General features: G+C 40.3%; 30 protein-coding genes and 1 pseudogene (1 of these 31 running past the window's edge). 21 read left to right on the top strand and 10 right to left on the bottom strand.

The genetic code is table 11. The features are described 5' to 3' along the window. Positions 1-240: 240 nt before the first annotated feature. Positions 241-1,035 carry a DUF2993 domain-containing protein gene (locus HEQ36_RS16555; protein WP_168636975.1) on the top strand — a complete coding sequence of 265 codons (795 nt, stop codon included), beginning with the start codon at positions 241-243 and terminating at the stop codon, positions 1,033-1,035. Positions 1,036-1,219: 184 nt separating this feature from the next. On the opposite strand, the gene HEQ36_RS16550 is transcribed toward HEQ36_RS16555, so the two are convergent. Together HEQ36_RS16550 and HEQ36_RS16545 are read right to left on the bottom strand one after the other, a co-directional pair. Continuing rightward, the gene (locus HEQ36_RS16550; RefSeq protein WP_168636976.1) at positions 1,220-2,611 is read right to left on the bottom strand and encodes a UDP-glucose/GDP-mannose dehydrogenase family protein; all 1,392 of its coding nucleotides are present in this window, start codon (positions 2,609-2,611) and stop codon (positions 1,220-1,222) included. Positions 2,612-2,691: 80 nt separating this feature from the next. Continuing rightward, positions 2,692-3,624, bottom strand: a complete 933-nt coding sequence (locus tag HEQ36_RS16545; protein ID WP_168636977.1) for a UDP-glucuronic acid decarboxylase family protein — start codon at positions 3,622-3,624, stop codon at positions 2,692-2,694. A gap of 833 nt (positions 3,625-4,457) precedes the next feature. On the opposite strand from HEQ36_RS16545, the gene HEQ36_RS16540 reads away from it, so the two are divergent. Beyond that, complete coding sequence (locus tag HEQ36_RS16540; protein ID WP_168636978.1) at positions 4,458-5,948, top strand: acyl-CoA synthetase; 1,491 nt, start codon at positions 4,458-4,460, stop codon at positions 5,946-5,948. 196 nt (positions 5,949-6,144) lie between these two features. On the opposite strand, the gene HEQ36_RS16535 is transcribed toward HEQ36_RS16540, so the two are convergent. Then, positions 6,145-7,029 (bottom strand): DNA cytosine methyltransferase, encoded by an 885-nt coding sequence (locus HEQ36_RS16535; RefSeq protein ID WP_168636979.1) that lies wholly within the window; start codon positions 7,027-7,029, stop codon positions 6,145-6,147. 182 nt (positions 7,030-7,211) lie between these two features. Here HEQ36_RS16535 and HEQ36_RS16530 point away from each other — a divergent pair, with 182 nt between their 5' ends. Together HEQ36_RS16530 and HEQ36_RS16525 are read left to right on the top strand one after the other, a co-directional pair. Further along, positions 7,212-7,457 (top strand): helix-turn-helix domain-containing protein, encoded by a 246-nt coding sequence (locus tag HEQ36_RS16530; RefSeq protein WP_168636980.1) that lies wholly within the window; start codon positions 7,212-7,214, stop codon positions 7,455-7,457. A gap of 31 nt (positions 7,458-7,488) precedes the next feature. After that, positions 7,489-8,193, top strand: a complete 705-nt coding sequence (locus HEQ36_RS16525; protein WP_168636981.1) for an HNH endonuclease — start codon at positions 7,489-7,491, stop codon at positions 8,191-8,193. Between the two features lie 125 nt (positions 8,194-8,318). Here the strand turns inward: HEQ36_RS16525 and HEQ36_RS16520 are convergent, their stop codons facing one another. After that, entirely contained in the window at positions 8,319-10,565 is a 2,247-nt protein-coding gene (locus HEQ36_RS16520; RefSeq protein WP_168636982.1) for a DUF1796 family putative cysteine peptidase, read from the bottom strand. A gap of 323 nt (positions 10,566-10,888) precedes the next feature. On the opposite strand from HEQ36_RS16520, the gene HEQ36_RS16515 reads away from it, so the two are divergent. From HEQ36_RS16515 to HEQ36_RS16500, 4 genes are all read left to right on the top strand, one after another. Next, entirely contained in the window at positions 10,889-13,915 is a 3,027-nt protein-coding gene (locus HEQ36_RS16515) for a valine--tRNA ligase (RefSeq protein WP_168636983.1), read from the top strand. 95 nt (positions 13,916-14,010) lie between these two features. Next, a complete protein-coding gene (locus HEQ36_RS16510; protein ID WP_039201042.1) occupies positions 14,011-14,415 on the top strand; it encodes a hypothetical protein in 405 nt (134 codons plus the stop codon). A gap of 549 nt (positions 14,416-14,964) precedes the next feature. Then, positions 14,965-15,498 (top strand): transposase, encoded by a 534-nt coding sequence (locus tag HEQ36_RS16505; RefSeq protein WP_039201037.1) that lies wholly within the window; start codon positions 14,965-14,967, stop codon positions 15,496-15,498. A gap of 763 nt (positions 15,499-16,261) precedes the next feature. Beyond that, complete coding sequence (locus HEQ36_RS16500) at positions 16,262-17,071, top strand: DUF874 family protein (protein ID WP_168636984.1); 810 nt, start codon at positions 16,262-16,264, stop codon at positions 17,069-17,071. Between the two features lie 631 nt (positions 17,072-17,702). Here the strand turns inward: HEQ36_RS16500 and HEQ36_RS16495 are convergent. Further along, positions 17,703-17,957, bottom strand: coding sequence for a hypothetical protein (locus HEQ36_RS16495; RefSeq protein WP_039203522.1), 255 nt, complete (start codon positions 17,955-17,957; stop codon positions 17,703-17,705). Between the two features lie 74 nt (positions 17,958-18,031). Between HEQ36_RS16495 and HEQ36_RS16490 the strand changes: the two genes are divergently transcribed. From HEQ36_RS16490 to HEQ36_RS16435, 12 genes are all read left to right on the top strand, one after another. Continuing rightward, positions 18,032-18,634, top strand: a complete 603-nt coding sequence (locus tag HEQ36_RS16490) for a DUF3318 domain-containing protein (RefSeq protein ID WP_053541292.1) — start codon at positions 18,032-18,034, stop codon at positions 18,632-18,634. A gap of 330 nt (positions 18,635-18,964) precedes the next feature. Beyond that, entirely contained in the window at positions 18,965-28,345 is a 9,381-nt protein-coding gene (locus HEQ36_RS16485; protein WP_290708076.1) for a non-ribosomal peptide synthetase, read from the top strand. A 79-nt stretch (positions 28,346-28,424) separates the two neighbouring features. Beyond that, positions 28,425-30,614: an aminodeoxychorismate synthase gene (gene pabB, locus HEQ36_RS16480; protein ID WP_168636710.1), complete on the top strand. Its 2,190-nt coding sequence runs from the start codon at positions 28,425-28,427 to the stop codon at positions 30,612-30,614. A gap of 3 nt (positions 30,615-30,617) precedes the next feature. Further along, a complete protein-coding gene (locus HEQ36_RS16475; RefSeq protein ID WP_148760644.1) occupies positions 30,618-31,196 on the top strand; it encodes a hypothetical protein in 579 nt (192 codons plus the stop codon). Between the two features lie 55 nt (positions 31,197-31,251). Beyond that, the gene (locus HEQ36_RS16470; RefSeq protein ID WP_168636711.1) at positions 31,252-31,896 is read left to right on the top strand and encodes a cupin domain-containing protein; all 645 of its coding nucleotides are present in this window, start codon (positions 31,252-31,254) and stop codon (positions 31,894-31,896) included. Between the two features lie 356 nt (positions 31,897-32,252). After that, positions 32,253-32,534, top strand: a complete 282-nt coding sequence (locus HEQ36_RS16465) for a chorismate mutase (RefSeq protein ID WP_039203516.1) — start codon at positions 32,253-32,255, stop codon at positions 32,532-32,534. 178 nt (positions 32,535-32,712) lie between these two features. After that, the gene (locus HEQ36_RS16460; RefSeq protein WP_168465317.1) at positions 32,713-34,143 is read left to right on the top strand and encodes a GNAT family N-acetyltransferase; all 1,431 of its coding nucleotides are present in this window, start codon (positions 32,713-32,715) and stop codon (positions 34,141-34,143) included. A gap of 34 nt (positions 34,144-34,177) precedes the next feature. Continuing rightward, positions 34,178-35,194 carry a methyltransferase gene (locus HEQ36_RS16455; protein WP_168636712.1) on the top strand — a complete coding sequence of 339 codons (1,017 nt, stop codon included), beginning with the start codon at positions 34,178-34,180 and terminating at the stop codon, positions 35,192-35,194. A 28-nt stretch (positions 35,195-35,222) separates the two neighbouring features. Further along, positions 35,223-36,194, top strand: coding sequence for a hypothetical protein (locus HEQ36_RS16450; RefSeq protein WP_168636713.1), 972 nt, complete (start codon positions 35,223-35,225; stop codon positions 36,192-36,194). Between the two features lie 783 nt (positions 36,195-36,977). Continuing rightward, positions 36,978-37,253, top strand: coding sequence for a reverse transcriptase N-terminal domain-containing protein (locus HEQ36_RS16445; RefSeq protein WP_205748595.1), 276 nt, complete (start codon positions 36,978-36,980; stop codon positions 37,251-37,253). Continuing rightward, positions 37,138-37,818, top strand: coding sequence for a reverse transcriptase domain-containing protein (locus HEQ36_RS16440; protein WP_267902195.1), 681 nt, complete (start codon positions 37,138-37,140; stop codon positions 37,816-37,818). The genes HEQ36_RS16445 and HEQ36_RS16440 overlap by 116 nt, the downstream gene beginning before the upstream one ends. Further along, the gene (locus HEQ36_RS16435; protein ID WP_233455551.1) at positions 37,793-38,140 is read left to right on the top strand and encodes a peptidoglycan-binding domain-containing protein; all 348 of its coding nucleotides are present in this window, start codon (positions 37,793-37,795) and stop codon (positions 38,138-38,140) included. Before HEQ36_RS16440 ends, HEQ36_RS16435 begins: the two co-directional genes overlap by 26 nt. A gap of 70 nt (positions 38,141-38,210) precedes the next feature. On the opposite strand, the gene wecB is transcribed toward HEQ36_RS16435, so the two are convergent. The 3 genes from wecB to HEQ36_RS16420 form a co-directional block, all read right to left on the bottom strand. Next, on the bottom strand, positions 38,211-39,329 hold the full coding sequence (gene wecB, locus HEQ36_RS16430; RefSeq protein ID WP_168636804.1) for a non-hydrolyzing UDP-N-acetylglucosamine 2-epimerase: 1,119 nt from the start codon (positions 39,327-39,329) through the stop codon (positions 38,211-38,213). A gap of 3 nt (positions 39,330-39,332) precedes the next feature. Continuing rightward, positions 39,333-39,509 (bottom strand): hypothetical protein, encoded by a 177-nt coding sequence (locus HEQ36_RS16425; RefSeq protein ID WP_168636714.1) that lies wholly within the window; start codon positions 39,507-39,509, stop codon positions 39,333-39,335. Between the two features lie 610 nt (positions 39,510-40,119). Beyond that, on the bottom strand, positions 40,120-40,275 hold the full coding sequence (locus tag HEQ36_RS16420; protein ID WP_205748596.1) for a hypothetical protein: 156 nt from the start codon (positions 40,273-40,275) through the stop codon (positions 40,120-40,122). Between the two features lie 52 nt (positions 40,276-40,327). Here HEQ36_RS16420 and HEQ36_RS16415 point away from each other — a divergent pair. Beyond that, positions 40,328-40,732: pseudogene (locus tag HEQ36_RS16415) on the top strand (transposase); the annotation flags it as partial. An 87-nt stretch (positions 40,733-40,819) separates the two neighbouring features. On the opposite strand, the gene HEQ36_RS16410 reads toward HEQ36_RS16415, so the two are convergent. Both HEQ36_RS16410 and HEQ36_RS16405 read right to left on the bottom strand, forming a co-directional pair. Continuing rightward, positions 40,820-41,248, bottom strand: coding sequence for a cupin domain-containing protein (locus tag HEQ36_RS16410; RefSeq protein ID WP_168636716.1), 429 nt, complete (start codon positions 41,246-41,248; stop codon positions 40,820-40,822). 55 nt (positions 41,249-41,303) lie between these two features. Continuing rightward, a protein-coding gene (locus tag HEQ36_RS16405) for a class II aldolase/adducin family protein (RefSeq protein ID WP_168636717.1) crosses the window boundary here: on the bottom strand, positions 41,304-42,025 show its 3' portion. 34 nt of this gene lie beyond the right edge of the window; 722 of the gene's 756 nt are visible here — the last part of the coding sequence; its start codon lies beyond the right edge, outside the window; it ends in the stop codon at positions 41,304-41,306.

Here is a 42,025-nt window from a genome sequence, read left to right as displayed (position 1 = left end):
GGGGGGGGGGGGGGGGGGGGGGGGGGGGGGGGGGGGGGGGGGGGGGGGGGGGGGGGGGGGGGGGGGGGGGGGGGGAGAAAGAATTTTCCCAATGACCAATGACCAATGACCAATCACCAATCACCATCAACCATCAGTTATCCTGTTCTAAGTCATTAGGAGATTAAATCAGGGGATCGCTTGCATAATTGTTCACAATTTGTTACAAAAATATAAAGAACTTCTAGAGACTAAAACCTAATGTTCGGCGGACTTACTGGTTTAACAGATACGAAAAGCACCGATTGGGGAGAGCGAATGCTCAACACAGTCGCCAGTCAAACGATTCGCCACCTGTTTACCCAGAGCGAGTCGGTAGAAGTCTTTGTGCGCTGCTATCCCTCCAGCAAACTGTTGCAAGGCAGCATTGATAGCTTTAAAATGAACGGTCGCGGCTTAGTAATTCGTAAAGACTTCGCAGTAGAGGAAATGTCTTTTGAAACCGATGCAGTCGCCATTGACTTCGGCTCGGTTTTAAGTGGTAAACTTACCCTCAAACAACCTACCCAGGCTGTAGCTCAGGTGATTCTATCAGAAGAAGGTATTAATCGGGCTTTTGAGTCAGAATTGGTGAAAAAGCGCCTGCTTAACCTTTCTGAACCCACTTTGATTGCCATATCTGGTGGCGAACCAATTTCTTTTACCGAAGTTGAGGTCAAGCTATTACCCGAAAATCGCTTGCATTTAGTAGCTAAAGCTGATTTAAACAACGGCGAACTCATACCACTAGCTATGACTGTCGGTATTGGGATTGAAAGAAGAAGGCGGGTTTCTTTCAAAGAACCAAAGATTGAGCTTGAGGGAGTTCCAGAAGCACAAAGAGAAATTTCCCAGACTTTAAGTGTGGCATTGGTAGAAATTTTGGATAATATGGTTGATTTAGATCGCTTTGATTTAGATGGGGTAAAAATGCGACTAAATCGTTTAGAAACAGAAGGTCAAAGATTGATTTTTAGTGGTTATGCAGAAATAGAAAGAATTCCTCACAGTTCCTGAAATTGAGAAAAAATTGCCAAAAAACTAACGCCGCCTAGTTGACCCTGGGCGGCAATTTAATTTCTATAGCAGAAGTCAGGATGTAGGGGCGCAGGGCCTGCGCCCAGTCAGGAGTTCAGAAGAATGAAGAATGAAGAATGAAGAATGAAATTTCTCCCCCACTCCCCCACTCCCCCCACCTCCCCTACCTCCCCACACCCACATACTGGAATCCAGCCCTGACCATTGCTTGACGGTCAAGAAAATTACGACCATCAATCATGACCGCGTGGTTCATCAATTTTGCCATTTTCCCATAGTCCAAAGTGCTGAACTGTTGCCATTCAGTGACAAGTACCAAAGCATCACAGCCATCTGCTAATCTTTCCGCGTCGGTTTCTACTAACACACCAGAAAGACCATGACGCATCCCTGTTTGGGAAATAATGGGGTCGTAAGCCTTGACTTTCGCTCCCAATCGGTTAAGTTGTTCAATCAACATGAGTGCGGGTGCGTCCCGTAAATCGTCTGTATCTGGTTTGAAGGTTAAACCGAGTAGTCCCACAGTTTTACCTTTGAGGATTTTTAAAGCTTGTTGGAGTTTTTCTAGGGCGATTAGGCGTTGACGTTCGTTAACACTGACAGCAGCTTTCATGAGTTGGGCTTCATAGCCATAATCATCAGCGGTGTGAATGAGGGCGGAAACATCTTTGGGGAAACATGAACCACCCCAACCAATACCAGCTTGTAAGAACTTGCTACCAATACGGGAATCTAAACCGATGCCTTTTGCTACTTGGGTAACATCCGCACCGACGCGATCGCATATATTAGCAACTTCATTGATAAAACTGATCTTGGTGGCTAAAAAGGCATTAGCGGCATATTTAATCATTTCTGCCGAACTTAAATCTGTTACCAAAACTGGAACAGGAGGCAAAGATTTATCAGCCGCAAATTTGCGTTCGACAATTGGCGCATATAGTTCTTTCATCATGCCAGTGGCTTGTTGACTATTGCCACCTAAGACAATCCGATCAGGGTTAAATGTATCATGAACTGCTGAACCTTCCCGGAGAAACTCTGGATTACTGACGACATCAAAATCATTAGCAATCTTCGATAATTTATCATCACTAGCTGTATCACCAGATACCAGCAATGTTTTTTGACGTTCAGCAATCCCGTCTAAAACAATCATTCTTACCCAGTCACCAGAACCAATGGGGACAGTAGATTTGTTGACAATTACCTTATAGCCACCATTGAGATTTTCACCAATACCACGAGCTACCGCTTCTACGTAGCGAGTATCACTTTCACCATTGGGCAAAGGAGGAGTTCCCACAGCAATAAACAGGATTTCTCCATGATTAACACCAGCCGCGAGATCACTAGAAAATTGAATATTGCCACTATTAATAGCAGACTGCATAATTTCCGAAAGTCCTGGCTCAAAAATCGGTGACTGCCCAGACTTCATTAATTTTACTTTTTCTTCGTTATTATCTATGCAAATTACATCATGGCCAATATGAGCCAAACAAGCACCAGTTACTAAACCAACATAACCAGTACCAATTACGCAAACACGCATTTTTAAAACCCCTGTTTTTTATAGTTGTCAGTTGTCAGTTGTGAATCAATGATTGGTGATCCTTTAGGTAAGGCGTAATGCTAAACCTGTTGGAAACGTTGACGGAAATCTTCAATCATCAGTTTTAAACCATCTTGCAGAGGAATAGTGGGTTCCCAATCTAACAAAGTCTGTGCCTTGGTGATATCGGGACGACGACGACGGGGATCATCAGCAGGTAGGGGTTCAAATTTAATTTCTGCATCTGGGTTAATCAGGTTTTGTACAGCCTGAGCTAGTTCTAAAATCGTATATTCATCAGGATTCCCCAGATTTATAGGTCCTGTATGTTCACCATTCATTAATCGCATTAGCCCATTTACTAGGTCGGAAACATAACAAAAGCTCCGGGTTTGTTGACCTTCACCATAAACAGTTAAAGGCGTACCTCGTAATGCTTGAGCCACGAAATTGCTGACTACGCGCCCATCATTTTCCAACATTCTCGGTCCATAAGTGTTGAATATCCTGGCGACGCGAATCTCGACTTTATTCTCTCTGTAGTAGTCAAATGCCAGGGTTTCAGCCATTCTTTTGCCTTCGTCATAACATGAGCGAATGCCAATGGGATTGACGCTGCCTCGATAATCTTCAGTTTGGGGATGAACTTCTGGATCTCCGTAGACTTCACTGGTGGAAGCTAATAAAAATCTAGCTTTAACTCGTTTAGCTAACCCCAACATATTGAGTGTGCCAATGACGTTAGTTTTAACAGTTTTAATGGGGTTATACTGGTAATGCACAGGGGACGCTGGACAAGCCAGATGATAAACCTGATCCACTTCTAAGCGAATTGGTTCGGTAATGTCGTGACGAATCACTTCAAAATTAGGATTGTCTAACCAATGGAGGATATTATGTTTCTTTCCTGTGTAGAAATTGTCCAAACAAATGACTTCATGACCATCATTCATTAATCTGTCAATCAGATGAGAGCCAATAAAACCAGCACCGCCTGTCACTAAAATTCTCATATTTTTCCTTCTGCTAATATTTACTTTTAGTATGCACTTCATGTTGTTGTATATTACCCACGTTGGCAACAAAAACAAGCATATTTATCTCAGAATTGTTGTATAGCGGTTTTTAATTCAGCGAAGTTCAAGCACCCCACCTCCAACTTCCTCTCCGCAAGCAAGGAGGGGGCTATAATGTACTCGATATGATTAGGAAATGCTATGTATGGCTTTTGAGTTCAGCAATTCTCATTTTAAGGTTTCATGACATTTAAACCCTTACATTCTTAAACATTTACAGTCATTGCCAGCGAAGGGAAGCAATCACAACCCTTGGAATTGCTTCATTTCACTTCATTCCATATGGCTAAAGCCATGCTTCGCTAATGCAATAACATTGTGTAATTAATTCTGTCTCACTACTTAGAAGCAACCATAAGTAGGGTTTGCTGAAAAAGTTGTCTATGAGCGCTAGAAGTTCAGGAGTCAGGAGTCAGAATTATCAGGAGTCTCGAATCTGAAACGTGATAGGTTTTTAATAGTTTCCATGCTTATTCCTTGCACCAATACCTTGTCCATTTTCTGCTTTGTTGGGTTAAGCGACAGCGCAACCCAACGCATTTGTTGGGTTTCATGCTTCAATCCAATCCTACAAATCAAGGCTTTTTCTAATTTGGACAAGGTATTGCTAAGGGAACACCAAAAAATAAATTACCCAATTTTGTGGGATGGGCATCCTGCCCGTCCTTGATGATTAGTGGGCTTTTCGTCCCGCACCACAAGAAATTTTTGGGTATTTTTTTAATTGGAAGTCCCTAAGTAAACAATCATAGATAAATTGGTAAAGAAAAGTGAATCTCCCTTTGATTACTCATGCTAAAAAGCATAACAAAAAAATAGCAATTGTTACAGGTGAAGACGTATTTAGCTATAGTGATTTACTCCACATCTCTGGGCTAATTGCCACAGGTCTGCTGAAGGATACAGAAGACTTACAAGAACAGAGAGTTGCTTTTCTTATCCCCCCTGGGTTTGAGTATGTAGCCACTCAGTGGGGAATTTGGCGGGCTGGGGGAATAGCGGTACCGTTATGTGTTTCTCACCCCCGTCCAGAATTGGAGTATGTGATTACTAATTCGGGAGCATCAATTATTGTTGTCCATCCCCAATTTGAGGATATACTGCTATCGCTTGCTACTGAAAAAAATTTGCGCTTTATTCTCACCTCAGCAACACTCCCAGATCATGTTACTACCCTACCAAATATAGATATTCAAAGACGGGCATTAATTCTCTATACCAGTGGAACAACAGGTAAACCCAAGGGTGTGGTGATAACTCATGACAATATTCAAGCGCAAGTAACTAGCTTAATTACTGCTTGGGAATGGACATCAGATGACCGCATCCTAAATATATTACCATTACATCATATTCATGGGATTATCAACGTCCTGACCTGTGCTTTATGGGCTGGTGCGGAATGTCATATATTAAGCAAATTTGATGCTGAAACTGTATGGAATCGGATTTGTGAGGGTAACTTAACCCTATTTATGGCAGTACCAACAATTTATGTAAAATTAATTGCTGCTTGGGAAAATGATACTCAGGAACGCCAAAAAACCATGACCGCAGGATGTGAAAAAATGCGTCTGATGGTTTCTGGTTCAGCAGCTTTACCAGTGCAAGTATTAGCAAAGTGGCAGAATATTAGCGGTCATTTTCTCCTAGAACGCTATGGAATGACGGAAATTGGTATGGCGCTATCCAACTCTTTACATGGTCAACGATACGCAGGATATGTGGGTCAACCTTTACCACAAGTTGAAGTTAGATTAGTAGATGAAAATGGAGAATTAGTGCCACCAGGAATACCAGGAGAAATTCAAGTTAAAAGCCCTGGAGTGTTTTTAGAATATTGGCAAAACCCCCAATCAACAGAAAAGGCATTTAGAGACGGCTGGTTTTGTACTGGAGATACCGCCATAGTCGAGAATGACAACTATCGTATTTTAGGACGGATGAGCGTTGATATCATTAAAACAGGAGGGTATAAGGTTTCAGCTTTGGAAATTGAGGAAGTGTTAAGAACTCATCCAGATATTCAAGAATGTGCAGTAGTTGGGGTGACAGATTTAGAATGGGGTGAGCGAGTTTGTGCAGCGTTAGTATTACTACCACAACGTCAATTGACATTAGAATCTTTGAGGAGTTGGGCAAAGGAACAATTGGCAGTTTATAAGATTCCCACTCGAATTTTGATAGTTGATGAATTACCCCGTAATGCTATGGGGAAAGTAACTAAGCCGCAGGTGGTTGAACTATTTCAGGCAGGATAAAGAGCCGATAATTAACGCACTCTACAAAATCAGCGATCGCTTGCAGCATTGCTACGCGGTAGAAACCTTTATTCGTTGGGTTTTCTTTTGTCAATCTAAGCTACAAGAAGAGCGATAGCTTGACAATCAAGACATTTGTTATCATGAGGAGCGATCGCACTAATAACTTCTTAGATTAGTTTTTTGCGTTAACAGATTAACTTAATTTCTCAATTTCTAGGATTTTTTGACCAATCCATTCTGAGATGATGGGGACAATGGCGTTACCAAGGAGTCTCCCTCTGCGACCGTCCATCCTGGAGGAAAGCCCATCAGTTTTTCCCACTCTGTCCACGTCAAGTTTCTGGCCACATAGTATTGGTCGGTCTGAATGACCTCCTTGATGTTTTCCAGTTTGGGCACGTAACGTGGGGCAGACATTTTTTGCCATGGTATATCCGAAACCACCGCGACGTTGAACCACAAGCGGAGTGTTTCCGATAAAGCCTTCACAAAATTCTTGTCCAACTTCCGACTTGCCCGGTTTTCGCGTCTTAGAATCCCTAAACAATTCGCTGCTGTTAGTAAAGATGTTATGGGCAAGGTCTGACTTAAAACTTGCGATAATGAATAATCTATCCCTGTTGTGGGGCAAGCCCGTATGTCGAGCGTTACACGATAACCACCCGCCCAAATACCCGTTCTCTTCAAGCGTGTCGATAACTGCCTCAAAGTCTTTTCCGTTCCCGGACGAGAGTAAGCCCGGGACATTTTCCAAGACCAACCATTTTGGTTGAACTTCTTTAACAAGTTGCATAAAGACGTAGAATAAGCCGCTGCGTGATCCGGCAATTCCTTCTCGATCTTTGTTCGCGCTGCTGATGTCTTGGCATGGCCACCCGGCACACCATAAATCAGAGGTAGGGATAATTGTTGATTGGAGTGTTCTGATATCTTCATAAATTGGTACGTGAGGCCAATGACGCTTTAGAATTTTTTGACAGAAATCATCTATTTCACATTGAAATACTGCTTTCATGCCTGCTCTCTCAAAACCGAGATCAAATCCTCCGATACCAGCAAAGAATGAAGCAAATTTCATTATCAATTTACCATATAGGTTCTACCGCACTTTACAAGAAAAAGTTTTCACAAGCCTCTTCACAGAAAAAGATAACACATTTTAAGTCTATCTGTATTGCATTTTCCAATGTTAGACGAAAATCGTCTACAAATTAAACTGGGCTTGACATACGATGACTGGTTGTATTCAAAATCTCAAAAATGGAGAAGGCAAATATTAGTGGACCCAGAATAAAGCAAGCTCGTGAACAAGCTGGATGGGATCAGAACGACTTAGCCGCTGCTTTGCAAGTCGATTTTCACATCAAGCTTGACCAATCAGACATTTCTGAAATTGAGCGGCAGAAACGCGGCGTAAAAGATTTTGAGTTAGAGGCTTTTGCTCGTCTGTTAAAAGTTACACCAGAATGGCTTTTGCGGGGTGAGTGTAGCATTGCAGAGGGTTAAGGCTACAGAGTTTTAATTTTGAGTGTAAGTAATGGCAAACGAACGTGAGCATTGGTTGCAGTATGTTTATGAGAACTTCAAGTGTATTCCTGTTCACAAGGAATACTTTAAAATTACTTTGGAAATTTTGTGGCCTCCAGGAACTGAGCTACCAGGTCCAGAAATCAAGTTAGACATTATTCGCAGCGCAATAGATGACTATAGAAGGTTAAATGGGCAATATCAAGGAACCCCTTATTCAGATGTTGCAAAGAGAATGAGAGAGTTAATGGGTGATGAAGCTCTTCTGGGATTACAAAAAAGAGGTAATGCTAAATCAATTCGATATCAACTTCTCAACACTGAAATTGGCACAAGGCGTTTACCACGAAAAGCATTAAATAAAACCTTATGGCAAGGTATTCTTAACTCATCTGAAAATAAGTGTGCTGTATGCCAAATAGATTTAGACAAAGCTGCGGGAATAAACAAAGATCACAAAATACCCAGGACTAGAGGAGGTAGTGATAATTTAGATAATCTACAGGCTTTATGCTCAGAATGTAATCTTTTTAAGAGATTATCTTGCAGAAATTGTATTCTGGATTGTCAAATATGTGGATGGGCATTTCCAGATAAATTTGCTCCACTCAGGCTTTCTAATCATGATCTTTTAGAGTTGAGAGAACTTGCTGTTCAGCGCGGTATTAGTATAAATGAGCTTATTCGAGAAATGATAGACAACTATTTAACCTAAGATATAAATGGTTATTTAGAGGAATTGCCCACGAGTTTAACATAGATATTTGACGTTGCCAAATTGAAACATGAAATTGGAAAACTCACAATTTCAAACTTCAAAATGCAACGCCAAATATTTATTTACTTCTTCTGTGGGTTTGGTGGACACCAAAACAGGTTTTTACTGGACACTTCCAGAGATTCTAAAATCCCTTTCATCACATCTGTACAATACATCCAATGTTCTAAATCGTCATACATTCGATCAGGATTAAACTCGAAATTGTAATGCAATACATTAGACAAATTTGAAAACTCATCAGCAGATTGGGGAGAAATAATCAACAGTTGAAAAGGTTTACCCTGAGATTGTTTTTCCAACTTATTCAACAGATCAATTACTCCACCTCGGTCAGCGATTCCTGTGCGAATAAACAGCACCTCGTCACAATGATCGAGGGCATACCAAAACCTTTCCGAACGTGCCGTATACCGCACTCGCATCCGTTCATGGATGGGAGACATATCGTTAACAGGGTCTTCCGTATCCTCAACTTCATGGGCAAAGGATAGACCGCCCCATTTGCTATGATAAATTCTGTGTTCCTCGGAATTGTAATGCAGCAAATGAGGATTCCACATATCATAAAAACGGTTTTCGATGATATCTGCAATATCTGCTATCTTGGTCGTGCGGGTCAAATCAAAGGGAAAAGCTGGACCATCGTACTCCATCTTATACAACATCATGCGGACGGCACAGCGATCGCCCAACGGCAAAATAGCCACACGGCTAATATCCGATAATTTGCATTTGTATTCCAAAAATACTGCTGATTTCGGTGGCGCTTTCACCCGACTTTCTAACCCATGCTTACCAATCATCATGGTGCGAAAAGGTGCATCGGGTTGAAGGGGATCTTCATATACACCCGATGGTATAGCTTTTAATGCTTTGCGGATCTCCGTCCACATCGGCTGGATATTGTACTCATTATCTGATTCGTTGATAATCCAGATGTGATGTTCGTCTTTTTGTAAAATCCCCAGATGCCCATCATAGAATAAAACCTGGGAGTTATTCGGTGCAAAAAGATTGAAAGCCGCACTATATTCCAAGTCAGCGCCAGGGGGAATATTTAGGGTTGTGGAGATAGTTCCATTCTCTTGCACAGCAAAGAAGGGGAGTATTCCTGGTTCGGTATTTTTGGCAATGTAAATACCGGGGATTAATCCTGCCTTATTTTGTAGAACAGTTTGTAATTCTTGCCAATAAGCAGCAATGGTATAACTATATTTTGATGGATTTTTAATCCGCAAACTCTTGTCTTCGATAGATGCACAGATATAGAAACCTGCGTTATCAAGATAGATGGGAACTTCGTTCGGTTGCCAGAAGCGTTGTTTTTCTTTTGCTAATTCGTCTTTTTCAATTTGGAAGAGGCGCAGGTCTATGGCCTCATACATCAGGTTGTGACCGATGGTGTTAGGGTGAGATGGGTCAAAGGATATTCCCTCTTGCCAGCGTCCCTGACCATTATCTAATGGTGCTAACCAATCCAAAACCGGCACACCCCAATTCAACATTCGGTTGTGTGTATCTTTCAACAACCAATGATGTTCAGGGGAAAAATCGCCATTGGGATAGACTCCTCCTAAAATTGGACGTGCGCCCAGTTTCCGGGTCATTTTTACCAACTGCTGCAAGCCACTTTCAAAACGTCGCTGTACTGCGCGGCGTTCGTGAGGAGGGCAATAAGCTAACCCTTCGTTACCCAAAGATAAGGCAATAATTACTATATCCGGTTGTTCTGGGGTGACAACTGAGGCGAATCGAGCGATCGTTCTGCTGACATTTGCGCCCGATTCTGATAAATTAATTACTTGATGTCCATATTTTTGCTGCAAATCCTCTGCCAACAACCAAGCCCAACCTCTCAATAACCAAGCTTTATAGCCCAAGGACACAGAACTGCCAATCACGACAATTTTCAGACCGTCTGACTCTTTTGCAATGGGTTTATTGTCAGTAACATCCCGAAAATATCCAAAGGGATAGGGCTGTAAATAACCATAAGCACCATCATCCACAACAATAGTCCGGGATTGTTCTTCACTGTTAATTGGTAGCCAACGGTTTGCACCTATAGCTTCCCATTGTCCCCGTCCTTTGGCATCAATGCGTACATACTTGTATTCAACTCTTTGGCAATTATCAGACGATTGGATGTCAATTTCTTGATCTGTCCACCATAAAGGATAGCAATCGCCACTTGTCCGAAGATGAACACATTTGGTAATATCCCACAATCCCAATTCGGGAGTAGAACCGACGATACCAATGGATTCACCAGTTTGTGTGGAAGCACTAACCTGGAATTGATACATATGTTTCTGCTGGTTTAGGTGTACAATGCTATGCGTAAAGGCGGAATCCTGGCAAATACCTTGACAGACTATCACATAGAATACCTAGTGAGGATAAAAAATATGTGCATTTGTACCAAATTTTTTTACAGCGATTTTCGGGTAAATGAACCACATTTTTTTGTCTCACGCAGAGGCGCAAAGACGCAAAGAGGAATCAAGAGTGTGGTCTAAATACATGAAAACTACGATAATCTAAAATCTAAAATTGCCAACAGATGACCAAGGTTTTCCAAGCCTGTGGCAAAATTTAGTAAAGTTGTAATAAAATTAATATTCCCAGCATGACCGTAACTATTCCTAATCTCCCCAGTCTTTACGAAGCCTTCTCCACAGAAGCCAAATGGCAAAAATTCTGGGAAGACAACCAAGTTTACAAAGCTGACCCCAACCACAAGGGCGAACCCTACTGCGTCGTTATCCCTCCACCTAACGTGACTGGTAGTTTGCACATGGGTCACGCCTTTGAAGGGGCTATCATTGACACCCTGGTGCGTTATCACCGCATGAAGGGACGGAACACCCTGTGGCTACCGGGAACTGACCACGCCAGCATTGCCGTGCAAACGATTTTAGAAAAGCAACTCAAAGCCGAGGGCAAAACTCGCCATGATTTAGGGCGAGAAAAGTTCCTAGAACGGGCTTGGCAATGGAAGGCGGAATCTGGTGGGACAATTATTAATCAGTTAAAACGGTTAGGCGTGTCCGTAGACTGGACGCGGGAACGCTTTACTTTAGATGAAGGTTTATCAAAATCTGTTTTAGAAGCATTTATTCGCCTTCATGAAGAGGGATTAATTCATCGTAGTAACTATTTAGTCAATTGGTGTCCCGCTTCTGGTTCGGCGGTGTCTGATTTGGAAGTAGAACCCAAGGAGGTAAATGGGAATCTGTGGTATTTCCGTTATCCTCTCAGCGACGGTTCTGGCTTTCTGGAAGTGGCGACAACTCGCCCCGAAACTATGTTAGGTGATACAGGTGTGGCGGTTAATCCCCATGACGACAGATATAAACACCTGATTGGGAAAACCGTAACTTTACCAATTATGAACCGGGAAATCCCGATTATTGGTGATGAATTGGTGGACGCGACCTTTGGAACAGGTTGCGTGAAGGTGACTCCAGCCCATGACCCCAATGATTTTGAAATGGGTAAACGCCATGATTTGCCCTTCATTAATATTATGAATAAGGACGGCACACTCAATGAAAATGCCGGTGATTTTCAAGGTCAAGACCGCTTTGTGGCGCGGAAAAATTTGGTAGCCCGTTTAGATGCTGAGGGCGTTTTAGTCAAAGTTGAGGAATATAAACATACAGTACCTTATAGCGATCGCGGAAAAGTCCCTGTTGAACCTCTGCTTTCTACCCAATGGTTTGTCAAAATCCGCCCCCTGGCTGATAAAACTTTAGATTTCCTTGATAACCAAGATTCCCCCGAAATTGTCCCCCAACGCTGGTCTAAAGTTTATCGTGATTGGTTAGTAAATCTGCGTGATTGGTGTATTTCTCGCCAGTTGTGGTGGGGGCATCAAATCCCCGCCTGGTATGCTGTCAGCGAAACTGAAGGAGAAATTACCGACTCCACACCTTATTTTGTCGCCCGCAATGAAGCAGAAGCGCTACAAAAAGCCAAATTGCAATTTGGGGAAGATGTGAAATTAGTTCAAGACCCCGATGTTTTAGATACTTGGTTTTCTTCGGGACTGTGGCCATTTTCTACTTTAGGTTGGCCGGAAGAAACCGAAGATTTAGCGGCATATTACCCCACAGCAACCCTAGTTACTGGTTTTGATATTATCTTTTTCTGGGTAGCTAGAATGACGATGATGGGAACACATTTTACCGGAAAAATGCCGTTTAAAACTGTGTACATTCATGGTTTGGTCAGGGATGAAAATAATAAGAAAATGTCCAAATCAGCAAATAATGGTATTGATCCTTTGTTGTTGATTGCCAAATATGGAACTGATGCTTTACGCTATACCTTAATTAAGGAAGTTGCGGGCGCAGGTCAAGATATTCGTTTAGAATATGACCGCAAAAAAGATGAATCTATCTCTGTCGAAGCTTCTCGCAATTTTGCCAATAAGTTGTGGAATGCTGCCCGATTTGTGATGATGAATTTGGATGGACAAACTCCAGCCCAATTAGGTCAACCAGTTCCCACAGAATTAAGTGATAGATGGATTGTTTCCCGTTTTAACCAAGTTGTTAAACAAACAAATCATGACATTGACAATTATGGTTTAGGGGAAGCAGCAAAAGGACTTTATGAATTTATTTGGGGTGATTTCTGTGATTGGTATATTGAATTAGTTAAATCTAGATTACAGAAAGATGCAGAACCCGCATCTCGCAAAGTAGCCCAACAAATCATTGCTTACATTCTCGAAGGGATTTTAAAATTACTCCATCCCTTTATGCCTCATATTACTGAAGAAATTTGGCAAACTCTCACCCAACAACCTGCCGAAAATCCCCAACTTTTACCCTTGCAATCCTATCCTGAAGCCGATGAAAATTTCATTGATTCAGCTTTAGAGACACAGTTTGATTTATTAATTGGCACAATTCGCACAATTCGTAATTTACGGGCAGAAGCAGATATTAAACCAGGGGTAAAAATTACTGCCAATTTACAAACTGAAAGCGCAAGTGAAAGATTTATTCTCACTGCTGGACAGGCTTATATTCAAGATTTAGCCAAAGTAGAAAATTTAACAATTGTTGATACTAATCCTGTTGTTGTTCCCCAAGAGATTGTCACAGTCGAAAATAATAAATATTGGGGTGGAATCAATATCATCGGTTTAACAATTGTCGCCATTATTAGCTTAAAAGTAGCTATATTTGTGGGAAATACTGCCTTAGATATTCCCATATTTGGAACTGGCTTTGAAATAGTTGGTTTGGGTTATGTAGTTTGGTTTGCTTTCCGCTATTTACTCAATGCCCAAGCAAGAGAAGAGTTATTTGCAAAATACTTTCCACCCAGTGAAACACCAACTGCACCAGAATTACCACCAACTGCACCCCCGGAAAAAGAAAATTCCATTGCTGGTGTTGTCGGGACTGTACAGGTAGTTATTCCTTTAAAAGGAGTTGTAGATGTTGAAGTTGTGCGTGCAAAACTGGAGAAAAGCTTACAAAAAGCCGAAGCAGAAGCCCAATCTTTAAGTGCAAGATTAAGCAATTCTAAGTTTGTGGATAAAGCCCCCGCAGATGTAGTACAGACTGCAAGAGAGACTTTAGCAGAAGCACAAAAACAAGCAGAAATTTTACGTATACGGTTGGAAACATTATCGTAGATATCGCTTCCTGAGTTTAGTATAAGTATAATGGGTAATTGGTGATTGGAAAGATTCGCTATTACCCATTACCCATTACCTATTCCTTAGCAATTATGTTATATCTTGCCCAAATACATAAAAATGATTTTTTAGATCAGTATCAATTACGTTTATTAGCACGTCAAGAATCAAAAAACTTTTGGCTGACAATTTCGGAAGAAATGTTAATTCTCTTAGGAAAGGGAAACACTAAAATTAATAAATTATTAGTATTAGTTGAACTATCTCCTCAAGGTGAAATTGAAACAATTAAAGATGCCACTGACTGGGTAATTAATTTAGTGCAAACCTATCTTTCTACAGGAGTTACTCCTGAATTTCTCAAACAAGAAGCGGTAAAAATGGAGAATTGGCAACAAAGTTTAACTTTACAAAATCAAGATTTAGCCCGTCGTAGTTTAGAATTAGAAGCCCGTCGTGAACAAATTGAAGCTTTAAAAGAAAGTCTCAACCGTTAAGGAAATAATCGTAAACAAACTGAAGCATAAATAGGGCTTGCTGATAGCGTGGCGTTAGCCATATCTTCTCGTTTCTCTTCTCGTTCCCAGTCTCCGACTTCTCGTTTCTCGTTCCCAGTCTCCGACTTCTCGTTCCCAGTCTCCGACTGGGAATGCCATCATAGAGGCTCTGCCTCAACCTCCATACCAATATCAATCAAAGAAATACAATGGGACGCAGTCGCTATCATGTATTAGGAACTCAACCGCACTTCCTCACCTGCACATTAATCAATTTCTCGTTCCCAGTCTCCGATTTCTCGTTCCCAGTCTCCGACTGGGAATGCCATCATAGAGGCTCTGCCTCAACCTCCATACCAATATCAATCAAAGAAATACAATGGGACGCAGTCGCTATCATGTATTAGGAACTCAACCGCACTTCCTCACCTGCACATTAATCAATTTCTCGTTCCCAGTCTCCGATTTCTCGTTCCCAGTCTCCGACTGGGAATGCCATCATAGAGGCTCTGCCTCAACCTCCATACCAATATCAATCAAAGAAATACAATGGGACGCAGTCGCTATCATGTATTAGGAACTCAACCGCACTTCCTCACCTGCACATTAATCAATTGGATGCCATTATTTGGCAACATGGAAATTGTCCAAATTATCTTAAATTCCCTTAACTTTCTCCAACGTCAGCAGCGGTTGACATTGTATGGTTACGTCATCATGGAAAATCATCTGCATCTTATCGCTGCTGCTGCTAACTTATCTAAAGAAATAGGCAATTTTAAATCATTCACTGCTCGTTCTATTATTGATTTACTTGAGAAAAATAATGCTGAATATACACTGAAGCAACTAGAAATTTATAAATTAAAACATAAAACCAAACAAGAATATCAACTTTGGCAAGAAGGTTTTCATCCCCAGGCAATTGCTAATGAAGAAATGTTTATCCAAAAATTAGAATATATTCATAATAATCCGGTGCGTCGTGGTTATGTTGATGAACCATCTCATTGGCGTTATTCTAGTTATCACAATTATATGGAATTACCAGGTTTATTAGAGGTTGAGTTGATTGATTTGTGAGGGGTGAGGCAGAGCCTCTTGATAGCATTCCTAGTCGGAGACTAGGAACGAGGAACGAGCGAAAATTGGCGAGCGAACTGCTTGCAGCAGCGTTTCGCTATCGCCCTGAAAGAATATACTTGAGAAATGCCAGCAAAAAGATATATAGAACTATACCAACAAGTCAGGCGATATTCATTTAGTCTATCAAATACCTGACGGGGGGACAAACATAGCTGAAAAGCTTGTATTGCAAGGATTTAAAAGGTAGGTCTATTAAAAAGATCAAACCAATTTTAAGATTAACACCAACGTAAAATAGGATTTTCCGACCGAGATTATTGACAATAGAATCAATAAGGGTGGAAATTGATCTGTATCTTTTTATGTCTAACAAGATTGAAATGGTTACAGGGTCTTGGTTTCAAGGTACGTTGTCCCCCCGTCAGATCAAATACCCTTTTGTCGTCTAGAGTGGCGGCAATTGAGATATGCTTTGTTGATCTTGAAAGCGATCGCTTGGTGAAATGAACCTCTTTAGCAGGTATCAATTATTCATCCATTAGAGAACGGCGATCGCAAACCTGTATAAAATCAGAGTTACAAAAAGGAGATACGCGCTGGAATCAACAACGACTGCAAAACTCCATTAAAGGGTTTGTTCATCATGAAGTAGACATCCCATATTCTGCACTTTATTTATAATATGCGAATATTGCGTTTCTAACCCGAATCATCTTGCAACATAATAGAAATAGAAATTCTATCTTTAGGATTGTTAAGAATGTATCAAACAGATCCGCCACTTTCCCCTAAAGAAACATTACCGACAATGTATGATCTTCCTAGCGAAGACCCAGAGGAACCTGGTTTGCCAGATCAATTTCATTTATTCCAACCACAATTATTAGCCGAAACATTCCGTCCGTCTGACTATCCTAGCGACCAAATATTTACAGGAAGTGATCTGAATCTTTATTATGATTTGCGTCATCCTTCATGGTATAAACGCCCTGATTGGTTTGCAGTGTTAGGTGTTCCCTCTCTTTATGATAAAAGAGATTTACGTTTAAGTTATGTAGTTTGGCAAGAAGCAGTTAATCCTTATATTGTCGTTGAATTACTCTCACCGGGAACAGAAAAAGAAGACTTAGGGCAAACATTAAGAGATGTAGAAAAACCTCCTGGTAAATGGGAAGTTTACGAACAAATTTTAAGAGTACCCTATTACGCCATCTTTGATCGTTATAAATCTGAATTTAGAATGTTTCAGTTAACAGGCGCTCGTTATGCTGAAGTAAAATTATCAGATTTTCGGTTTTGGATTCCCGAAATAGAATTAGGTTTAGGAGTGTGGCAAGGAAGTTATAAAAACGTCGAAATGCCTTGGTTACGTTGGTACGACAAAGACGGTAATTGGATATTAACCAGCACAGAGGAGGAAAGACAGAAAGCTGAACAAGAAAGACAGAAAGCTGAACAGGAAAGACAAAAAGCTGAACAAGAAAGACAAAAGTTAGAACAAGAAAGGCAAAAAACCGAAAGATTAATTGCCCAACTTCGTGCGCTTGGTGTTGAACCAGATTTAGATTGACACTCTCCGGTCTAAAGACGCGGAGATTCTATAGAGAGTTTCAGTCTATATCCCTCAGTTATCCCAGTTTCAGGCAGGGTTCCTTAAATATTTGGGTTCTTGCCCTGATTTCGTTTGCCCTGGCGGGCGAAATCATATCTGACAAGCGTAACTTTCCGAGAGTCCCTCGGTAGCTTTTTATGTCTTTAGTGACAATATAGTTGTATCACGAATATGGATTAAAATCAATGCAGGATTTATCCTGCCTCTAGTACAAAACGGCGTAAATAAACCAACCATTCTAAATCCTCCAAAAGCCTATACTGTCTTCATTTTGACTTTTGACTTTTGACTTTTGACTTCCGCCTTGCGGTACTAGCCTTCATCCCTTGTCTAAAGCCCAAATGTGGCTGACTCAGGAAGCCACATTTTCAAGGGTTTTCGGCGTTCTTCCTTATAAACAAAATCTCTCGTTCCCAGTCTCCGACTGGGAATGCCACCATAGAGGCTCTGCCTCAAAGCAGTTAAGTAGGTGAACAGAAAAATTTAAAGGTATGTGAAGAAAAGTAAAATCACTCAAAACTCTCGTCCTGTTCCCTGTTCCCTGTTCCCTGTTCCCTTGCCCCAACGACAATTTTTAACGCCCACCTACTTAATTATTTTGATTTTGCTTAGATAAATCCGTCGGTGGTCTGTCATTACTCCAAGCCCACCAGACATAACTGCATTGACAATGATAGAATTCTTGCCACTTCCGACGACGATCTGGGGTACTTACAGGAGACCTTCTATTTAACCACACATTAACAGCATCTCGACTACCAGCATGGCATTTGGGACAATGAAACTGGTAGGCGTGTACGGCTTGATTAGTCCATTCTGGCGGATTGGGATCAAAAGCGTCCATATAAATATAAAGTGGAATAGAGTGTAATCTTAGTAGTCATTGAATATACATAATTATGACTAATAATGGGTGTTATGGAACCAAATATTGAAATTCGTCGGTTGTTGGATGTAATGCCTGCTTCTGGGCGAATGATGACCAAAATCGTCAGTAAACCAGAACAAAAACAGGTAATAGATGCGGCTTTTCCCCTGCCCTTAAGTCAAGCAAGACCAATATATATTAATTTCGACTTATGGAGACGGTTGACAAAACCTCAACGAGATTTACTCCTATTACAGAAGGTAAGCTGGTTAATAGGGGTGAAATGGCTGCAACCTAATGTTTATCAAGGTGTGGTGTTAGCAGGGCTTGTAGGGGGAATACTCGAAGCAGTCCAGGCGGATGTGGTAGGTGTGGTAATAGCCGGGGGATTAAGTGCTGTAGCGGCTATCCGGATTTGGCGCACGAATAAATCCCAGGAGTCAGAATTAACTGCTGATACAGTCGCTATTAGAATCGCCCAAAGACGGGGTTATTCAGAAACTGAAGCCGCCCAACATTTGTTAACAGCTATTGAAGCCGTAGGAACAATAGAAGGGCGTTCTGGTTTAAATTTTAGTGAATTAATTCGTTGTCAAAACTTGAAAGTAATTGCTGGTTTATCACAAGTTGGTATCCCTAAAAATTATCAATAGATGTACATTCAAAGGGAACAGGGAACGTAGATACCAGGATACCCATTTACCCGTTAGAGGGTGTTTGAAAAGTCCCTCATGGTGTATCAAATATTTTTAGATCCCCCTAAATCCCCCTTAAAAAGGGGGACTTTGACTCTAGTTCCCCCCTTAACAAGGGGGGTTAGGGGGGATCTGTAAGTGCCTAAAATCACAACCTAAAACTTTTCAAACATCCTCTTAGAAATCGAAGAATCATAGTACGAATTTCTGTTATTATGGTTGTGCTATTTTCTGTACGCCCCTAACGACTACAATTAAACTCACAGATAACAAAGTTATAAATTAGCAATGCAAAGCAATTCTTCTTTGGAAAGGCAGCCACAACTTACAGAGGAAACGAAATCATTTCCCCTCTCCTACGGTCAACAAGCGATGTGGTTTCTTGACCAGATAGCACCCCAAAGCATCGCATACAATATCTATACAACAGTGCAGATAAGCTCAGAGTTAGATTTGGAAGCATGGCACAGAGCTTGGCTGCAAATTGTAGAACGTCATCCCATCCTGCGAACTACCTATACACAGCATGAAGATCAACCTATTCAAGTAATTCACCCATACCAAGAGATAGATATTAAAATAACAGATGCTTCTGCTTGGAATTTAGACTACTTGAAAAAACAAATTCTGGTAGAAACCGAGCGTCCTTACAACTTGGAAACAGGTCCAGTATTGCGGGTACATCTATTTACAAGATCATCAGCAGAACATATCCAATTACTGGCCATGCACCACATTGCTGGAGATATGTGGTCTTTTGACATATTATTAAATGAACTGCAAATTCTGTATGCTACAGAAGTAAAAACATCGTCTCAAGCTGACTTACAAATTATTGAAAATTCAGATATTTATAATTCTCAAACAGATAATAGTCTCTCTCTTTCAAAGCTATCATACACAGATTATGTAAGTTGGCAGACCGAGATGTTGTCAAGTTCTCAAGGTGAACAAATTTCAGCATACTGGCATAAACAATTAATAGGTGAGTTGCCAGTCTTAGACTTGCCCGTAGATAAACTTAGACCAAATGTGCAAACCTACTCTGGCAATACACACATCATCAAGTTAGATGAAGAATTGCTTTCCAGGCTGAGAAAGTTGTCAGAATCGGAAAAAACCAGCCTGTATAGAATTTTTCTGGCTGCATTTTTTATTCTATTTTACCGCTTATCAGGACAAGAAGACATCCTAGTAGGTTGTCCGGTTGCGGGTCGGTCAGGTAACAAGGAGTTTGAAAGTATTGTTGGCTATTTTACAGACCCCATAGTATTACGTGCAAATCTAGGGGAAAATCCCACCTTCAGAGATTTTCTTGCTCAAATCCGTCGCACAGTTTCTGAGGCTAAGAAGCATGAAGATTATCCCTTTCCCCTATTAGTAAAACAGCTTATTCATGAAAGAGATTCTAGTCGTCCCCCTCTGTTTCAAGTTTCTTTAACTTGGCAAGAGCATCGCTGGTATGATAATAGCCAAAAATCATCTTTAGTGATGTCGCCATTCTTAATAGAAGGACATCAACGAGGATCAGCATTTGATATAGATTTGGCGATTATTAAAACTGGTAGTGAGTTTAATTTTTGCTGGCAATACAACACTGATCTGTTTAATATTTCCACTGTAGAACGAATAGCAGGAAATTATCAAACCTTACTAGAAAGTATTTTAATTAATCCACAGCAACCTATTTCCCAATTACCATTGTTAACAGAAATTGAGCAATATCAATTATTAGTTGATTGGAATAATACTAAAAAAGAATATCCATTAGATAAATGTATCCATCAATTGTTTGAAGAACAGGTAATCAAAACACCCGACGCTATAGCGGTAGAGTTGGAAGGGGAAAAATTAACTTATCAGGAATTAAATCAACAGGCAAATCAACTAGCAAATTATCTGCAAAAACTGGGTGTAAATCCAGAGGTTTTAGTAGGAATTTGTGTAGAGCGATCGCCCTTAATGCTCATCGGATTATTGGGAATTCTTAAAGCTGGTGGTGCTTATGTTCCTTTAGATCCAGCTTATCCAGCAGAACGTTTAGCCTATATGTTGGATGATTCTCAGGCAAAAGTGCTATTAACTCAACAGCAGTTAGTGAACTCCATACCGAATACTGACTTACAAGTAATTTGTTTAGATACCAATTGGGAATTAATCAGCACTCAAAGCGATAAAAACCCACAAACTCAAGTTAAAGCCAATAATTTAGCCTATGTAATTTATACCTCTGGCTCCACAGGGAAGCCAAAAGGAGTAATGATTGAACATCGGTCTTTAGCGAACTTTGCCCAAACGGTAAAAGACAAATATGAGATGAGCAATAGAGACAGAGTTCTGCAAGCTGCATCGATCAGTTTTGACGCAGCCGCAGAAGAAATCTATCCCTGTCTAGTCTCTGGTGCAACCTTAGTGCTACGGACTGCTGAAATGTTGGGTACTGTCTCCACATTTATCCAGAAGTGCTGGGAATGGGAATTAACAGTATTAATGATGGGAACAGCATACTGGCACCAGCTAACGGCAGAATTAGCAACAACCAATGAAACCCTACCACCATCAGTAAGGTTGTTAGCTAATGGTGGAGAACAATGGCTGCCAGAAAAATTGAACCTGTGGCAAAAGAGCATGGAATATAGATCGCGCGTTCAGAATTTAAAAGCGCCACCGATGTTAATGAACGGCTATGGACCAACAGAAGCAACCGTATTATCAACGGTATACAATTTATCGGAGTTGCGCCTAGAGAATACACAGGGACAGCAAATCATTGGCACTCCTTTTGATAATGTCCAGACTTATATTCTTGATAGCTTCCTCCAGCCCGTTCCTATTGGTGTACCAGGGGAATTGCATATTGGTGGTATGGGTTTAGCTAGAGGCTATCTCCACCATCCAGATCTAACAGATGCAAAATTTATTGCTCATCCCTTTAAGCAATCAGAACGTATTTACAAAACAGGAGACTTAGCTCGCTATTTACCTAACGGTAACATTGAGTTTCTGGGTCGCATTGACAATCAGGTGAAAATACGCGGTTTTCGCATTGAACTGGGGGAAATTGAAACTTTACTAATTACACATCCTCAAATATCAGAAGCGGTAGTGATTGATTCTGATGATATTCCTGGTTCTAAACGATTGGTTGCATATATCGTAGAAACTTCCTCTGGAACCTCTTTGCCCCAGTCGCAATTGCGCTCTTTCCTGAAACAGAAGTTACCAGATTACATGATACCTTCTGCTTTTGTGGTTTTAGATGCTTTACCTCTAACTCCGAATGGTAAGTTAGATCGGCGCAATTTACCGAAACCTGACCAAAATAGACCTGACTCAGCAGCAAATTACGTTGCACCCCAAACGGATGTCGAGCGAACAATTGCTACTGTTTGGGAAGAGGTGCTTCATTTAGAAAATATAGGTATACACGATAACTTCTTTGAAATCGGTGGTCATTCCCTGCTCGCTACCCAAATCATATCTCGGCTACGTCAAATCTTGCAGATGGATTTGTCCGTCCGCACTTTATTTACAGCACCAACTATAGCTAGTTTTGCCGAGTATTGTGAGACAATTCAGGGGAAATTGCCAGAACTGCAAACAAAAAGTTTGACACCACAACTCCAGGCTGAACATAAAGCAGAGATTTCGGTATTTCTACACAAGGACGATCTTTCTGCAATTAAACCAGTTGGTAGGACAGAAAACCTCCCGCTCTCCTTTGCACAAGCGAGATTGTGGTTTTTAGACAAATTAGATCCCAATAGTGCGTTTTATAACATCCCTATTCTTTGGCGGTTTAGCGGGAAACTTAATGTAACTGCGCTACAATCGAGCCTGAACGAAATTACCCGCCGACATGAAGCGTTACGGACAAACTTTGTCACACAAGAAAATCAACCCATTCAGGTTATTACTGAAACTCTTTTTTTGCCACTAGAAATTGTAGATTTGCTGTATCTGCCAACAGAGGAACGAGAAGTGGAAATGCAGCGATTAGTTCAAAATGAGGCAGTGCGATCTTTTGATCTAGAAAGAGAACCTTTAATACGTGCCACTCTCTTACAGCTTACCTCAACAGAGTACGTTTTTATCCTCACAGCACACCACATTATTTTTGATGGTTGGTCAACGGGGGTATTTGTCCAAGAATTAGCAACACTCTACACTGCATTCTGTAATGACAAAACCCCTCAAAAAGTTGTTGAACTGCCTGAATTACCCATACAGTATGCAGACTTTGCCGTTTGGCAGCGACAGTGGTGGGAACAAGGGAGAATTACAGAGCAGCTATCCTATTGGCAGCAACAACTTCAAGGCGCTCCCACCTTATTAGAACTTCCTACCGATAGACCCAGACCTGCTATTCAAACAAACCGGGGAAAACATCAACAATTTACACTTCCTCCGTCCCTAGGTGAGGCTATGAACCTACTTAGCAAGAGTGCAGGAGTTACCCCGTTCATGACGTTTTTTGCGGCTTTTGTTACCTTGCTTTATCGTTACACAGGGGAAAAGGACATTGTAATTGGTACACCGATTGCTGGACGTAATCGCCCGGAAATAGAAGGGATAATTGGTCTTTTTGTGAATACTTTAGTGCTGCGAACTGATTTGTCAGACAACCCCAGTTTTGAGCAGTTACTAATGAGGGTGCGGGAGGTATCTCTGCAAGCATACAGTCATCAAGACCTGCCCTTTGAGAAATTGGTTGATGCTTTGCAACCTCAGCGTTCTTTGAGTCACTTGCCTCTGTTTCAGGTCATGTTTGATCTCCAGAATGTTCCTATATCAAGTTTAGATTTGCCAGGGTTAAGTATAAGTTCATTTCCTGTGGAAACGGGAATAGCGAAGTTCGATTTAGCTCTCTCAATTGAGAATACATCTTCTGGATTGATAGCCGAATGGGAATATAATAGCGACTTGTTTGATGATTCAACAATTGCTCGCATGGCAGGAAATTTCCACACTTTAGTAACGGGAATTGTCGCCAATCCACAGCAACCTATTTCCCAATTACCATTGTTAACAGAAATTGAGCAATATCAATTATTAGTTGATTGGAATAATACTAAAAAAGAATATCCATTAGATAAATGTATCCATCAATTGTTTGAAGAACAGGTAATCAAAACACCCGACGCTATAGCGGTAGAGTTGGAAGGGGAAAAATTAACTTATCAGGAATTAAATCAACAGGCAAATCAACTAGCAAATTATCTGCAAAAACTGGGTGTAAATCCAGAGGTTTTAGTAGGAATTTGTGTAGAGCGATCGCTGTTAATGGTAGTAGGATTATTAGGGATTCTCAAAGCTGGTGGTGCTTATGTTCCTTTAGATCCAGCTTATCCAGCAGAACGTTTAGCTTATATGTTAGATGATTCTCAGGCAAAAGTGCTACTAACTCAACAGCAGTTAGTGAACTCAATACCAAATACTGGCTTAGAGGTGATCTGTTTAGATACCGATTGGGAATTAATCAGCACTCAAAGCGACAAAAACCCACAAACTCAAGTTAAAGCCAATAATTTAGCCTATGTAATTTATACCTCTGGCTCCACAGGAAAGCCGAAAGGAGTAATGATTGAACATCGGTCTTTAGTGAATTTAACCCAAACCGTAAGAGATAAGTATGGGATGAACAATAAAGACAGAGTTCTTCAAGCAGCATCTATTAGTTTTGACGCAGCCGCAGAAGAAATCTATCCCTGTTTAATATGTGGTGGAACTTTAGTGCTACGGACTGCCGAAATGTTGGGTGCTGTCTCCACATTTGTACAGAAGTGCTGGGAATGGAAATTAACAGTATTAACGGTGGGAACAGCCTACTGGCAGCAGTTAACTGCGGAATTAGCAACAACAAATGAAACCCTACCACCATCAGTAAGATTGTTATCAACTGGGGGAGAACAATGGCTACCAGAAAAATTAAAGTTGTGGCAAAAGTGCATGGAGGAGAGGTCAAGTATTCAGAATTTAAAAGCACCACCGCTATTAATGAACGGCTACGGACCAACAGAAGCAACGGTATTGTCAACAGTATACGACTTATCAAAGTTAGCAACAGAGGATACACAGCCAAAACAAGTAATTGGCAATGCTTTTGATAATGTGCAGATTTATATTCTTGATAGCTATTTACAACCAGTTCCTATGGGTGTACCAGGGGAGTTGCATATTGGTGGTATGGGTTTAGCTAGAGGTTATCTCCACCGTCCAGATTTAACAGATGCAAAATTTATTCCTCATCCTTTTAATCCATTAGAACGTATTTACAAAACAGGGGATTTAGCTCGTTATTTACCCGACGGGAATATTGAGTTTTTGGGTCGCATTGATAATCAGGTGAAAATACGCGGTTTTCGCATTGAACTGGGGGAAATTGAAACTTTACTGATTACACACCCCCAAATATCAGAAGCGGTAGTGATTGATTCTGATGATATTCCAGGTTCTAAACGCTTAGTTGCATACATAGTAGGGACGTTGAATGAAACGTCTTTACCCCAGTCGCAATTGCGTTCTTTCCTGAAACAGAAGTTACCAGATTACATGATACCTTCTGCTTTTGTGGTTTTGGATGCTCTGCCTCTTACCCCTAATGGTAAGGTAGATCGGCGTGGTTTACCTAAACCTGATACAACAAGCCATAAAATAGAAACGGATCTAGCAGCACCGCGCACGGAGTCTGAAGAAATACTAGCAAAAATATGGTGTGAAGTTCTGCATCTTAAACAAGTTGGTATCCATGACAATTTCTTTGAGTTGGGTGGAGATTCTATTCTCAGTATTCAGATTATTTTTAAAGCTAAACAAGCTGGATTACAATTAACGGCTAAACAGATATTTCAAAACCAGACGATTGCTGAATTGGCGGCAGTAACTAACATCACTCAGACGGTGAAAGCAGAACAAGGTTTGGTAACAGGATTATTACCGCTGACACCTATTCAACACTGGTTCAAAGAGCAAAATTTCCCCGAACCTCACCACTTTAATCAGTCATTGCTGCTGGAATTATCTGGGGTAGTTGACTGGACTTTATTCCCGGAAGTGCTGCGACAATTATTATTACATCATGATACTCTGCGTTTACGTTGTCCGTCCAATGGGGAACAGATTAATATTACCCCTGATGATACTATTCCTTTTTCTTATGTAGATTTATCGGACATCCCAGATAGGGAACAAAAAGCAGCTATTGAAGCCACTGCTAATTCCCTGCAAACTAGCTTGAATATTGCTTCTGGTCCAATCATACAAGTAGCGTTTTTTTGTCTAGGTACTAACAAATCCAGCCGATTATTAATAATTATTCATCACCTAGCAGTAGACGGCGTTTCTTGGCGAATTTTGTTAGAAGACTTAGAAACAGCTTACCAACAGATTAGTCGCGGTGAAAAAATTCAGTTTCGTCCTAAAACGACCTCTTTTAAATATTGGGCTGAGAAACTAAATTCTTACGCACAGTCTGATATTGCCAAGCAAAAACTAACTAATTGGCAAGGTATTTCACGTACACAGATAACCCGTATACCAGTTGATCATGCCTTGGGTGCTAATACTGTAGCATTCAATCAGATCATATCAGTCTCACTCTCACCTGAGGAAACCCGCGCTTTATTACAGGAAGTTCCTAAAGCTTATAAAACCCAGATTAATGATATCTTGCTAACTGCTTTATTGCAGACTTTAGGTAGTTGGATTGGTAGTAATTCTGTGTTACTTGATCTTGAAGGTCATGGACGAGAAGATATTTTTGAAGATGTAGACTTATCGAGGACAGTCGGTTGGTTTACGACCATCTTTCCCGTACTTTTAGAGTTAAAAGCAACAGATAATCTGGGAGATGCTATTAAGTCGATCAAAGAACAACTGCGTGCTGTTCCCAACCGAGGTATTGGCTACGGTTTGCTGCGCTATTTGAGTGGGGATAAAGATATTATCTCTCAACTTTCAACAATGCCAAAAGCTGAAGTTAGTTTCAATTATTTGGGACAATTCGATTGGGGAAGACAAGAAAATTCCTTCTTTAAACTAGCTTCTGAATCAGTGGGAGCGGAACATAGCCAGCAAGAGAATTGCAGTCATTTACTAGATATTAATGGACTCGTAGTAGATGGTCAGTTAAAACTAGATTGGACTTACAGCGAAAATTTTCACCACCGAGACACTATTGAAAATCTCGCTGAAGATTTTGCAGCAAATTTGCGTTTTCTAATTACTCATTGTTTATCTATTGATGTATCTGCAAACCAGGAAATTTACGGCTTTTCTCAACCAATAAATAATCATCAGCATCAGGAAAATAATGTTCCTGTCCCCCTACATTTATTAGAACTGACTCAAGATATCTCTGAGTTATTACCTGATGATACACAATTCGCATATCCTCTTGCCAAAATGCAGGAGTTTATGTTGCATCATTACGCAAATGATCATCAAAAAATGGGGGTTTATCATGGACAGGAATTATTAGATATATATGATGAAAATCTTTCTATAAATGTCTTCAAGAAAGCTCTACAAATTCTAGTAGAAAAACATCCAACTCTGAGAACGGTGTTTATTTTTCAGAACGGAAAACCATTATGTCAAGTGGTTAGAAACAATCTGAAATTTTCCATCAATGAAAAAGATATTAGTCACATCAAATCAGAGGAACAGGAAAATTACATTGATGCAATCATAAAGCAAGATAGGCAGAATTTATTCAACGTTGAGAATTGCAATGAAGCACTTTTTAGATTATGGCTTTTTCACAAAGCCGAAAATAGATTTGAGTTCTTCATGTCAATGCACCATGCAATTACAGATGGTTGGAGTAGTATTGAATTTGTAAATCAACTAGAGGAATTATATTCTGCTCTCAAGCAAGGAGAAGAAATAACCGTGATTCCTGCAAATAATGTGCATCAGGAATTTGTCGCTTTAGAGAAAGAAATCATTAGCTCAACAGAAGCATCAAATTTCTGGAAACTTCATTTGCAAAATTACAAATATAAACCATTGCAGCCGTTAAAGACGACCGTATTTCAAGTAAAATCTGCTTCCGATAGCCAGAAAGCCATAGAAGAAAACTTTAACGCAGAAATAATTGTTGATTTACGTGAATACTGTCGGAAATTAAAAGTTTCACCAAAAGCAATTTTCTTGAGTGCATACCTGGATCTCATTAGTATTGTCATGAAAGAAAATCAGGTTTCTGTAGGAGTTATTTCTAATGGTAGGATAGAAAGATTATCTGATCCCTTCGGAGCTTTGGGTTTATTCTGGAATATTGTGCCATTTTGTCAAACAATTACAGAAGATAAAGGGGTACAAATTAAAAATGTCCAGCAAACCCTAATTGATATTGAACCTTGTGTGAGATATCCACTGCTGCAAATTCTGTCAGATCAAAAAACAACGGAATTATTTTTGGCTACGTTTAATTTTGTAAATTTCCATAATACCAAAACTGTGGACAAGCATACTAGCTTAAAGGTACAGAGAAAAATGATTTATGACAAGTTTAACTTTCCTTTAAATTATGCTATTTCCATGGAATCATTATCAGGAAATGTCAGCATTCATGTAGAATACGATCAGACATATTTTAGTTACAAAGATATTCAATTAATGCTGCAAAATTATGTTGAAATCTTAAAAGATAGAGTTTATGGATAAAAATTGCTGGAAACCTATCAAACTTTTGTATGTAGTTAGGCTTTAGCCCTTTCGACGAGTTAATTAGGAAGATTTAAACATGAAAACCCTGATTATTGATAACTACGACTCTTATACTTTTAACCTTTACCAATTGATTGCAGAAGTTAATGGAGAGTATCCCACTGTAATTTATAATGATCAAGTTATATGGGATGAACTGAAACAATGGGAATTTGATAACATCGTGATTTCACCAGGTCCTGGTCGTCCAGAAAAATCAAAAGATTTTGGGATCTGTCGTCAAATGATTAAAAATGCCCAAGTACCACTTCTAGGCGTTTGCTTGGGACATCAGGGACTAGGATTTAGCTATGGAGGAAAAGTTATTCACGCACCTGAAGTTCGGCATGGTCGGCTCAGTGAGGTTTATCATACTGCTACTGATTTGTTTGCGGGAATACCTTCTCCTTTTTCTGTGGTGCGCTACCATTCTTTGCTGGTTGCAGATGACCTACCGGACTGTTTAGAAAAAATAGCGTGGACAGAGGACAACCTGATCATGGGAATGCGCCATCGCTCTTTACCAATGTGGGGTGTACAGTTTCATCCAGAGTCAATTTGTACTGAGTATGGACATACTTTGTTTGAGAATTTTAAAGAAATTACCCAAAAATTTGCCCAGGAACGAGATAAAAGTCCGAAAAAACATTATTGGACAGAAAATAACGGGAATGGAACTTTACCCACAAATTCTACTAAGAAAAAACAGCAACAGGAATTTGAACTTTGTACGCGCAAATTGAATTTGTTTACAGTGAGCGAAGCCGAACTGTGTCCCGATACAGAACAGATGTTTGTACATTTGTTTAGTAAATCAGCCAGTGCATTTTGGTTAGATAGCAGTCGGGTTGAACCTGGTCTTTCTCGCTTTTCTTTCATGGGAGATAACAGTGGTGAAAACAGTCTCCTAATCCATTATCGGACGCAAGGGCAGGAACTGACAATTACACAGTCCGATACTGTCAGTTTCAAAACAGAGGGGATTTTTGATTATCTCCAGCGGGAAATTCAACGACGACATTGCTCATCTGAGCATTTACCTTTTGATTTTAACTGCGGGTTTGTGGGTTATTTTGGCTATGAATTAAAGGCAGAATCTGGAGGAAAATTCAATCACACATCTGCCTTACCTGATGCCATGTTTATGTTAGCAGATCGAATGATTGCAATTGATCACCAAGAGCAAACTATCTATCTGCTTTGTCTAATTCAGAAAGGAAAAACAGCCTCCGCCGAAGATTGGTTTGAAGCGATCACACACCAAGTTAACAATCTTCCTCCTCTGTCGCCTATTGTTCCTCAAAACGAAAAAACACCTGTTGTTTTTAGATTAAGCAGGTCTAAAAAGACTTATCTTGATGATATTGAAAAATGCTTACAAGAAATTCACGAAGGAGAAACTTATCAAGTTTGTTTAACAAACCAGATTTACACAGATACAACACCTGATCCGCTAGAGTTCTATCGTTCATTACGCCGCATCAATCCTGCTCCTTATGCTGCATTTTTGCGCTTTGGTGATGTGGGAATTGCCTGTTCATCTCCAGAACGATTTCTGCAAATTGATCGCCAAGGTTGGGCAGAAACAAAACCCATCAAGGGAACATTACCACGAGGAAAAACACCTGAAGAAGATTTTATTCTACGCGATCGCTTGCAAAATAGCGAAAAAGATCGAGCGGAGAATCTGATGATTGTGGATTTACTTAGAAATGATCTGGGACGGGTTTGTGCAGTGGGAACGGTTCATGTTCCCAAATTAATGGCTGTGGAAACCTACGCTACAGTACATCAATTGGTGACAACAATTCGTGGTCAATTACGCGCTAATATGAGTGCTGTAGACTGCATTCGTAACGCCTTTCCTGGGGGTTCTATGACGGGCGCACCTAAGATTAGAACCCTGGAAATTATTGATCGATTAGAGCAAGAAGCACGGGGAGTTTACTCTGGGTCTATTGGCTTTTTAGGATTAAATGGTTCAGCCGATTTGAATATTGTTATTCGTACTGCTGTGATCACGGACGAACAAACTTCCATTGGTGTTGGCGGTGGTATTGTGGCACTTTCTGATCCCCAAATGGAGTTTGAAGAAATCATGCTGAAAGCTAAAGCATTGATTCAGGCATTGATGATCACAACAAATGGCGTTTTTGATCCCGATGAATATTATATCCAGGGAACAGAAACAGAGGTTTTTGATAACTATGAAAAAGTAGGTGTGTAGGCAATGAATAAACAACTAATTTTTGCAACTCTTGGACCTGTTGGAACTTGCCATGAACTAGCGACTCAATCTTATATTGAGTTTCAAGAAGTGGCTAATGCCAAAATAGAACTGTTCAATGATCTGTTAGACGCACTGGAGTTACTACATGATGGTAAAGTTGACTTTATTATCCAAAACTCTGCTCATCCTAAAGTTTATGAATTAACAGAAAAATACTTTCGGGAAGTATTCGTAATTGATAGCTTCTTATGTCCAACTCGTGCTATGGGACTCCTAACTCGTCGTGATGTAGAACATCCCCGCAGTCTAGGATTAATGCCTGCTACGCGGGCTTATGTAAATACAGAACGCTACTCAACTTTTATCCATGAAACGGCCAAGCCCGTGGTGGGTCAAAATTTGCTGGCGGGTAAGTATGATAGCGGTATTGCAGCTTTACAATTTGCTGAAGAAAATCCTGATGTATTAGTAGTTGATGAAGTTATTGGCTCTGTCCAAACAGCTTGGCTCGTATATGGTCGTCAACAAAATAGACAGCAGGGAGTTATTGGGATCAAAAATCCTCAACTTTTCCAATGAGAACTTTCTGGTGTCTGATTCTCTTCCCATTTATATCAATTTACATAATTAGAAAATGTCAACATTTTTCCCAGTTCCTCAAACTATCAAGCCGCGCCCAGATTTAGAGTTGACACTTTTTCGTTGTCAAGAAATAGTTATTCAACTAGCTAATATCTCACCAGGAGCAATTTTTGAACCTCACCAACATCCAGAAAGCCAAATGGGGATGCTTTTTTCTGGTTCTGTGGAAATTAATGTCAATGATCAGAAAGCAATTTTAGAGCCATTCCAACAAGCTTATATTGCCGGAAGTAATATTCCTCATGGTTCTACGATTCTTTCTCAAGAAAATGTTCTGGGATTTGAGATGAAATATTTAATAGGATCTCAATCAGATAAATCAGATCAGGTCATTGATGAACCTATCCTCACTTTCCAACCTACAATAGATAAAACAACAGGTTTTTCTTGTAAATTCGGTGCTTGTTCATGGTTTCAAATAGCTGTTTTGGAAATTCCTGCCCACGCAAAATTACCCATATATACAAGTACCAAAGAAGAAATTGGCATTATTGTTAATGAGCAAATGATGATGAAAGTAGGGGAAGAAGAAAAACTTTTAGGATATGGTAGCATTTATTATGCTCCCCCTGGTGTTTCCCATAGTGGGTATAATACTTCAGATCGAACTATTTCTTTGGTTAAGGTTTCACTATAGATACCCAACTTCTAAGAAAATTGATGCTAATAATACCTTAGCCAAATTACAGCGATTTTCGGGTAAATGAACCACATTTTATATCTCACGCAAAGGCGCAAAGACGCAAAGGAAGAAAGGAATAGAAAAATTAGCGTGTGGTACAAATACATGAAAACTGCTGTAAAAAAAGCCTTGATTGGTAGGTTGGGTTGTGGAACGTGAACGTATCCCTGCGGGACACTGCGTGAACGCGGAGCAATTAGCATGAAACCCAACATGAGCGTTGGTTGCGCTGTCGCTTGACCCAACCTACAAAAAATGGCAAAGGTATTGAATAAATGAGAAGATTGGTAAGAAAATTTGGGAATCTGAAAATGAGTGGATTGGAAGGTTTTAGAGCAGAAATTGATGCTGTAGATTCTCAGATTGTTGAGGCATTAGCCAAGCGATTTGAAATTTGTCAGCGGGTGGCTAACTTTAAAAAGCAACACGGAATTGCGATGATGCAACCCGAACGAGTGGAAGCTGTGAAACAGCGTCGTCGAGAATTGGGGATGCAGTATGGGTTAGATGGAGATTTTATGGTTGCATTATACAGCCTCATCATTCAGGAAACTTGTCGGATGGAAGATGAGATTATAGAAGCGCAAGGTTAATTACTAAAAAAGGGAACAGGGAACAGGGAACAGGGAACAGATAAGAAACTTTAGTTCTGAGTTTAGAGCTTCAGTCAAAAAAGCAGTTTCATTATTTCAATCTCATGTTTTTAAAGATGAGTTTTTTCTGTTCCCTCTAAAGAGTACAATTTTTTTGCAACAAATTTAGGATTGTTATATGGCCTTAGAATTTTGCTCTTGGACTTACCTTGATGGACGCATCGTACCTACTGAATTAGCACGTTTGCCAGTAGATAATCATGCCCTCAATTTTGGAACTGCTGCCTTTGAAGCATTTCGACTTTATCCCACTGTCAATGGCTCAAAGATATTAGGATTAGATTTACATCTCAACCGATTACGATTGTCAATGTTATCTTTGGGATTGTCCCCTGTGGAACCCGAAGCAATTATCAAAGCATTGTGGCAAGCCGTAAGTGCGAACAATTTACAACAGGGATATGTGCGTTTGCTAGTATATCCAAACGGCAATTGTTTGGGGTTAGATCCTTCCCCATTCCCTTCGGCTGCATTGGTTATGGCTTGGCGTTCTGACAGTTCAGGATTTTTACCACCATTGACTTTAGGCATTAGTCATATCCGTCGTCCCGAAGCCGGTTCTACCCTCGCTAGAGGTAAAATTAGTGGCTTCTATGCTGTGGAAGCTGCGGCCGATCGCAATGCTAAAAAAATGGGATTTGACGGTAATCTGATGTTAAATCCAGATGGAACTATCTGCGAAATGACAGGAGCAAATATTTTCATCGTCAAAAACTCTGTTTTATATACTCCTATTCTTCCTCAAAGTATTGATGGAGTCACAAGGCGTTTAGTGATTGAGTTTGCAAATAGATTGAATATCCCTGTCAGAGAAGTACCTCTGCCTTTGGGCGATTTAATGGTGGCAGATGAAGTATTTGTGAGCGGAACTTATCATGAGATCCGTCCTGTTTCTGCGGTAGATAGACAGATTCTCGGTAGCCAATTTCCTGGACCTGTTACCCAACTGCTGCAAGAGCGTTTCCAGGAAATGCTGAATAACCCAGAAGATGAAATGGCATCTCGTTGGCTATCAGGAACGGTTTTACAAAAGTCCACACCCAAGGCTATTTCTCAACAAGCATACCAGATTCGTTCTGCTGAATTGGCTGACGTTCCTGCTGTCCTTGCAGGTATTGGTTCTCTGTTAGCAGAATTAAAAGGTATTCCAGAATTTCAACTTCCTGCTGAAGCCACAGCAATTTGTCAGCGTGTAATTGAAGGGAAATATCCTGGTGCTATTTTCATTGCTAATCCAGAAGGAGACAATGATTCTATCCTTGGTTTGATTACTTTAACTGTGCAAGAAGCGATTCATGTAGCAGGTCAATTTGTACTGATTCAGGAACTATGGGTTCATCCAGATCATCGCAGTCAAAATATCGGTGAAAATCTGATTCAAGCTGTGGAAACCTATGCTCATGAACAGGGAATTTCTCGTTTAGAAGTATGTTTGCCAACCCATGAATTCCCCAGATTTTCTAATACCCACCATTTTTATCAAAAGAGTGGCTTTGAAGATTTCGGTCCTAGAATGCGGAAACTCCTTGGATCAAGCATAACAATATAACCCGTGAAAGTCAATTAAAGTAATAAGGAGCGACATGATGACTACAGATATACGTCCTGATGATTTTTTCAAGTTAACTTGTGCATCTTGGATTAGTCAGGCTTTGGGGATTGCTGCGAAGTTGAGCATTGCTGACTTGTTGGCAGAAGGAGCAAAAAGTGTTGAAGAGTTGGCACAAGCTACTGAAAGTCATGCTCCCTCCCTCTATCGCATCCTTCGATGTCTTAGTACCGTAGGGGTTTTCCATGAGGTTGAACCACGTCATTTTGCTCTTACTCCGCTAGCTGAATATCTTCAAAGTGATAATCCTTACTCTTTAAAATATTTGGCTATAACTAATATTGACGAGTGGCGTTGGCGTGTTTTTGGAGATATGTACCATACTGTCAAAACAGGTGAGCCAGCTATCAAATCAGTTTATTCGGTTAACAATTACTGGCAGTATTTAGAAAAAAATAGTGAACCTAATTTGATTTTTAGTCAATCAATGTTTGGTATTGCTCAAAACTGTCAAATCCAACTTCTTAAATCTTATGATTTTTCTAAAGTTGGCAAAGTCGTAGATATAGCAGGCGGTCAAGGTCTAATTATTTCTGCCATTCTCAAGCATAATCCCCACTTACAAGGACTCCTTTTTGATATGCCTGAGACAGTTTTTGATGCCGTTAAGTTTCTGAAAGCGGAGGGAGTAGATGAACGATGTGAAGTAGTCGGTGGAGATATGTTTAAGTCCATTCCTAGTGGGGGTGATATTTATCTTATGTCATATATCATGATTGATTGGGATGATGATAGTATAGTCAAATTTTTGGAAAACATTAACTATGCTATGCCTAAAAATGGCAAACTGCTTGTTATCGATCCAGTAATTCCCGTTGACAATCAGTACCATTGGAGTAAATGGGAAGATTTATATCCGATGTGTATGGGACATGGACTAGTGCGTACCCAGGCAGAATTTAAGGCTATTTTCCGAAAATCAGGTTTTGAATTAGTGAATATTTTCTCTCCAGAAAAGCCCCTGAGCCTGATGGAACTGGTACGTGTTTGATAACTTTTGAAATGCGGGAGGTGATTGTATGAGTAATTTGTCCCTTGAGGTGGTCTTACAAACAGAAATGCAAGGAGCATCTCCTATCATTGTGACTTCTGAGGGAAACAAGGCTGGACAAGAAGTTGAAGAACGTAGCCAGAGGATTATTCAAGGTCTACAGCGTCTTCCTGAATGCAATTTTTCCACGGCTGAGGTTAGCGATCTCTATCTTGATAACATTCTCCAACAAATTCATGAACAGTCCTATCTTGACTTTTTAGCTCATTGGAATAGAGCATTAGTAGGAGAAGACTTACTGTTTGATTATCCGTTTGTTGACCAGGGAATTGCCGCAGATACTCCTCTATTTGCGGGAGTCTACGACTTGTCTCGTGAAGGGGCTAGAACTGCGATCGCCGCCGCACAGAAAATTGTCAATGGTGCTTCTTTGTCCTATGCTTTGTGTAGACCTCCCGGACACCATGCTGGGCCTGGTTGGTTAGGAGGATATTGCTTTTTAAATAATGCAGTTGCGGCTGTAGTTACACTTCTGGAATCGGGAATAGGTCCAGTAGGATTGATTGATATTGACTTTCATTTTGGCAATGGTTCTGCTGCTTTATTAGCATCACGACCAGATGTTTGGTTCGGTTCTATTCACAGTTCTACAATCCTTAGTTATCCTTACAAAGAAGTTCAACCAGCTAATGATAGTCAAACTTTCATTCCTTTTTCCCATTCACCTAGTTCAGAGGAATTTTTAGCTGAAGTTAAGCAGCTAGTTAAAAAGTCCAAAATTGAATTTGGTTGTGCAGCTATGGTTGTTTCTGTTGGCTATGACATTATTATCAATGATCCTCATGGCGGTTGGCATTTACCACCTGCTATTTTCGAGGAAATTGGTCAGATTCTCACCCAAGCATCTATACCACTTTGTTTAGTCCAAGAGGGCGGCTATCTGTTAAATGCCTTAGACGAATGTGCCTATAAATTTGGATTAGGATTATTGGGCAGGTAATAAACAAGTGCGATTTGTATTCCCCTCAATAATTGGGGGGACTATGAAGAGCAGATTGTTCAAGAATAAGGGGTACAGCCGGGATACCTGCAAGTGCGATTCGTTCTGGAGAAACCCAGTTTCTGGGGGGATTCCAGGCTTTAGTAGAGTAACCCTTATGGGGCTGAGTTCGCACTTTAATCCTCTACTAATGACAACTTGATATCCATGTAAGTGAGGTTCACCAAGAACCAATTCTTACTGCCCTGGTGCGGGGTTGAAAGCACATAAACTACCAGAAATGGTAGCCCCTACGGAGAAGACTGACTATCAAATCTGTAAAGCGGGGATGAAAGCGGTTAATGGTGGTAATTGCTGAAAGCACCAACTGCAAGCAAGAGTTTATGGGGAGAGTAAACGAAGTGTCGTTGAGCCATCGTCAGATCTCGCCAAGGGATATAAGCTTGTGTTTCGGACACACCTTGGGTTGGAAATAACCGACAAGGGGTTTGGACTGTTAGGATCTTGCTACCGAAACAGCGTACCTCCTAGACCCCCGGTGGATAGACACCCCCCTAAAGACTCAAAACAATGGATATCAGGAACGAAATAACCCAAATTATAGTTCCTATAGTGGTCGATATATAGGTAAGCAGTCAAGCTAAAAGCTTTATTTGGGAGGGATGGGTTAAAAAGCAAAAGCCTAGACCGAAATAACGGTCAAAGCCTGAAAAGGGATGGAGTAATGTCCGGGATAAGCAGACGTAACCCGCAATGTGTCTGTATATAGGGGTGTAAATAGCAATGAATAAGCCTAAATCAGATTCAACATTGGATACTGAGGGATGGAAGACTATCAACTGGCGACAAGTCGAGCGATATGTCTTTAAATTGCAAAAACGCATCTATGCCGCTTCACGTTGTGGTGATATAAAACGAGTTCGCTTTCCTCCAGAAAACCCTAATGAGGTCTTGGTCGAACAGGGCATTAGCGGTAAGAAGGGTAACACAAGACAACCAGGGAAAAAAGACCGCCGGAGTGGATGGTATCAAATCACTATCCCCAGGAGCGCGTTTTAACTTGGCAAAAGGTCTATTCATTAACGGTAAATCCAAACCTACACGGCGGATATGGATACCAAAACCAGGTAAAACCGAATTTAGACCGCTCTCGATACCCACTATTTTTGACCGTGCCTTACAAGCGGTAGTGAAAGCTACCCTTGAACCGGAATGGGAGGCTCGTTTTGAGCCATCAAGCTACGGTTTTCGACCCGGTAGGTCATGCCATGATGCTATCAAACACATCAAAAACTGCATAGTATCAAAATCTAAATTTGTTTTAGATGCAGATATATCGCAATGTTTTGACCGCATAAATCAGGAAGCATTACTTCGGAAATTAAACATGAACGGTTCAGTCAGGCGACAAATCAAAGCCTGGTTAAAATCAGGAGTGATAGATTCAGGAAAATTTGCAGCTACTACGGCTGGAACACCACAAGGCGGTGTAATTTCGCCATTATTGGCATCCATCGCTTTACATGGATTAGAAAGCCTGATAAACCAAGAATTTCCTGTCAATTCAGCCGGGAAAATTAGAGGGGCTAAAAGCAAATTTGGCGGCGAAATATCTCGCGTGTGAAACAGTTAGTGTCAGAAATGGATTTGCGAGAATTTCTTCGGGACGTTACCGAGGATACTATGCGGCTGAAAGATGGATTGGTAATACTCCTGGCTATTCTCACCGCAGATATCGTTCTGGATACGGTGTTGGGGGTAGGGTGACGGTAGGATATGGCTCAAGAGGTGAACGAGTTAGAGAAATTCAAAGAGCTTTAGGGATTAGAGTTGATGGTGTTTACGGCTCACGCACCATTAACGCAATTCGTCACTTCCAAAGACGTAACGGACTGCGTGTAGATGGCGTTGTTGGTTATCAAACTCGGAGAGCTTTAGGTATTTAGGAACTGTCTAATCACTCTAATTGAAAGGTAAGAGGTAAGAAGCAATAGTTACCCATGTTTAAAAACATAACTAAAGTTGTTTTTCTGTTCCCTGTTGCAGGTAGTTTTTGATAATTTGCAGAATGCGTTCTGCTGCATGGCCATCGCCAAAGGGATTAATGGCGGTGGCTATTTTCGTGTAAGCGTCGGGGTTGCTGAGTAGTTCACTAGCGGCTGTGACAATATTTGCGGTTTGTGTACCTACGAGTTTGGCTGTCCCGGCGGTAACGGCTTCTGGTCTTTCTGTGGTATCTCTGAGAACTAAGACTGGTTTACCCAGACTGGGGGCTTCTTCTTGTAAGCCACCGGAATCGGTTAAGATTAAATGCGATCGCTCAATAGCTCCCACTAATTCAGCATAATCCAAGGGTTCTGTTAGGAAAATGCGGGGATGACTCCCTAACAACTGTTGCAATGGTTCTCTAACTGTGGGATTTTTATGTAATGGCAGTAATAAGGCTGTATCAGGAAATTGCTCTAAAATTTGTAAAAAACTTTCGGCGATATCTTGCAAGGGTGATCCCCAATTTTGTCGTCTATGAACTGTTGCTAAAATTGTTCTATATTTATGCCAATCTAACCCAGGTATATTGCAAACTGTTTTTTTGGCAGCCACATTTAACAAGGCATCAATTACAGTATTTCCTGTTAAGTGAATCTCTCCTAATACCCCAGAATTTTGTAAGTTTTCTACAGCTAAAGTAGTTGGCGCAAAATGTAATTGTGTCAGTTGGGAAATCAACCTTCGATTAGCTTCTTCGGGAAAAGGATTAAATAAATCATCAGTCCTTAAACCTGCTTCCACATGACCTAAAGGGATTTTTTGATAAAAAGCTGCTAAGGCTGTTGTTGTATCTCCTTGGACAATTACAAAATCTAATTCTTGGGTTTGAAATAATGCTTCTAAACCTTGTAAACTTCGACAAGTAATATCACTAAGAGATTGTTGTCGCTGCATAATCTCTAAATTCCAATCGGCTTTGAGTTTGAACAATTGCATTACTTGTTCAACCATTTCTCGATGTTGTCCTGTGAGAATTACCTGCAATTCAAAGTCTGGAGAATTTTGGAAAACTTGAATTACTGGTGCTAGTTTAATAGCTTCGGGACGAGTCCCTAAAATAATGCCAATACGGTGTTGATTAGTTATTAGTTAAATAATTATAGTATGATGCATAAATTCTTCAAATTCTAAATCATCCGCTTGTCTTGCCAAAAAATCAGTTAAAACCTGACGAATTAAATTTTCTTCGGAAATGCCAAGATTATCAGATATTTTTTGCAAATTTTGGTCTTCTGTTCCCGAAAGTGAAATTAGCTTTTCTAACATTCGTAAAATTCTTTCTTAAAATCAGATAACTTAAAGACATAATAACATTATGTCCCTACAATTGCACTACCAACCCCGACTAGCAGGTAATGAAACCCCACAAACCGAGTAAACTCGTAAAAAATCTTTTAACAAGAAATCTTTATAATCCTGTGAAGTGCTTACTTACTATAGTCTAGACGAGAGAAAAGAGATAAAGCGTGCTTCCAGAAAAAGAGTGATCCGAAAAATAATTATACCACTGATACAGCAATTCTCATTTTGAAACGAGTCTGCGCCATTTCAGCGAACTGCTTGCAGCAGCGCTTCGCTATCGCCGGATTTGTTAAGAATTGTAAAACCCTATGAATGTAAGGGTTTAAATGTCATGAAACCTTAAAATGAGAATTGCGGACAGATGGCTTATTTGTTTGGCTTCCACACCCGCCAGGGAATAAATTCCCTGTCTCATAGCTCAAGTCCGTTAAAACGGACTAATAAATTTTCCTGATGTTTATTCATCCTTAGTGGTGCCAAAAACCCCTGAAACACCTATAAATAAAGGATTATACCCGAAACAATGGATTTGGGATTTCTCAAGACATCGAACGAGGTCATTGGGTTTCAGCTTCTATTTTAACCCTTCAGGCTTTTCATTGTGAAACTCAAAAAAGTTTTCTGCACCACTAAGCTTTTCCGGTGCTATTTCCTGTTCTTGCGCTTTTTTATACATATTAATGCGCCTTAATGCAAGGGGTTTCACCCATTTTAACTCTTTTTCTTGCACCTTTTTCACTTTCTATCCCATCAAGTCATTTATTTGTCCCGGTTTTATGTTTATTCAGCAAGCCCTAATTAAAAGTTACGATAAAGGTAATTCAAAAAATACTATTGATTATTTACTTTATTTACTCAAACAGTCTCCTGATCAACGATTACTAATCCTTTGGGATGGTGCTAGTTACCATCGTTCTCAAGAAATTAGAGATTTTTTGGATGAAATTAATCAGGGACTTTCAAGCGATCAATGGAAAATACAATGTGTTCGTTTTGCTCCCAATTGTCCGATACAAAATCCAATTGAGGATATTTGGTTACAAGCCAAAACATGGGTTCGACGTTTTTGTGCGTTGATACCAACATTTTCTCATTTAAAATGGATGTTTGAATGGTTTATCCGACACACTACCTTTGATTTTCCCATGCTTCAGATGTGCGGAGCTTTTTCAAAAATCAAATATTAGTCCTATAGATGCCTGGCTATCTCTACCATTTTACCATCTTTTTTAGAATGAAATAGCCCTGAAAAAATCGCCGACTCAAATTATGATTCAATTCCGAAATTTTTCCAATAGTTGATTTACCTGATTCATGTCAAAAGGGAAAGGTTTTTGAATAGGTTGGTAATCTTTTGGATGAGGGGTGTTATGAAGAATAACAGCATTTAAATACAAGCAAGGTTCAGAAATAGGATTCATGATTGCATGGGGAATTTTTGGAGGAATTGTAACCAGTAGTGGTACATTTTGATTCAAGAAAATATAATTTTTATGCCGATTTTCTATGAATACTAAAACCATACACCCTCGCATAACTAATAACTGATCTGTTTGAAAGCGGTGACAATACAAACCATCATCTGCGCTATGGGGAGGGAGTTCATATAATATTGTCTGATTGCTAGATAGTGGACTATAAGAATAGAGACCTTCATCTTTGAACTTTTCTAGTTTAATACATTCAACTTTGTTAATAATCATGGTTCTAATTTCACCGTAATTAGGGCTTGCTGAAAAAGTGGAAAAATAAAATCGTTTAATCGAGTAAATCCGGTTCTTGTCGCACAATCATGTTATACAGAGGCTGGAAGTTAAACCATCCCTCGTAATGCGTACCAATCTGACTATGAGTAAGACTAGCGATGTCTTTGTCAATAAATTTAGCTTTCCCCGCAGACTCAACCATCAGCTGTACTTGGCAGCAGCGATCCATAATGATAAACCACCATGCAGCTTCATCAATAGAGTTCCCAACTGTAAGTAAGCCATGATTACGCAGGATTACAGCTTTTTTATTGCCAATTAAATCGGCAATTCGCTTGCCCTCTTGCATATCTGCCACTATGCCAGTATAGTCATCGAACAGAGCATGATCTTCATAGAAAATACAAGCTTCTTGGCTAATTGGGTCAAGGAGACGTCCAAGAATTGACCAAGCTTTGCCATCTTTTGAGTGGGCATGAACGGCAGCTTCTACATCTGGTCTGCTATGGTGTATTTCAGCGTGAATCGCAAAAGCAGATACATTTACAGGCTGATTACCCTGTACTATATCACCTTTATGGTTAGCTAAAACCAAGTCAGAGACTCGCATATGTCCAAAATAAATTCCGAAGGGATTAACCCAGAAACAATCAGGAAATTCGGGGTCACGAACGGTAATATGACCAGAAGCACCCTCCTCAAATCCATAGCGTGCAAATAAGCGAAATACAGCGGCTAGACGTTGTTTGCGATGAAGACGGTCACTCTCTATTC

Source organism: Anabaena sp. 54, from assembly GCF_017355725.1.
Classification (GTDB): Bacteria; Cyanobacteriota; Cyanobacteriia; order Cyanobacteriales; family Nostocaceae; genus Dolichospermum; species Dolichospermum heterosporum.
This window is presented reverse-complemented; position numbering and strand designations above follow the sequence as displayed.

Bases quoted from the DNA above. Each gene is read 5' to 3' on its own strand.
- HEQ36_RS16555 (WP_168636975.1), top strand. From the start codon at position 241: ATGTTCGGCGGACTTACTGGTTTAACAGATACGAAAAGCACCGATTGG.
- HEQ36_RS16550 (WP_168636976.1), bottom strand. From the start codon at position 2,611: ATGCGTGTTTGCGTAATTGGTACTGGTTATGTTGGTTTAGTAACTGGT.
- HEQ36_RS16545 (WP_168636977.1), bottom strand. From the start codon at position 3,624: ATGAGAATTTTAGTGACAGGCGGTGCTGGTTTTATTGGCTCTCATCTG.
- HEQ36_RS16535 (WP_168636979.1), bottom strand. From the start codon at position 7,029: ATGAAATTTGCTTCATTCTTTGCTGGTATCGGAGGATTTGATCTCGGT.
- HEQ36_RS16530 (WP_168636980.1), top strand. From the start codon at position 7,212: ATGGAGAAGGCAAATATTAGTGGACCCAGAATAAAGCAAGCTCGTGAA.
- HEQ36_RS16525 (WP_168636981.1), top strand. From the start codon at position 7,489: ATGGCAAACGAACGTGAGCATTGGTTGCAGTATGTTTATGAGAACTTC.
- HEQ36_RS16520 (WP_168636982.1), bottom strand. From the start codon at position 10,565: ATGTATCAATTCCAGGTTAGTGCTTCCACACAAACTGGTGAATCCATT.
- HEQ36_RS16515 (WP_168636983.1), top strand. From the start codon at position 10,889: ATGACCGTAACTATTCCTAATCTCCCCAGTCTTTACGAAGCCTTCTCC.
- HEQ36_RS16510 (WP_039201042.1), top strand. From the start codon at position 14,011: ATGTTATATCTTGCCCAAATACATAAAAATGATTTTTTAGATCAGTAT.
- HEQ36_RS16505 (WP_039201037.1), top strand. From the start codon at position 14,965: ATGGGACGCAGTCGCTATCATGTATTAGGAACTCAACCGCACTTCCTC.
- HEQ36_RS16500 (WP_168636984.1), top strand. From the start codon at position 16,262: ATGTATCAAACAGATCCGCCACTTTCCCCTAAAGAAACATTACCGACA.
- HEQ36_RS16495 (WP_039203522.1), bottom strand. From the start codon at position 17,957: ATGGACGCTTTTGATCCCAATCCGCCAGAATGGACTAATCAAGCCGTA.
- HEQ36_RS16490 (WP_053541292.1), top strand. From the start codon at position 18,032: ATGGAACCAAATATTGAAATTCGTCGGTTGTTGGATGTAATGCCTGCT.
- HEQ36_RS16485 (WP_290708076.1), top strand. From the start codon at position 18,965: ATGCAAAGCAATTCTTCTTTGGAAAGGCAGCCACAACTTACAGAGGAA.
- pabB (WP_168636710.1), top strand. From the start codon at position 28,425: ATGAAAACCCTGATTATTGATAACTACGACTCTTATACTTTTAACCTT.
- HEQ36_RS16475 (WP_148760644.1), top strand. From the start codon at position 30,618: ATGAATAAACAACTAATTTTTGCAACTCTTGGACCTGTTGGAACTTGC.
- HEQ36_RS16470 (WP_168636711.1), top strand. From the start codon at position 31,252: ATGTCAACATTTTTCCCAGTTCCTCAAACTATCAAGCCGCGCCCAGAT.
- HEQ36_RS16465 (WP_039203516.1), top strand. From the start codon at position 32,253: ATGAGTGGATTGGAAGGTTTTAGAGCAGAAATTGATGCTGTAGATTCT.
- HEQ36_RS16460 (WP_168465317.1), top strand. From the start codon at position 32,713: ATGGCCTTAGAATTTTGCTCTTGGACTTACCTTGATGGACGCATCGTA.
- HEQ36_RS16455 (WP_168636712.1), top strand. From the start codon at position 34,178: ATGATGACTACAGATATACGTCCTGATGATTTTTTCAAGTTAACTTGT.
- HEQ36_RS16450 (WP_168636713.1), top strand. From the start codon at position 35,223: ATGAGTAATTTGTCCCTTGAGGTGGTCTTACAAACAGAAATGCAAGGA.
- HEQ36_RS16445 (WP_205748595.1), top strand. From the start codon at position 36,978: ATGAATAAGCCTAAATCAGATTCAACATTGGATACTGAGGGATGGAAG.
- HEQ36_RS16440 (WP_267902195.1), top strand. From the start codon at position 37,138: ATGAGGTCTTGGTCGAACAGGGCATTAGCGGTAAGAAGGGTAACACAA.
- HEQ36_RS16425 (WP_168636714.1), bottom strand. From the start codon at position 39,509: ATGTTAGAAAAGCTAATTTCACTTTCGGGAACAGAAGACCAAAATTTG.
- HEQ36_RS16410 (WP_168636716.1), bottom strand. From the start codon at position 41,248: ATGATTATTAACAAAGTTGAATGTATTAAACTAGAAAAGTTCAAAGAT.